The 57,671-nt window shown below is 33.0% G+C and carries 54 protein-coding genes (1 of these 54 running past the window's edge); 21 read left to right on the plus strand and 33 right to left on the minus strand.

The features are described from left to right. Nucleotides 1–80: 80 nt before the first annotated feature. From M2326_RS01005 to hemA, 5 genes are all read right to left on the minus strand, one after another. Nucleotides 81–215, minus strand: a complete 135-nt coding sequence (locus tag M2326_RS01005) for a hypothetical protein (RefSeq protein ID WP_264617696.1) — start codon at nt 213–215, stop codon at nt 81–83. A gap of 186 nt (nt 216–401) precedes the next feature. After that, nucleotides 402–1,427, minus strand: coding sequence for a uroporphyrinogen decarboxylase (gene hemE, locus M2326_RS01010; protein WP_264617697.1), 1,026 nt, complete (start codon nt 1,425–1,427; stop codon nt 402–404). Nucleotides 1,428–1,471: 44 nt separating this feature from the next. Then, nucleotides 1,472–2,176, minus strand: coding sequence for a uroporphyrinogen-III synthase (locus M2326_RS01015; protein WP_264617698.1), 705 nt, complete (start codon nt 2,174–2,176; stop codon nt 1,472–1,474). Next, on the minus strand, nt 2,176–3,102 hold the full coding sequence (hemC, locus tag M2326_RS01020) for a hydroxymethylbilane synthase (RefSeq protein ID WP_264617699.1): 927 nt from the start codon (nt 3,100–3,102) through the stop codon (nt 2,176–2,178). Before hemC ends, M2326_RS01015 begins: the two co-directional genes overlap by 1 nt. Nucleotides 3,103–3,159: 57 nt before the next feature. Next, nucleotides 3,160–4,416 carry a glutamyl-tRNA reductase gene (gene hemA, locus M2326_RS01025; protein WP_264617700.1) on the minus strand — a complete coding sequence of 419 codons (1,257 nt, stop codon included), beginning with the start codon at nt 4,414–4,416 and terminating at the stop codon, nt 3,160–3,162. 228 nt (nt 4,417–4,644) lie between these two features. On the opposite strand from hemA, the gene M2326_RS01030 reads away from it, so the two are divergent. The 7 genes from M2326_RS01030 to M2326_RS01060 all read left to right on the plus strand — a co-directional run bounded on the left by M2326_RS01030 (nt 4,645) and on the right by M2326_RS01060 (nt 11,381). Next, nucleotides 4,645–5,517: an AraC family transcriptional regulator gene (locus tag M2326_RS01030; protein WP_264617701.1), complete on the plus strand. Its 873-nt coding sequence runs from the start codon at nt 4,645–4,647 to the stop codon at nt 5,515–5,517. Nucleotides 5,518–5,678: 161 nt separating this feature from the next. After that, a complete protein-coding gene (hemH, locus tag M2326_RS01035; protein ID WP_264617702.1) occupies nt 5,679–6,710 on the plus strand; it encodes a ferrochelatase in 1,032 nt (343 codons plus the stop codon). Continuing rightward, entirely contained in the window at nt 6,711–8,066 is a 1,356-nt protein-coding gene (locus M2326_RS01040; protein WP_264617703.1) for an MATE family efflux transporter, read from the plus strand. Further along, a complete protein-coding gene (locus M2326_RS01045; protein ID WP_264617704.1) occupies nt 8,053–8,607 on the plus strand; it encodes a CopD family protein in 555 nt (184 codons plus the stop codon). The genes M2326_RS01040 and M2326_RS01045 overlap by 14 nt, the downstream gene beginning before the upstream one ends. A gap of 78 nt (nt 8,608–8,685) precedes the next feature. Further along, nucleotides 8,686–10,158 (plus strand): sensor histidine kinase, encoded by a 1,473-nt coding sequence (locus tag M2326_RS01050; protein WP_413603253.1) that lies wholly within the window; start codon nt 8,686–8,688, stop codon nt 10,156–10,158. A gap of 10 nt (nt 10,159–10,168) precedes the next feature. After that, nucleotides 10,169–10,951 (plus strand): enoyl-CoA hydratase/isomerase family protein, encoded by a 783-nt coding sequence (locus tag M2326_RS01055; RefSeq protein WP_264617705.1) that lies wholly within the window; start codon nt 10,169–10,171, stop codon nt 10,949–10,951. Nucleotides 10,952–10,979: 28 nt separating this feature from the next. Continuing rightward, nucleotides 10,980–11,381, plus strand: coding sequence for a hypothetical protein (locus tag M2326_RS01060; RefSeq protein ID WP_264617706.1), 402 nt, complete (start codon nt 10,980–10,982; stop codon nt 11,379–11,381). Nucleotides 11,382–11,450: 69 nt separating this feature from the next. On the opposite strand, the gene M2326_RS01065 is transcribed toward M2326_RS01060, so the two are convergent. The 3 genes from M2326_RS01065 to M2326_RS01075 form a co-directional block, all read right to left on the minus strand. Beyond that, nucleotides 11,451–12,101 (minus strand): HD domain-containing protein, encoded by a 651-nt coding sequence (locus tag M2326_RS01065; protein ID WP_264617707.1) that lies wholly within the window; start codon nt 12,099–12,101, stop codon nt 11,451–11,453. Between the two features lie 81 nt (nt 12,102–12,182). Beyond that, nucleotides 12,183–13,169 carry an acyl-ACP desaturase gene (locus M2326_RS01070; protein ID WP_264617708.1) on the minus strand — a complete coding sequence of 329 codons (987 nt, stop codon included), beginning with the start codon at nt 13,167–13,169 and terminating at the stop codon, nt 12,183–12,185. 12 nt (nt 13,170–13,181) lie between these two features. Continuing rightward, complete coding sequence (locus tag M2326_RS01075) at nt 13,182–13,916, minus strand: lysophospholipid acyltransferase family protein (protein ID WP_264617709.1); 735 nt, start codon at nt 13,914–13,916, stop codon at nt 13,182–13,184. Nucleotides 13,917–14,042: 126 nt separating this feature from the next. Between M2326_RS01075 and rnpA the strand changes: the two genes are divergently transcribed. From rnpA to M2326_RS01090, 3 genes are read left to right on the plus strand one after another with little or no spacing between them, the layout of a single operon-like run. Continuing rightward, a complete protein-coding gene (rnpA, locus tag M2326_RS01080; RefSeq protein ID WP_264617710.1) occupies nt 14,043–14,423 on the plus strand; it encodes a ribonuclease P protein component in 381 nt (126 codons plus the stop codon). A 54-nt stretch (nt 14,424–14,477) separates the two neighbouring features. Continuing rightward, nucleotides 14,478–16,115 (plus strand): S41 family peptidase, encoded by a 1,638-nt coding sequence (locus M2326_RS01085; protein WP_264617711.1) that lies wholly within the window; start codon nt 14,478–14,480, stop codon nt 16,113–16,115. Beyond that, entirely contained in the window at nt 16,116–16,922 is an 807-nt protein-coding gene (locus M2326_RS01090; protein WP_264617712.1) for an OmpA family protein, read from the plus strand. A gap of 6 nt (nt 16,923–16,928) precedes the next feature. On the opposite strand, the gene M2326_RS01095 is transcribed toward M2326_RS01090, so the two are convergent. The 3 genes from M2326_RS01095 to M2326_RS01105 form a co-directional block, all read right to left on the minus strand. Next, nucleotides 16,929–17,906, minus strand: coding sequence for a DUF4837 family protein (locus M2326_RS01095; protein WP_264617713.1), 978 nt, complete (start codon nt 17,904–17,906; stop codon nt 16,929–16,931). A 47-nt stretch (nt 17,907–17,953) separates the two neighbouring features. Further along, nucleotides 17,954–19,972 (minus strand): LysM peptidoglycan-binding domain-containing protein, encoded by a 2,019-nt coding sequence (locus tag M2326_RS01100; protein WP_264617714.1) that lies wholly within the window; start codon nt 19,970–19,972, stop codon nt 17,954–17,956. A gap of 107 nt (nt 19,973–20,079) precedes the next feature. Further along, on the minus strand, nt 20,080–21,267 hold the full coding sequence (locus M2326_RS01105) for a phosphoglycerate kinase (protein WP_264617715.1): 1,188 nt from the start codon (nt 21,265–21,267) through the stop codon (nt 20,080–20,082). 271 nt (nt 21,268–21,538) lie between these two features. On the opposite strand from M2326_RS01105, the gene M2326_RS01110 reads away from it, so the two are divergent. The 3 genes from M2326_RS01110 to M2326_RS01120 all read left to right on the plus strand — a co-directional run bounded on the left by M2326_RS01110 (nt 21,539) and on the right by M2326_RS01120 (nt 23,682). Beyond that, nucleotides 21,539–22,687 carry a DNA polymerase III subunit gene (locus tag M2326_RS01110; RefSeq protein ID WP_264617716.1) on the plus strand — a complete coding sequence of 383 codons (1,149 nt, stop codon included), beginning with the start codon at nt 21,539–21,541 and terminating at the stop codon, nt 22,685–22,687. Between the two features lie 6 nt (nt 22,688–22,693). After that, nucleotides 22,694–23,077, plus strand: a complete 384-nt coding sequence (locus M2326_RS01115; protein ID WP_264617717.1) for a DoxX family protein — start codon at nt 22,694–22,696, stop codon at nt 23,075–23,077. A gap of 95 nt (nt 23,078–23,172) precedes the next feature. Beyond that, nucleotides 23,173–23,682: an acyl-CoA thioesterase gene (locus tag M2326_RS01120; RefSeq protein ID WP_264617718.1), complete on the plus strand. Its 510-nt coding sequence runs from the start codon at nt 23,173–23,175 to the stop codon at nt 23,680–23,682. 337 nt (nt 23,683–24,019) lie between these two features. Here the strand turns inward: M2326_RS01120 and M2326_RS01125 are convergent, their stop codons facing one another. The 6 genes from M2326_RS01125 to M2326_RS01150 all read right to left on the minus strand — a co-directional run bounded on the left by M2326_RS01125 (nt 24,020) and on the right by M2326_RS01150 (nt 32,064). Next, nucleotides 24,020–26,155, minus strand: coding sequence for a DEAD/DEAH box helicase (locus tag M2326_RS01125; protein WP_264617719.1), 2,136 nt, complete (start codon nt 26,153–26,155; stop codon nt 24,020–24,022). Beyond that, nucleotides 26,155–27,468 carry an ATP-binding protein gene (locus M2326_RS01130; RefSeq protein WP_264617720.1) on the minus strand — a complete coding sequence of 438 codons (1,314 nt, stop codon included), beginning with the start codon at nt 27,466–27,468 and terminating at the stop codon, nt 26,155–26,157. Before M2326_RS01130 ends, M2326_RS01125 begins: the two co-directional genes overlap by 1 nt. Then, entirely contained in the window at nt 27,465–29,567 is a 2,103-nt protein-coding gene (locus tag M2326_RS01135; RefSeq protein WP_264617721.1) for a tellurite resistance TerB C-terminal domain-containing protein, read from the minus strand. Before M2326_RS01135 ends, M2326_RS01130 begins: the two co-directional genes overlap by 4 nt. 62 nt (nt 29,568–29,629) lie before the next feature. After that, on the minus strand, nt 29,630–30,577 hold the full coding sequence (locus tag M2326_RS01140; RefSeq protein ID WP_264617722.1) for a hypothetical protein: 948 nt from the start codon (nt 30,575–30,577) through the stop codon (nt 29,630–29,632). A 339-nt stretch (nt 30,578–30,916) separates the two neighbouring features. Then, the gene (locus tag M2326_RS01145; RefSeq protein WP_264617723.1) at nt 30,917–31,270 is read right to left on the minus strand and encodes a hypothetical protein; all 354 of its coding nucleotides are present in this window, start codon (nt 31,268–31,270) and stop codon (nt 30,917–30,919) included. Next, complete coding sequence (locus tag M2326_RS01150; RefSeq protein WP_264617724.1) at nt 31,267–32,064, minus strand: type II toxin-antitoxin system antitoxin SocA domain-containing protein; 798 nt, start codon at nt 32,062–32,064, stop codon at nt 31,267–31,269. The genes M2326_RS01145 and M2326_RS01150 overlap by 4 nt, the downstream gene beginning before the upstream one ends. 346 nt (nt 32,065–32,410) lie before the next feature. Between M2326_RS01150 and recA the strand changes: the two genes are divergently transcribed. Then, a complete protein-coding gene (recA, locus tag M2326_RS01155; protein ID WP_264617847.1) occupies nt 32,411–33,418 on the plus strand; it encodes a recombinase RecA in 1,008 nt (335 codons plus the stop codon). 58 nt (nt 33,419–33,476) lie between these two features. Here the strand turns inward: recA and M2326_RS01160 are convergent, their stop codons facing one another. Next, on the minus strand, nt 33,477–34,241 hold the full coding sequence (locus M2326_RS01160) for a lysophospholipid acyltransferase family protein (RefSeq protein ID WP_264617725.1): 765 nt from the start codon (nt 34,239–34,241) through the stop codon (nt 33,477–33,479). Between the two features lie 201 nt (nt 34,242–34,442). On the opposite strand from M2326_RS01160, the gene trpS reads away from it, so the two are divergent. Continuing rightward, nucleotides 34,443–35,417 (plus strand): tryptophan--tRNA ligase, encoded by a 975-nt coding sequence (gene trpS / locus M2326_RS01165; protein WP_264617726.1) that lies wholly within the window; start codon nt 34,443–34,445, stop codon nt 35,415–35,417. Between the two features lie 69 nt (nt 35,418–35,486). Here the strand turns inward: trpS and M2326_RS01170 are convergent, their stop codons facing one another. Both M2326_RS01170 and M2326_RS01175 read right to left on the minus strand, forming a co-directional pair. Further along, a complete protein-coding gene (locus M2326_RS01170; protein ID WP_264617727.1) occupies nt 35,487–36,494 on the minus strand; it encodes a glycosyltransferase family 9 protein in 1,008 nt (335 codons plus the stop codon). Between the two features lie 43 nt (nt 36,495–36,537). After that, nucleotides 36,538–37,143 (minus strand): DUF4254 domain-containing protein, encoded by a 606-nt coding sequence (locus M2326_RS01175; RefSeq protein WP_264617728.1) that lies wholly within the window; start codon nt 37,141–37,143, stop codon nt 36,538–36,540. Nucleotides 37,144–37,241: 98 nt separating this feature from the next. Between M2326_RS01175 and upp the strand changes: the two genes are divergently transcribed. After that, on the plus strand, nt 37,242–37,895 hold the full coding sequence (gene upp / locus M2326_RS01180) for a uracil phosphoribosyltransferase (protein ID WP_264617729.1): 654 nt from the start codon (nt 37,242–37,244) through the stop codon (nt 37,893–37,895). On the opposite strand, the gene M2326_RS01185 is transcribed toward upp, so the two are convergent. Next, complete coding sequence (locus M2326_RS01185) at nt 37,890–38,819, minus strand: DUF6427 family protein (protein ID WP_264617730.1); 930 nt, start codon at nt 38,817–38,819, stop codon at nt 37,890–37,892. The two genes, upp and M2326_RS01185, sit on opposite strands and share 6 nt — an antisense overlap. Before the next feature lie 132 nt (nt 38,820–38,951). Here M2326_RS01185 and M2326_RS01190 point away from each other — a divergent pair, with 132 nt between their 5' ends. After that, a complete protein-coding gene (locus M2326_RS01190) occupies nt 38,952–39,182 on the plus strand; it encodes a DUF6341 family protein (RefSeq protein WP_264617731.1) in 231 nt (76 codons plus the stop codon). A gap of 48 nt (nt 39,183–39,230) precedes the next feature. Here the strand turns inward: M2326_RS01190 and purD are convergent, their stop codons facing one another. Continuing rightward, nucleotides 39,231–40,505 (minus strand): phosphoribosylamine--glycine ligase, encoded by a 1,275-nt coding sequence (purD, locus tag M2326_RS01195; protein WP_264617732.1) that lies wholly within the window; start codon nt 40,503–40,505, stop codon nt 39,231–39,233. Between the two features lie 236 nt (nt 40,506–40,741). On the opposite strand from purD, the gene M2326_RS01200 reads away from it, so the two are divergent. Further along, nucleotides 40,742–42,061, plus strand: coding sequence for a phenylacetate--CoA ligase family protein (locus M2326_RS01200; RefSeq protein ID WP_264617733.1), 1,320 nt, complete (start codon nt 40,742–40,744; stop codon nt 42,059–42,061). Here the strand turns inward: M2326_RS01200 and M2326_RS01205 are convergent. The 5 genes from M2326_RS01205 to M2326_RS01225 form a co-directional block, all read right to left on the minus strand. After that, complete coding sequence (locus M2326_RS01205; RefSeq protein WP_264617734.1) at nt 42,036–42,818, minus strand: glycosyltransferase family 2 protein; 783 nt, start codon at nt 42,816–42,818, stop codon at nt 42,036–42,038. The two genes, M2326_RS01200 and M2326_RS01205, sit on opposite strands and share 26 nt — an antisense overlap. 1 nt (nt 42,819) lies before the next feature. Continuing rightward, entirely contained in the window at nt 42,820–44,187 is a 1,368-nt protein-coding gene (locus M2326_RS01210; protein ID WP_264617735.1) for an undecaprenyl-phosphate glucose phosphotransferase, read from the minus strand. Between the two features lie 100 nt (nt 44,188–44,287). Then, complete coding sequence (locus M2326_RS01215) at nt 44,288–45,964, minus strand: DUF6909 family protein (protein ID WP_264617736.1); 1,677 nt, start codon at nt 45,962–45,964, stop codon at nt 44,288–44,290. Between the two features lie 105 nt (nt 45,965–46,069). Beyond that, nucleotides 46,070–47,560: a GH3 auxin-responsive promoter family protein gene (locus M2326_RS01220; protein WP_264617737.1), complete on the minus strand. Its 1,491-nt coding sequence runs from the start codon at nt 47,558–47,560 to the stop codon at nt 46,070–46,072. A 1-nt stretch (nt 47,561) separates the two neighbouring features. Next, nucleotides 47,562–48,080 (minus strand): peptidase, encoded by a 519-nt coding sequence (locus M2326_RS01225; RefSeq protein ID WP_264617738.1) that lies wholly within the window; start codon nt 48,078–48,080, stop codon nt 47,562–47,564. A 605-nt stretch (nt 48,081–48,685) separates the two neighbouring features. Here M2326_RS01225 and tatA point away from each other — a divergent pair. Both tatA and M2326_RS01235 read left to right on the plus strand, forming a co-directional pair. Continuing rightward, nucleotides 48,686–48,868 carry a twin-arginine translocase TatA/TatE family subunit gene (tatA, locus tag M2326_RS01230; protein ID WP_264617739.1) on the plus strand — a complete coding sequence of 61 codons (183 nt, stop codon included), beginning with the start codon at nt 48,686–48,688 and terminating at the stop codon, nt 48,866–48,868. Between the two features lie 253 nt (nt 48,869–49,121). After that, nucleotides 49,122–49,637, plus strand: coding sequence for a PepSY domain-containing protein (locus M2326_RS01235; protein ID WP_264617740.1), 516 nt, complete (start codon nt 49,122–49,124; stop codon nt 49,635–49,637). A 577-nt stretch (nt 49,638–50,214) separates the two neighbouring features. Here M2326_RS01235 and M2326_RS01240 read toward each other — a convergent pair. The 3 genes from M2326_RS01240 to M2326_RS01250 all read right to left on the minus strand — a co-directional run bounded on the left by M2326_RS01240 (nt 50,215) and on the right by M2326_RS01250 (nt 54,534). Next, nucleotides 50,215–50,523 (minus strand): GIY-YIG nuclease family protein, encoded by a 309-nt coding sequence (locus tag M2326_RS01240; RefSeq protein WP_264617741.1) that lies wholly within the window; start codon nt 50,521–50,523, stop codon nt 50,215–50,217. Between the two features lie 537 nt (nt 50,524–51,060). After that, nucleotides 51,061–53,184: a Tex family protein gene (locus M2326_RS01245; RefSeq protein WP_264617742.1), complete on the minus strand. Its 2,124-nt coding sequence runs from the start codon at nt 53,182–53,184 to the stop codon at nt 51,061–51,063. A 51-nt stretch (nt 53,185–53,235) separates the two neighbouring features. Continuing rightward, entirely contained in the window at nt 53,236–54,534 is a 1,299-nt protein-coding gene (locus M2326_RS01250; RefSeq protein WP_264617743.1) for a Fic family protein, read from the minus strand. 123 nt (nt 54,535–54,657) lie between these two features. Here M2326_RS01250 and M2326_RS01255 point away from each other — a divergent pair, with 123 nt between their 5' ends. Continuing rightward, nucleotides 54,658–54,939 (plus strand): DUF1294 domain-containing protein, encoded by a 282-nt coding sequence (locus tag M2326_RS01255; RefSeq protein WP_264617744.1) that lies wholly within the window; start codon nt 54,658–54,660, stop codon nt 54,937–54,939. Here the strand turns inward: M2326_RS01255 and M2326_RS01260 are convergent. From M2326_RS01260 to M2326_RS01270, 3 genes are all read right to left on the minus strand, one after another. Continuing rightward, nucleotides 54,934–56,076: an ATP-binding protein gene (locus M2326_RS01260; protein ID WP_264617745.1), complete on the minus strand. Its 1,143-nt coding sequence runs from the start codon at nt 56,074–56,076 to the stop codon at nt 54,934–54,936. The two genes, M2326_RS01255 and M2326_RS01260, sit on opposite strands and share 6 nt — an antisense overlap. Nucleotides 56,077–56,334: 258 nt before the next feature. Continuing rightward, on the minus strand, nt 56,335–56,766 hold the full coding sequence (gene rpiB, locus M2326_RS01265; RefSeq protein ID WP_264617746.1) for a ribose 5-phosphate isomerase B: 432 nt from the start codon (nt 56,764–56,766) through the stop codon (nt 56,335–56,337). Between the two features lie 683 nt (nt 56,767–57,449). Further along, nucleotides 57,450–57,671, minus strand: the 3' portion of a protein-coding gene (locus M2326_RS01270) for a hypothetical protein (RefSeq protein ID WP_108739810.1). Its footprint extends 18 nt past the window's final position; only the last 222 of its 240 coding nucleotides appear in the window; the start codon falls outside the window, past its right edge; the stop codon is at nt 57,450–57,452.

Genomic DNA, 57,671 nt, shown 5'->3' on the forward strand with positions numbered 1-57,671 from the left:
CAAAAGAGGAAAAGAATTAATTTTCTTTTCTCTTTTCTGAAAAAAATTATCCAAACCGCAACTTCCAATTGTTGCATTTATTAATTGAATCTAAGCTTTGAAAACTGATTTAAAAAATATCTTTTGTTTTCATCATTTTTAAAAATCAAACAACCATCTATTCCCCTATTATAAATATGATAAAAACCGTCTTTTTGTAAAACTTCTAATTTCATATTATCAAGGTATTTATACTCCTGTAAGGTTTTTTTTAAACCTTGTAGGTATACTAATTTTCTTTTGGAAATTGATCGTCAATCAATACTTCCACTCTTTTTGTAAATAACCTTCTATTCAATCAAAAATTATCTCCAAACACACCTACAAGGTCAAAAAAGACCTTGCAGGAAGAGTCGTTATTATTACTGTCCGTATTCCTTCACTGCATCAATAAACGCCTTGGCGTGATCTACTGGGATATTTGGTAAAATACCGTGACCTAAGTTCACGATGTATTTGTCTTTTCCAAATTCGTCAATCATTTCGTGAACCATTTTCTTGATCACCGGAATTGGCGATAACAATCTTGATGGGTCAAAATTACCTTGTAAAGTAATGTTTCCACCAGAAAGGTATCTTGCGTTTCTTGGAGAACACGTCCAGTCTACTCCTAATGCAGAAGCACGGCTTTTTCCCATTTCGCCAAGAGCAAACCAGCATCCTTTTCCGAAAACAATAACCGGAGCGTCATCAGCAAGTGCTTCAACGATTTGGTTGATGTATTTCCATGAAAACTCTTGATAGTCCACTGGAGATAACATTCCACCCCAAGAGTCAAAAATTTGAACGGCATTCACTCCCGCTTTTACTTTTTCTTTTAGGTATAAAATAGTGGTATCTGTGATTTTTTGTAATAAAACGTGTGCTGCTTCTGGGTATTGAAAACAAAATCCTTTAGCCTTATCAAAGCTTTTAGACCCTTGCCCTTCTACCGCATAACACATAATTGTCCAAGGTGAACCTGCGAAACCAATTAATGGCACCTCATCGTTCAACATTTCCTTAGTTAATTTGATAGCGTCAAAAACATATCCTAACGTTTCATGTACATCTGGAACGATTACGTTTTCAACATCTTGAATGGTTCGAATAGGATGTGGTAAATATGGACCAAAATTAGGTTTCATCTCTACATCAATCCCCATTGCTTGTGGAATCACCAAGATATCTGAGAACAAAATCGCAGCATCTGGAGCGATTCTACGAATAGGTTGCACCGTAATTTCGGCAGCCAATTCTGGAGTTTGACAACGGGTGAAAAAATCATATTTATCACGCAAAGCGATAAATTCTGGTAAATACCTTCCGGCTTGACGCATCATCCAAACTGGTGGACGCTGAACTGTTTCACCTTTTAATGCTCTTAAAAACAAGTCATTCTTTAACATAATTCTTTATTTTTTATTTTCCGCCCTAATGGCTAAGGTATTTTCTAATTTTCGGTTGTTGGCTCAGTAGTTTCTTCTGGGTTATAATAATCCATCACTTCTACAATTACATCTTCGATTGTTGGTATCTCGGCAATTATAATGTTCTTAATTTTATTATCTTCTAATGCTTGTGCGGTAGTGTTACCTACACAAAAACAAATTTCTTTTTTGATTTTGTTGTTACTCAAATAGCTTTCAACAGCAGATGGACTAAAGAACATAATTCCATCAAAATTTTCCTGATCGGATATTTTAAAAGGAGCCAATGTCGTTTGGTATACTTCTATTTCGTTAAAGGTAATTTCAGCATTTTTTAAAGCTTCAGGCAAAGTTTCTTTGCGCAAGTTTCCACTCAAAAAAGTATAGCTTTCTTTGTTATAAATTAAGGTAATAATTTCAGCCAATTCAGAGGCGTAATCCATATAAACAGCTACTGTAAAACCGTTTTGCTCAAGTAAATCTTTGGTTTTAATTCCCACACAAAAAACTGTTTTGGTCTTCAAAACTTCCCAATCAGATTGTTCCATCAAACTTATCACAGCATTTTGACTGCTAAAAATCAAATTGTCATTTATCTTATCCAATTGAAAAAGATTGCTTTTAATATCGATAAAATCCTGCTCCAAGAGGTCAAAATCGGCATCGATAAATACTTGTCGTTGCTCTTCAGATAATGTTTTTGTTGATAATATGCTTATTTGACTCATTATTTTTTCAATTTATTTTTTATTTCTGCCATCAATTGTGCTCCACCACTATTCAAAACTTCCTGAGCAGAGAAGAAACCTAGTTTTTTCCATTCTTCAATGGGAACAATTTTATCTACGTCTAATTTTTCTTTTCCGTCAAGCGAAAACAATACTCCTTGAAAATGAATGGTATCCTCTTCTTCATTATACCTGGCCAATGCACCAATTGGTGCCGTACAACCACCTTCTAAGGTTTTCAGAAATTGACGTTCTATATAAGTGCAAATTTCAGTTTCTATGTCATTCAAATGTGAAAGTGCATCCAAGGTAAAATTGTCGTTGCCCATCGCCACCACAAGCATCGCTCCTTGTGCAGGCGCAGGAATCATCCAATCAAGTGCAACAAGATTTTCTGCAGCAAGATTGATTCTTTCTAGGCCAGCGGCAGCAAACACTGCTCCATTCCAATCGTTATCGGCTAGTTTTTGCATTCGCAAATTGACATTACCCCTCAAATCGACTACTTTATGACTTGGATATTTATGCAACCATTGTGCTTGACGACGCAAGCTTCCGGTAGCAATTGTTCCATTTCCTTCTAAAAAATCTAAATCTCCTTTGTAAGCCAAAACATCTACCGTATTGGCTCTTTCCAGGACAGCAGCTTGCACAATCCCAATTGGTAAGGCAGTTGGCACATCTTTCATAGAATGCACAGCAATATCTACTTCGCCATTAATCATGGCAATATCTAGTGTTTTGGTAAAAATTCCGGTAATTCCTAGCTGGTATAGAGGTTTGTCTAGAACGACATCTCCTGTTGATTTTACGGCTACAATTGAAGTTTTATATCCTAAATCATTTAGCTTTTTTTCTACTGTATGCGCTTGCCATAAAGCAAGTTCACTATCACGAGTCCCTATGCGTATTATTTTTTCAGCCATTTTTATATTTTCATTTCAAAATAATGCAACCATTATTTAGCTTTATCCATTAAGAAATTACTTCGCCATCGCTTCAATCTTGAATACTTTTTCGATCCATTGAATACTTTCGTCTACCATCGTATTTTCATCTTTCAAGTGATTGGCAAAATGAGTCGTGATCTTTTGAATAATTCTAGCACTAATGATTTCTGCTTGCTCTTCATTAAATCCTGCAATTTTTTTGCTTTGAAAATTTAACTCTGCGATTTTGATATCATTCAATTTTGCTTTGAGTGCATTGATAGTTGGAGCAAATTTTCTGCCTTTGGTCCAAATAATAAATTCTTCTTTTATTTCTTCAATTATTGCCTCAGCTTGTGGAATGTGTTTTTTTCTATTCTCAATGGTCTCATCTGTCAATTGTGACAAATAATCCATATGAATCAACGTTACACCTTCTAATTCCTCTACATCTTCATTTACATTTTTCGGAATCGATAGATCAAGAATCAACAATGGTTTCTTCAAATTCAAAATTGCTTTGTCCACCGTAGGGTTTTGTGCGCCAGTAGCAACAACCAAAACATCCGCTTTTTGTAATTCTAAGTGTAACTCTGAATAATCTTTTACGATCAAATTCAGTTTTCCAGCTAATTTTTCTGCTTTGTCTTTAGTTCTATTTATAAGAGTAATATGTTCATTTTTGGTGTGTTTTACTAGATTTTCACAAGTATTTCGACCAATTTTACCAGTTCCAAAAAGAAGAATATTTTTGTTCCCAATATTTTCTACATTCTTAAATATATAGTGCACAGCGGCAAAAGCTACCGAAGTGGCTCCAGAACTAATCTCAGTCTCCGTTTTAATTTTTTTACTCGCTTGTATAACTGCATTCACCAAACGTTCCATAAAAGTATTCACAAGGCCTAAAGCTTTAGCGTGAATGAAACTGGTTTTAATTTGTGCAATAATTTCAAAATCTCCCAAAATCTGACTGTCCAAACCCGTACCTACTTTAAAGATATGACTAATGGCTTCATTGTTTTTGTAAACAAAACCTACACGTTGAAACTCTTCTATTGTGCCGTTACTATTTTCACAAATCAATTTTATCAATTGAAAAGGATGCTCGGCAAAACCATATATTTCTGTACGATTACAAGTTGAAGTCACCACCAAACTTTCGATGCCTTCATTTTTTGCTTGTTCCAATAAACGCGTTTTGGCAATAGAATCTAAACTAAATTTACCTCTAGTGGCTGCATCAGCTTTTTTATAGCTCAATCCTACAGCGTAGAAATAGTGATGTTTTGATGTATGATTGTTTTCCATATTTGCACTTTTCAAGAAAGTGGAACAAAATTATCACTATAGGATTGATAAAAACAACGCCAGAAGTTCTTTTTATGTCGCTACATGTTTTTTTAGCAAAAAACAGGTGTTTTTTTATATTTATTCCTATTTTTGTAGTGAATTCAGGTACTAATAAATACTCTATTTAGATTTATTCTAAATAAAACAACCTGATATTTATCATCTTTACATAAAAAAAATGTCGCTATGGGTTCACAAGAAATTATAAAAATTGAAGACGATTTTATTCTTATCCGATTTCAAAATGACGGCACACAACCATTTTTAGGGCAACACGAAATTGAAAGTGGAATGATTCAGTTCCATTTTGGATTAAAAGGAAATGCTAAGTTTCTCTTTAATCAAGGTAGCTATATACTAGAACTTAAGGAAGAGAAATCTTTGCTTTTGTACAATCCACAGAAAGAATTGCCTATAAATTTGGAATTGGCACCCAACTCTTGGGCGATATCGTTAATTGTTTCTATTAAAAAATTTCATGCGCTCTTTTCGTCAGAAGCAGATTACATTACCTTTTTAAGTGGTGACAATAAAGACAAAAAATATTATAACGAAGGAAATATAAGTCCATCAATGGCAATTGTATTGAGTCAATTGTTTCATTACAATTTACATCCTTCAATAAAAAAACTATACTATAAAGGTAAAGGCTACGAATTATTGAGTTTGTATTTCAACCGTACCGAAGACCCCAATGCTGAACAATGTCCGTTCTTAACAGACGAAGACAATGTAATAAAAATTCGAAAAGCAAAAGAAATAATTATTGCTAACATGGCAGAACCACCCGGGCTCCAAGAACTAGCAGACCAAATAGGGTTGAATTTAAAGAAGCTAAAAATGGGTTTCAAGCAAATTTATGGCGATACCGTTTATGGATTTCTATTTGATTATAAAATGGATTTTGCTCGAAAATTGCTCGACAGTGGATCTTATAATGTGAACGAAGTAGGATTAAAAATTGGATATAGCACCGGAAGCCATTTTATAGCTGCTTTCAAAAAGAAATTTGGCACCACGCCCAAAAAATATTTGATGTCTATTAGTCCGACTACTTAATCGTATCGATTTTTGATATTAAACAATAAATAAAAATGAGTTAATTAAGAGTTAGCTCCAAAATTGTTGCCCTATTTTTGCAACAGACAATTAAAGACATAAAAGTCCTTCTAGCGTTAAAACACAGAAAGGTATAATCAAAATATAAAAGCAGTAGCGATATGAAAGGCGTATTATTAGTAAACTTAGGATCCCCAGAAAGTCCAACTCCAAAAGATGTAAAACCGTATTTGGATGAATTTCTAATGGATAAATATGTAATTGATGTTCCGTTTTTGTTACGTGCGTTGCTTGTGCGTGGAATTATTTTGCAAACAAGACCTAAGAAATCAGCAGCGGCTTATGCAAAAATATGGTGGGACGAAGGTTCTCCGTTGGTAGTAATTTCAAAACGAATGCATGCAAAAGTAAAAGAACTCGTTGACATACCTGTTTCTTTAGCTATGCGTTATGGTAATCCATCCTTACTCTCTGGTCTACAAGAGCTACACGACAAAGGAGTCAATGAAGTTATGCTTTTCCCTTTGTATCCTCAGCATGCTATGGCTTCGACTACAACTATCGTAGAACTAGCTGAAGACTTACGCAAAAAGCATTTTCCAGGTATGAAATTTACGCATGTACCAGCCTTTTACAACAAACCAGATTATATCAAAAACTTAGCTGATTCCATTAAAGGACATCTTGCAGGTTATAACTATGATCATCTTTTATTTTCCTACCACGGTATTCCAGAACGCCACATACGTAAAACTGATATCACAAAATCACATTGCAAAATAGATGGATCTTGCTGTAACACTCCATCGCCTGCACATGAATTTTGCTACCGACACCAATGTTACGAAACTACAAAACAAGTAGTTAAATTATTGAGCATTCCAGAAGGAAAATACAGCCAAACTTTTCAATCACGATTAGCTGGTGACAAATGGTTGACACCATATACTGATGTTGAAGTCAACAAAATGCCCGAAAAAGGCATTAAAAAGTTAGCCGTGGTAACCCCCGCTTTTGTATCTGATTGTCTTGAAACATTGGAAGAAATTGCCATGGAAGCCAATCATGAATTTAAAGCACACGGTGGTGAAAAATTCCTTGCTGTTCCTTGCTTGAATGACAGTGATGAATGGTGTCAAACCGTTGGGAACTGGATTAAAGAATGGGCTGTAGCTGAGAAAACAATCGCATAAATGGCAGTTTCAGCCGAAGAATTAGGAACAGAAGACATAAAAAAACTCTTGATAAAACAAGCAGTTCCAGCATCTGTAGGAATCTTATTTCTTTCGGTTAATATTCTTATTGATACCATCTTCGTCGGACAATGGATTGGTTCTTTGGCTATTGCAGCAGTTACAGTTGTCTTACCCATTACCTTTTTAATATCATCCTTGGGTATGGCCATTGGGGTTGGAGGAGGATCTGTACTATCAAGAGCTTTGGGGTCAAAAGACAAAGAAAAAGCAGAGGTAACTTTTGCAAATCAAATAATGATGACATTACTACTGTCATTATTATTTTTATTGCTCTGTGTACTTTTCAACAAGAATGTTTTACTACTTTTTGGAGCCAAAGGATCAATCATGAAAATGGCAGAAGAATTTTTCTTTCCTATACTTTTTTCAGTTCCTTTTTTGGCACTCTGTATGATGGGCAATAATATCATTCGTGCAGAAGGGAAAGCAAAATTTGCCATGATTGCCATGATAATACCCGCATTTGTTAATATTGGATTGGATATTATTTTTATCAAAATCATGAATCTAGGCATGTTTGGAGCCGCTATGGCGACTACTATTTCTTACATCACTTGTTTTTTGTTTGTGTTATGGTTTTTTATTTTTAAAAGTGATTTGAGACTAAAAGCAAGGCACTTTAAATTAAACTTTCCTATTGTAAAAGAAATTACCGAACTAAGTTTTGTTACTTTTTCAAGACAAAGTGTAATTAGTATTTTAGCCATAATTATCAATCATACTTTATATGATTATGGTGGCGAACAATCTATTACCGTATACGGTATTGTCAGCAGGATGTTGATGTTTGCATTATTTCCTATTTTGGGAATTACACAAGGTTTTATTCCTATTGCTGGTTACAACTATGGTGCAAAAAATCACCATCGAGTAAACGAAAGTATTCTTATCTCCATCAAATATGCGACACTATTGGCAACTGTAATTTATCTTATTATCTTATTTTTTGCCAATGAAATCGTTTCTGTTTTCACCCATGATGAAGTTGTTACCGCAGATACAACAGTGGCGTTACGATGGGTATTTGCAGCATCCCCTATCATTGCCGTCCAACTTATTGGAGCGGCTTACTTTCAAGCGGCAGGAATGGCAAAGAAAGCCTTAATGTTAACGTTGAGTAAACAAGGTTTTTTCTTAATTCCGCTAGTGCTCATTCTCCCAAATTTTTTCGGTATTTTTGGCGTTTGGGTTGCATTCCCGATTTCGGATATTTTATCCACCTTATTAACTGCTTATTTTCTTAAAAAAGAAATGAATTCACAATTGATCAAAACTACTGATGGAATATTATAATTACCTAAAGTCCTTACACCTCATCTTTGTCATCACATGGTTTGCAGGTTTGTTTTACATTGTACGCTTGTTTGTGTATCAAATTGAAGCAGCGGACAAACCTTCACCAGAAAAAGAAATTTTGCAAAATCAGTACAAAATCATGACCTACCGTTTGTGGTATATTATTACTTGGCCATCAGCAGTATTGGCTAGCCTATTTGCTTTTTGGATGTTATTGTTTACACCAATAGGAAATGCCTGGTTGCAAATGCCTTGGATGCACGTGAAACTTGGCTTTGTTTTTGTGTTATATCTATACCATGGAAAATGCCATCAAATATTCAAACAATTGCAACATGACGAAGTGAAGTATACAACCAACTTTATGAGACTTTGGAATGAAGTAGCAACCATTATTCTATTTGCAGTAGTTTTTTTGGTCGTTCTAAAAAATGCATTCAATTGGATATATGGTGTCATCGGAATTTTTGCTTTTTCTATGATTATTATGTTAGGGTTTAAATTTTATAAACGTATTCGAGAAAAATCTAATCACTAAGTTCTCACAACATTCATTTAGATTCTTATAAAAGGAAATGAACTTTGTACGATATTAGTGTTTTTGTGGGAAAAAATTATGTTCAAAAACTTCAAAATAGCAATGCTCTCGCTACGTATCAGGATATTTCTATCGATGATTGTAGTGATTGTTGTTGCATCTGCCTTGTTGGCTTCTATTTCGATTATTCAATTTAAAAATGAAGCTAAGGAGTACCATCAAGAACGATTAGAACGCAAGGAAAATGCTGTACGCGAACACATCAACTATGTTCTCGCTACTACAACCTATCCCCTCACTACAGAAAATTTAGATTTAATTTTTAAAGATAAAATTCACGAATTAGCTCATATACATAATATTGAAATCAATATTTATAGTCTAAATGGATTGCTTCTTAAAAGTTCTAAAGAAACTTTTTCGGTTGACAAAAAAGCATTGCCAATACCCAAATATATCTTAAAATTGGTTCGTTCCTCTATCGAAAAACGATATGTAGACATCAAAACAATTAACGGAATTAAAAATCGTTCCTCTTATACTCAAATTAAAGACGACAAATTCAAACCGCTAGGTATCTTAAATCTCCCTTATCTAGAGGACGATGGTTATTATGACAAAGAACTACACGGTTTCTTGATTCGATTGGGACAAGTATATTCGTTTATGTTGATTGTAGCCTTTGCATTGGCATACTTCTTATCTTCTTATATCACTAAATCACTTAAAACTATTTCGGATAAAATGTACGAAACAACTTTGAGTCAAAAGAATAAGAAAATTGTACTCGAAGCGAGTAGTAAAGAGATTAACTCCTTAATCGCAGCTTATAATCGAATGGTGGATGAATTAGAGATTAGTGCTGTAAAACTGGCCCAAGGTGAACGAGAAGAAGCCTGGCGCGAGATGGCAAAACAAGTAGCACACGAAATTAAAAATCCGTTGACACCAATGCGATTAACAGTACAGAGTTTTGAACGAAGGTTCAATCCAAACGACCCTGAGATTCATCAGAAAATGAAGGATTACTCAGATACACTGATTCAACAAATTGACACAATGAGTGCAGTAGCTTCGGCATTTTCTAACTTTGCTTCAATGCCTGCGCAACAAAATGAAACGTTGAATGTTGTAGAAGTAGTTGAATTAACATTAGATATTTTCAACGAAGACCACATCGTGTTTAATGCTGAATCTCCTGAAATTATATCGAAAATTGACCGAACACAACTCATTCGAATCATTACCAATTTGGTCAAAAATGCGATTCAATCCATCCCAGAAGAACAAGAAAATAAAACAGTAATTGTTGGAATAAAAAGTGAAAATAATCAAGTTTTGATTACCGTTGAAGACTTTGGAATCGGAATTAAACCCGAAGATAGCGCAAGAGTATTCGAGCCAAAATTTACAACCAAAAGTAGCGGGATGGGATTGGGATTGAGTATTATCAAAAACATCATTGAAAATTACAAAGGAACAATTATCTTTGAGTCAATCTATGGTGAAGGAACACGTTTTACCGTTTCCTTGCCAATTATTAACTCTTAATAAATTCAAGATGGACTATACTACAATATTAGTTAGTGTACAAGAAAATATAGCTACTCTTACTATCAATCGTCCCACAAAACTAAATGCACTCAACAAAGAAACAATTACAGAGTTGCACGATGCATTCAAAGCCTTAGAACAAAATAGTGCTGTACGTGTTATTCTTCTAACTGGTAGTGGCGAAAAAGCATTTGTTGCAGGTGCAGACATTTCAGAATTTGCTAATTTTTCATCAGATGAAGGAACTTCTTTGGCGGCACATGGACAAGAGATCTTGTTTGATTTTGTACAAAATTTAAAAAAACCAGTCATCGCTGCTATTAATGGATTTGCTTTGGGTGGCGGACTCGAATTGGCAATGGCATGTCACATAAGAGTAGCATCTGATAATGCAAAAATGGGATTACCGGAGTTAACCTTAGGATTGATTCCCGGTTATGGAGGTACCCAACGTTTACCGCAGCTAGTAGGTAAAGGTCGAGCAATGGAGATGATTCTTACCGCAGGAATGATTCCTGCTGATGAAGCTCTAAAAATCGGACTTGTAAACCATGTCGTTCCGCAACCGGAGTTACTTACCTTTTGCGAAGGCATTGCTTTAAAAATAGTTAAGAATGCTCCTCTAGCCATTACCAAAGCCATTCAGTCCATAAATGCCAACTTTAAAGATGGAGAAAACGGTTTTGAAATTGAAATCAACTCTTTTGGAGCATCATTTGACACCAAAGATTTTAAAGAAGGTACTGCTGCTTTTTTAGAAAAAAGAAAAGCTCAGTTTACCGGCGAATAAAAAACTCATTATTACAAAAAAACAACCTATGTCATTCAACCCCTTATTTGCAGAATTTTGGCAAAAAGTAATCGAGAGTATTCACAACGGCACCTATGCTAAATTAACTTTGGCGAAAACCATTGGTGATACTGAATTAAAAAATATCTACGTAAGACCTGTTCTAGAAGGTGAGAATGCTTTCAAAATGTCGGTAATTGCTCGATACAAAACAGAGGAAATAGAAAGTTTTCATTCTCTTGAAGATACTTTTGCATTTCTCGTTCCTTATATGAACAATCCTTTTTTGACAGCTTTGCTCTTCACAACAGAAAATGACCTGACTTTTAAACTAAACAAAAAAAGGGTAGCTAGAATTATTGACCAAGCGCCTACTTTCAAGAATGCTTCAGATGTGATTATTGAAATGAAAGACAAAGGGATTGTCTAATTACACCGTCAAGTCAGATATCAGTTGTTAGTTTTCTATTTTAAAGACTAACAACTGCTACCTGATTTTCTACAATTCTCCTTCCCATTCTGCATAGAATTGGGATAGAAAACCTTGCATGTATTGGTGCCTTTCATTGGCTATTTTTTTACCAGAAACGGTATTCATAGTATCTTTTAACAACAATAGTTTTTCGTAAAAGTGATTGATGGTTGGAGCAGTACTTTGTTTGTATTCCTCTTTGGTCATATTCATTTTAGGATCAATATTAGGGTCATACATGGCTCTATTTTTAAAACCTCCATAATTGAAGGCTCTAGCAATTCCGATAGCACCAATGGCATCCAAACGATCAGCATCTTGCACAACCGCTAATTCTTTTGAACTAAACTTTTTATCGAAATTCCCTCCTTTGAATGAAATATTCTCAATGATAGCTAATACATGTACAATAATATTTTCATCCACTTGTTGTGCTTCTAGAAATACACGAGCTGTTTTTGGCCCAACGGTTTCGTCACCATCATGAAACTTGCTATCGGCGATATCATGCAACAAAGCTCCTAGCTTTACTATAGTTAAATCACAATCTTCCTCTTGAGCAATCAACAAAGCGTTTTTATATACTCTTTCAATATGAAACCAATCATGACCACCTTCTGCACCTTTCAATTTTTCTTTTACAAAAATGATGGTATTATTAATTAAATCTAAATTCATTCTAAATATATTTTATAAAAAATGCTGATTCTAAAGTTTAAAAAACTTAAAAATCAGCATTCTATTATTCTATTAGGATTATTACAATCTTGCTGGTTCCACCCATTTAAAAATGTGCGATTCTTTTGGAATCACAATTCTTTCAGATATTTTTGCCATTCTTCCTGGTAATTTCATCAAGTAATCACGTGCTTTTTCGGCTTCATCCGTCAAACCAACCATCTTATCAATTTCCCATTTAATAATTAACTTTTGCATGATATCTACATAATCATTGGCAGTATAAACACCAATACGTTGTGCAGAATCTGAAAATTGCTCAAAAGCAGAACCAATTTTTTGTCCTGACTCTCTCAAGAAATGAGCTGGCATCACAATCTTAGCTTTCATCATGTATTGAAAAGCAAGCATCATCTCACTTGGATCGACTTTGAAAATTTCGGTAACAAAATGGCTGTATGCATGATGGTGACGCATTTCGTCTCCAGCAATCATCTTACACATTTTAGCTAGTTTTTTATCGCCATAACCTTTTGCCAATTGAGACACTCTATTGTGTGAAACGTAGGTTGCCAATTCTTGAAAACTCGTGTACACAAAGTTTTTGTATGGATCTCTACCTGTTCCAATATCAAAACCATCGTTGATTAAATGCTGAGAAGTCATCTCGACCTCACGCATGTTCACACGACCTGAGAGATAAATATACTTATTCAACAAATCACCATGACGATTTTCTTCTCCAGTCCATTGGCGAACCCATTTGGCCCAGCTATTGCGCTCTAGGTTATCTACCCCTTCTACTTCCATCAACCAATTTTCATAGGTTGGCAAAGCTTCTTCGGTAATCATATCTCCTACCATAGCAACCCAAAAATCATACGGTAAATCCTTAGAGATTTCACGTAATTCCTTTACCTCTTCTAGAAAATTATCACTTTCAGAATTTGGTAAAAAATCAGATGGCTGCCATATTTCTTCTACAGGAATTAGATACTGATCCACAAAACTGTCGACTCTTTTTTCTAAAAACTGCATTACTTCTAATCTAATATTCTTTATTGACATTGTCTACTTTTTTTAAAATTGTATATCTTTCTTTACTTCGCGTTCTGTTTTCTCTATTAATTCTGTAAAAGTAAAATCACTTACCTTTAATGGAGTCTGGATAGTGAAACGCAAACTATTACCTAAACCTACAGGAAAAAAACCAAAACGAACCATCTTCCAGGAATTATTAATTGTAATAGGCACCACATAGGCCGACGGTGCATATTTACATAATATTTTGAGACCACTTTGAGCGAATTCTTTCGGTGCACCAGTTTTACTTCGAGTACCTTCGGGGAAAATAACAGCTGTACGGTTATTTTTCTCAATATACTCCGATAATCCTTTAATCAACGGAATAGCTTGTTTAGGATCTTTTCGATCAATCAAAACAGAACCACCGTGACGTAAATTATACGAAACACTTGGAATTCCCTTACCTAATTCTTTCTTACTTACAAATTTACAATGAAAACGCCTCAAAAACCAAATCATTGCTATGATATCGTACATACTTTGATGATTTGCCACAAAAATCAATGGAACACCTTCCGGTATTCTATCCGAATTTTCAAATTTATACGTAGTTCCTACTAAGTTAGTGCATTTTATCAACATAAAGTTCAAATAATCAACACTTTTTTTATGGGCTTGATACCCAAAAAAACGAAAACAGATCCACTGTATAGGATGGAAAATAAACAAAGCAAGTCCAAATAACAAATAATACATTATTGATATAGGATAGGATATTATCTTTTGCATGCTTAAAAAATTAGATGCAAAAGTAACAAATAATTTTTTAGCACTATTTAATTCCGAAACAATATTAGCTTGACGCATTAATTGTACCTTTACACCCTAGAATAGTAGCTTTTTTTCAACAACAATATGAACTTTACTTACCCCAAAGCAGCCAAACTTAAGAGCAAAATAAAAATTGGATTATTATTTTCCAACGGTCAATCTGTTTCCAAATATCCCTTGCGAATGGTTTATTATCCTGGAGCAGTTGGTGAAGATGCAAGAACACAAATAGGCGTTTCTGTTTCTAAAAAAAACTTTAAAAAAGCAGTCGATCGCAATTATTTCAAAAGAGTCCTTAGAGAAACGTATCGTCTCAACAAACATTTATTACTTGACAACTTAGATCAACCTTACTCATTTATGTTGTTTTATCAAACCAAAGACCGTTTAACCTTTGAAGAAATCAATACCAAAACAATTCAATTGTTTGAGAAATTTTTGTTACAAACAAAAAAAACAGAATAACTATCCTTTTTTTGTATTTTTAGCCTGCACTATTCACATCCTTAAATTATAAAAATGAAATCCCTTTTCCAAAAAAAAGTAATCATTCCTGTAGTAGCCTCAGCATTTTTGTTTGTTGGTGCTAGTTTTAAAGATAATTTTTTTGAAATTGCAAAGCAAATAGAAATCTTCACAACCCTATTTAAAGAATTAAACACCAATTATGTAGACGAAATAAATCCTGGTGAATTAATGGATAAGGCTATTAAGTCAATGCTTGCAAGTCTTGATCCTTATACTGTTTATTTTAACGAGCAAGATGTATTGCGATTCAAAATCAATAATACAGGTGAATATACGGGTATTGGTGCAATGATTACTAGAAAAGAAGGTAAAATAATTATAAGAGAAGTTTATAAAAATTTTCCAGCAGATAAAGCAGGATTAAAAGCGGGAGATGAAATTATAAAAATTGGTGATGTATTGTTAGCCGACTTCCAAGAAGATGCTTCTCAACTGTTTAGAGGGGCAAAAAACACCAAAATTGACATTCAGTACATTCGACAAGGAAAAACGACTAGCGGACAAATAATACTGGACGAGGTAGAAATAAAATCTGTTCCTTACTTTGCAAAAATTGATGACAAAACAGGTTATATCGTTTTGGCACATTTTAATAAAAAAGCATCCAATGAAACCAAAGAAGCTCTATTGGAATTAAAAAAGCAAGGAGTAGAACGAATTGTTTTGGATTTGAGAGGAAATCCAGGCGGATTATTAAACGAAGCCGTAAATATCTGCAATTTATTTGTTCCAAAAAATGAAATAATAGTTACCACAAAATCCAAAATAGATAAATATAACAATACCTACAAAACGTCTTATGAACCGGTAGATACTGAAATTCCACTGGTAATTATTGTGAATGGTAGAAGTGCTTCAGCATCCGAAATTGTTTCTGGGGCCCTTCAAGATTTAGACAGAGCTGTTATTGTTGGGAGTCGCAGTTTTGGAAAAGGGCTTGTTCAAAGACCGATTGACTTGACTTATAACACCCAATTAAAAGTAACAATTTCTCGCTATTACACTCCATCTGGTAGGTGTATTCAAGCCTTAGATTATGCGCATAAGGATAAAAAAGGCCTTGCAACACGAACGGAAGAGAAAAATTACAATGCTTTTAAAACTCGAAAAGGCAGGACGGTTTATGATGGTGGCGGAATTCTACCTGACGTAGAAATGGCAGAAACAAAATCAAGTACTCTAGCAGAAGCTTTACAAAAAAACGAAGCAATTTTTAATTATGCAACAGCCTATTATTACAAGAATCCAGCTTTAGGAGAGCAATCTACAAGCTTCTCTGATGCTAATTACCAAGATTTTAAGAACTACCTTAAAATACAAAAAATTTCCTTTGATACCGAAACAGAAGTGGCACTAAAAAACACTTTGGCTGCAGCCAAAAAAGAAAATATTGACCTTGCTATACAAAATGATTATGAACAGTTACTACGTACGATTCAAAAAACTGAAGAAGAGTTACTAGATAAAAATAAACTAGAGATCAAAAATTTACTTCTAGAAGAAATCATCAAAAGATATTCATATCAAGAAGGACTGTACCACTATTATTTGAAAAATAGTGCCGAGATTCAAAAATCGATTTCAATATTAAAAAACACGAGTGAATATCAAAAAATTTTAAAACAATAGGTGCCAAAAAGCTATTTAATATGGATTTACTTTGTTTTTAATCTTCTTTCGGCTCAAGAAAAGAGGATAGAAACCATCTATTTTAATTTTGACAAATACGATATTAATCGTAAACAAGCGATAACTATTCTTGATTTTATTAAAGAAAATGATACATCAAAAATAGAATCTATTCAAATTTATGGCTATTGTGACGACCGAGGGAACAATGATTATAACTACAAATTATCTATAAAAAGAGTTGAAACGGTTCAAAACATACTAACTACTAATGGGTTTAATAAAAATAAAATTATAATTATCAAAGGCAAAGGTCGTGTTTTGATAAAGAAAGACACCATTGAAGACATAAGCAAAACAAGGTCTCAAAACAGAAGAGTAGACCTATTGATTATCCCAAAAAATAGTTTTGGACGAGGCATATACTCTTCATTACAGGACAAACATAAGGTAGGTGACCGAATCTACTTTGAAACTATTTTATTTGAATTAGGAAGCAGTAAACTAACTAAGAATTCTATAAGAGAGTTGGACAAAATCATATTACTCTTACATAAAAACAAGCATTTAGAATTTGAAATCAGAGGCCATGTTTGCTGTACTCCCAATAGTTTTAAAGATGCTATTGATCGTGAAACCAATGAAAGAAAATTATCTGTAAATAGAGCAAAAGCAGTCTTTAAATATTTAATAGCTAAAAGAATCAATAGTCTAAGAATGTCGTATAAAGGCTGCGGAAATAAATTCCCATTAGGGCAAGGAGCAGAAATGGATCGGAGAGTAGAGTTTTTGATCACTAAAATTTAAAAACCACTATCTTTTAATGATAGCAACTGATTTGATGATTGCTTCGAGTTCATGCATAATATCTCTTTTTTCTTTGGAAGGAGAATAGCAAAAACCTTCTAATACCAAGGCACGACTGTATTCGTCATCAATAATCAAGTAGTTGATAAAAGGTCCCGTCATGAAGTCATTTTTAAGTTCCCAGGTACCTCTCATTTCATAGGCTGTTCTACCGTCTAATCTAATTTTGAAAAAGTAAGGTGAATATGCTTCTTCAGTAATCATATCTGTATTTGGTTCTCTACCGTGTATGTACAATTTACCAATCGAATCACGCATACTGATGATATTACTAATCAAATTATTCTTGTTTACAACATCATACAAAGGCACTTGATAAATCAACAAACTACTACTACCGCTTACAATCTCTTTTTTCAACCATAAAAAACTATGTTCATGCAACATGTACTTGTAATCTGCGGGCACATTGATATCAATATGAAATTTATTTTCAATAATTTTAGGATTTAAAATTTCTTTTCCAATCTCTTTCTGGCTTTCTTCTATTTCAGTTTGACGAATCGTAGCAACTATTGATGGACTTTGCTTTTCAAGAATAGACAAAATATCTGCAGCAGTTCTACCCGAAATATGAAACACATTTTGTGGAGACGCATATTGATCGGTGATGATTTCAAATTTATTAATATCTTCCTTTTTAACTACAATAATATTACGGCTATCAGTAATGAAACCTTCTAGTAATTTGGTCGAATATTGATTGATGTTAAAGAGTGGTTCTTCTTGAGGCAATCCAAGTACTGGCGAAGCAAATTTGTTTCGAATACTATCCCCTATTTCACCATTCCACAGCTGGTCTTCAATAACAACAGATATGCTATTAATCTTTCCTGTCGTTTTTTTGGTAACGGCATCATCACTGTTTTTACAAGAGTAGAAAAAAAGTGTTAGTACTATAAATAAAAAATGGGCCTTATTCATAATTGTATTATTATAATAAAACCCAAATTTATAGAAGATTATTTTAATTATCCGTTTAATTTCAATTTCATTCCAGGTTTGATTCCTTCACCGCTAATATCATTCCACTTTTTCAAATCTGCGATAGTAACCCCAGATTTTTTAGCGATACTATATAAGGTATCGCCTGCTTGAACATAATAATCAGTAATTATTTTTTTTGCAAAACTATCTGTTTTCTTGAATGAATTCACGCTCGCAAGTGAAGTAGTGATTGCTGGTTCATTTTTGGCAACTATCAAAGCTTTCCCCAATGCAACGGAATTAGAGTTCAATTTATTCCATTGTTTCAAATCATTTAATGACGTTCCAAATTTCTTGGCAATAGTACCTAGATTATCTCCTTTTTGAACTACATATTGAATATTTTTCAAAAGTATTGGAGGGGTAACAATAGCAACTTCTTCGGAAGGAGCTGTGGTATTTATTTTTAATTTTGCTCCCAATTGAAGTGCTGAACCAGACAAATCATTCCAAGAAATTAAATCGGCAACAGTTATATTATTACTTCTGGCTATTGAATTTAAGTTCTCTCCCTTTTGTACAGTATGAAAACGAACTATGCTATTTGCAATATCATCAGTACTAGCAATCTCATCATTTTTAGCTTCAACAATTACTGCTTTTTGCAGTGCAACTGTAGAAATTGGTGTTTTACGAGCTACCATTTTTGAAGCAGTATCTGCTACACCAATCTTAAGACTCTCACCATAAGCAATATTACTATTGTTTAGATTATTCCATTTCATGATTGCTTCTACACTTACGTCATATTTACTAGCAATAGCATTCAAATTGTCTCCTTGTTTAACTTTATAATATTGAGTATTATTGGAAGTTAGTTTCAAGGTGTCAGAATCCAAAACGGACTTCAAAGCAATTGCACTAGAATTTTGAAAATCACCATTCTTATAATTCAATTCATGTTGTACATAGGCATAAATCTTATCTTCATTGGATGCGAAAATAGCAATTTTGTCTTTTGGCAGTTTCAAATAGTGAGCAGTGTCATTGTATACTGGGATCGTATTTAATTTATAAGAAGGGTTCAATAATTGCAATTGAGCCATTGGTACATCTAATAAATCAGAAATTTGCTTGAACGACATTTCCTTTTTTATCATTACCGTATCAGTTGCAAAATGTTTTAATATAGCTCGATCTGGTTTTATTCCGTGTTCTTTATGATACTCATAAATATACATGGTAGCCAAAAAAGCAGGCACATATCCTTGTGTTTCTTTGGGCAAGTAGTTACGTATGTCCCAGAAATTTTGTTTCCCTCCAGAACGACGAATTGCCTTTGTAACATTTCCTGGCCCTGAATTGTAGGAAGCCAAAACCAACTCCCAATCTCCAAAAATAGCGTACATATTGCTCATGTATTGAGCTGCTGCTTGCGTAGCTTTATAAGGATCACTACGCTCATCCACATAAGAGTCGATTTTCAAATCGTATTGTTTACCAGTCTGATACATAAACTGCCACAAACCAGTAGCTCCTACTTTGGAAACTGCTTTTGGATTCAAAGCAGATTCTACAATGGCTAAATATTTAATTTCTAAGGGAACATTATTTTTAGCGAAAGTCTCTTCAAATAAGGGGAAATAATATTCTGAAACAGCCATCAAACGTTCGTACGATTTTCTTCGATACTTCAAGAAAGACTTGATTACGTTTTCAAGATTTTCATTGTATTGAATTCGAAAAGGCGATTTGGCATTCATTGCCTCCAGTCGTGATTTCAACAATTCGGTTGGCAACTCATAATCTACTTTTATACTCGAATCAATTGATGCAATGTCTGTTGACATCTCATCATATAAGTCCAAATCCGTTAATTCTTTTAACCAAAGATTGTCTACACAAGCAGCCAAATCATCTTTTACAAAAGAATTCTTGATAGAATCTAGATACGTCACCTTTGTCTCTAAACCAACAATTCCCTTGTTCTCAGCAACTTCTTGCGAAAACAAAGGAATCGATAGTAATAAATAAAGTGATATTGTGATATATTTTTTAGTCATTTTTCCTTAGTTAATATGCTTGTTCATAACTCGTTAAGAATTTAGCAAGTACAAACATACTACCTATTAACTGATAAAAACTAAAAATATTGTTAAATATATTTTTTTTAGTCTAAAATTGCTGCAATACCTGGTAAAACTTTACCTTCAAGCATCTCTAGCATTGCTCCACCACCGGTAGAAACATAACTCATTTTGTCTTCAAAACCGAATTGTTTCACGGCTGCAACTGAGTCTCCACCACCTACAAGAGAGAAAGCTCCGTTTGCTGTTGAAGCGGAAATATAATCACCCAATGCAATTGTTCCTTTAGCAAAAGATTCCATTTCAAAAACTCCCAATGGACCATTCCAAAGAATCGTTTTACATTCCATGATTACTTTTTCAAAGTTTGCCAATGATTTTGGACCTGCATCAAGACCTTCCCAACCATCAGGAATTTCTCTTACGTCAACGATTTGAGTATTTGCAGTATTTGAGAAATCATCTGCAGCAACTACATCAACTGGAATATGAATTTGAACTCCTTTTTCTTTAGCCAAACGCAAAATTTCTAAAGCCAATTCCATTTTGTCGTCTTCACAAATAGAGTTACCTACTTTACCACCAAGTGCTTTCACGAAAGTAAAAGTCATTCCACCACCTAGAATCATATGGTCTACTTTGTCCAAAATGTTTTCGATAACGGTAATTTTCGAAGATACTTTAGAACCTCCAAGAATTGCCAATACTGGTTTTTTACTATTGTTTAATACTTTGTCAATGCTTTCGATTTCCTTAGCCAATAAAGTTCCAAAACATTTAGAAGTTGGGAAAAATTGAGCTATAATAGTAGTCGAAGCGTGTGCTCTGTGAGCTGTTCCAAACGCATCGTTTACATAGATATCTCCCAATGAAGCCAATTCTTTTGCGAAAGCAACATCTCCAGCTTCTTCTTCAGCATGAAAACGTAAATTTTCTAATAATAAAACTTCTCCAGGTTGCAAAGCAGCAGCAGCAGTTGTAGCTTCTTCGCCAATACAGTTTGCAGCAAATTTTACAGGAACTCCAAGAATTTCAGAAGTTGATTTTAAAATGTGTTTCAATGAATATTTCTCTTCAACACCTTTTGGTCTTCCTAAGTGAGACATTAAGATTACGCTTCCACCTTGTGCCAAGATAGCATCAATAGTTGGTTTTGCAGATACGATACGAGTTGTATCAGTAATATTGAAGTTTTCGTCCAAAGGCACGTTAAAATCAACACGAATTATTGCTTTTTTATTTTTAAAATCAAAGTCGTTTAAAGTCTTCATTAGATTTGTTTTAAGTTTATTATTTTCAAAGTGCAACAAATATAGAACTTTTAGACTAGTATAATATTTCATTATTCTAAAAAATAACCTAAATATAGAACGAAAACGATGTAAATCGCATAATATTTTTAAGAATAGCAGTACCTATTTATGAATTCTACAAATTAGCTTAGAAATGTTTTTTTTATTAATCAACAAAATTGCTTTTGACCGAGGGTAAACTTTGTTTCACAAAATTTTTGACTACCCCATTTTCTGCTATCTTTGCTTTATGCTATTTTCAAATATTTTAGGACAAGAACACATCAAGAACCACCTCACGCAGAGTGCTAGTTCAGGACGTATACCGCACGCACAACTTTTTGTAGGGCCAGAAGGTTGTGGTACATTGACCATGGCCATTGCTTACGCACAATATATATTGTGTAACAACCAAAACGGTGAAAACACGGGAGAAAATGCTGCTTGCAACCTAAAATTTGACAAAATAGCCCATCCTGATTTGCATTTTGTCTATCCCACTGTGACTACAGATGAAGTGAAGGCCAAGCCAAAAAGTATTGATTTCATTACCGATTGGAGACAATTTGTAATAGAACAACCCTATGGTGGTTTATTTGATTGGTATGCCGTTTTGGGCGTAAAAAACAAACAAGGGGAAATACGAGTTGATGATGCTCAAGAGATTTTAAAATCCCTGGCACTAAAATCGTATGAAGGCGGTCATAAAATTATGATTGTCTGGATGGCAGACAAACTCAACACTGCAGCTTCGAATAAATTATTGAAATTATTAGAAGAGCCACCAGAAAAAACAGTTTTTATATTAATCAGCGAAAACGAAGAAGATATTATACAAACTATTCGTTCGCGTTGTCAAATTTTACATTTTAATGGTCTGAGCCAATCGGTTATTGCAGAAGCCTTGGTTGCAAACGAACAAGTTGAGGAAAAACTAGCTTTAAAACTAGCACATCAAGCGCAAGGAAATTACAACAAAGCCTTGCATTTACTACATGACGATAGCGAAGATCATCCATTTGAAGAATGGTTTGTAACTTGGGTACGTGCTGCCTTTCAAGCAAAAAAAGATGCTTCGGCTATTCACGATTTGATTACTTGGAGCGAAAAAATTGCTGCTTTAGGAAGAGAAAGTCAAAAGAAATTCTTGGACTTTTGCATCGAAATGTTCCGTCAAGCACTGTTATTAAACTACGAAGCTCCTAGCTTGGTTTATTTTGAACCCAAAGTTCCAAAGTTCAAATTGGAGAAATTTGCTCCCTTTGTAAACGGCAATAATATTACCGAAATTTACGATGAAATTGGCGAAGCCATGTACCACATCGAGCGCAACGGAAATGCCAAAATAATTTTGACCGATTTATCTATAAAACTAACACGACTCATTCATAAAAAATAACCAAACATGAACAATCCCGCATCACTATTGATTCTTATTTTTTTCGGAATGACCTACTTGCAATCCAGTTATGAAAAACTGTTTTATTGGGAAGATAATATAACTTGGCTCAAAGAACATTTTTCTAAAACAAGATTAAAAAATCACGTAAAACCCGCCTTAATCCATTTGGTCATCATGGAGTTAATTTCGACCATCCTATGTTTTGTCGGTTCTATCGAATTACTTGTAAGCGACGGAAGACTATTCGGATTTTACGGAGCAGTATTTTCCGCCATTACTTTACTAATGATGCTTTTTGGCCAAAGACTAGCCAAAGACTATGATGGAGCAAGAACCATCGTAATCTACTTTATTCCAGCAGTCATGGCAGTATATTGGTTAAACTAAACCCTTGACAAATGCAATCATGAAGCACAGAATTTTAAACAACAAAAAATTAAGCCATTGTATCCTCGCGAACAAAAGCTTTACACTATAAACTTATGACTCCTAAAACACCATCAGAATCACTAACTGTATTAACCGATTTGGTTCTACCAAGTGAAATCAACCATATTAATAACCTTTTTGGAGGAGAACTTCTCTCCCGCATGGACCGTGCAGCCAGCATATCGGCACAACGCCATTCGCGCAACATTGCCGTAACCGCCTCTGTAAATCACGTCGCCTTTACAAAACCAATTTTACTAGGAAGCGTAGTCACAATTGAGGCAAAAGTCTCAAGAGCCTTCAATAGTTCAATGGAAGTTTACATTGACGTTTGGGTAGAAGACCGTCTATCAGGTGAAAAAACCAAAGCCAACGAAGCCATTTACACTTTTGTAGCAGTAAATGAATTAGGAAAACCAGTACTTGTACCCGCTATCGTACCCGAAACGCCATTGGAACAAGAACGTTTTGAAGGCGCGCTGAGACGCAAACAACTAAGTTTGTTATTGGCTGGAAAAATAAAAGCGAGTGAAGCTACTGAGTTGAAGGCGTTGTTTGTTTAAGCATTTATAATTTTAGAATTAAAAAACTTCAAAACCCATTAATTCCCTTTTAGTAGGTTAGTGTTCGAATATCCTCTTGGGCGTGACCCGTAGAAAAAACGGGTCGGGCTTTACACTATATCTTTGTGGTTTGCTATCGCAACCACAAAGGATGCCGTTGCAATCCCTCACGCAAAATCCTGCTCGAAAGGAATAATTTCACAAGGAATACGCTGTTTAAATTTGTAATTATTTTGCGAAAAATAGTGTTGAAAAATTAGCAAGGTCGCACTAGTTTTTTCTACTCTCTAAACCCATACAGAAGTAAGAGCAGCCTACGTTGAAATAAAAGTTGAATTCAAGCATTTTCTATTAATTTCATATTAGACACAAATTTTGATGTCTGGTTAATATCAAAATATTTATACTTCAAAAGCTTAACCTGATACTTTTTAGGCAAATAAATTCCCCATTTAGAAAAATCTAATAGCACGGGATTTGAATCTAAAAGAGTAGAAATATGTGGGTCAATATCACTTAATGGCAAGGATATAGAATTCCATTTAGAAATTAATTCTTTTTTTGCAACTTGAATGTAAAATGAACTACTCGCATCATCCAACATATTTGTTATTCCAGCTATATTCAAAAGTAATTGAATGGTTCTATTTACTCGTGTTCCAGTAAAGGTAAAAAGTTCTATTTTTTTATCGGAAGATAATAATGGACGGTCATATTCTAAATCTTGAATTTTAAAAAATGAAAAATCTTTTCGTATTATTTCTAATTCATCAGAACTGAGTTCATCGAGAAAATCATAATTTACTTCTGAATAAAGAATTTCAAGTGTTTTTTCTCTTATTTTATGGTGTACTTCACCACTGTTACCAAAAAACATTGGTTTTTTTCCATCTCTAGCCGGAATTACTTCAATTTTTTTTGCTTTGAGGTCTACATATTTAATCTTCCAAATTTTGGCCGAAAGTAAAATATTTTCGTCCTCAATAATTTGCGGAGAAAAGGGAACTTCACCAATTTTATTTCCAGCATTAACAACCTTAAAATTTTCTTCGGTCTTAAAGACGCTATAAAATTCGCGGCTGTTAACCACTTTTTCACCTTCTATTCCAATTATAACTTCCTGTTGGATTTTTTCAAGGAAGTCTATTTCAATTAAATGACCAAGAATTTCCTCTATTTCAAATAATTCAATTTTTTTAAAAGCAGAATTTTCAAGAAGCTGATTGATTAAATCAGTAATTTTAATTCCTGAGTATCCTTTGGTTATTGACAGAGCCTGATGTACTAAAATGTCGTAAGGCTTTTCATTTGTCTGTGGCGGTTCAATATAACCTTCTTCAAATAACAACCAACAAGCTATAGATTGAAGTAAACTCCATTCATTTGTGGCATATAAATACAAATTACTGCTCTCACCTTCATTTCGGCCGCTTCTGCCCACACGTTGAATTAATGACGAAACACTATTTGTTGCATCAATTTGAACAACTGTGTCAACTGCTCCAATATCAATACCTAATTCTAAAGTTGATGTACATGAAATACAAAAATTATTTCTATTGTTATTTTTAGCAAAATATTCTACATATTCCCGAACTTCTCTATCAACTGATGAATGATGTGAAAAGTAATTAGGATGACCTTTAACTAATTCAGAAATTTTTCTAAGCTTAACGGCTACCTCTTCTACTCGTCCTCTGCTGTTAGGGAAAATTAATACTTTATGATCTTTTGTTTCAGTGTATAAATCTTTTAAAAGTTCTAATGGCAAATCAGTATTTTTACTTTTAAAGTATTTAAATATTGCGTTGATTTCTTTTTTTGTTCTATCAATTAATATTTTGGTTTTTTCAACATTTCCTGTAAATTCTTTTACTTCTAGAAACTTGTTTTCTTCACTCATTGTGGCAGATAATCCAACTATACTGAATGATTTGGAATTTACTTTATCAAGCCGTGATAATATTGATTGCAATTGAGTGCCTCTATCTGTACCAACAAATGAGTGTATTTCATCAATGACGACATATTTTAAATTTGAAAACAATTGCTTTACATTGAAAGGTTTGTTTACAAACATTGCTTCTAAAGATTCTGGAGTTGTCAGAACAATCCCTCTAGGATTTTTTAACAATCTTTCTTTAATAGTTTTATTGGCCTCTCCATGCCACTTTACAACATCTACATCAAGATTTTTACAAAGTTCTTCTACACGGTTAAACTGATCATTTATTAGAGCAATTAAAGGCGAAATATATAGAACTTGAACACCAGACTCATTGAAGTCAACTTTTGACAGTATGGGCAAAAAAGCAGCCTCTGTTTTACCTGACGCAGTTCTCGATACTAAAATGAAATTATCGTCAGTTGTTAGTATCCTTGAAATCGCAGCTGATTGAATTGGACGCAATTGTTCCCACCCTTTATCACGAATAAATTTTCGTATTGGTTCTGAAAGTAGATCAAACGCCATTATAGTTCTTCAATACTATCTAATGAGAATTCAGATGGTCTTTCATCAGATATTTCAATTTCTCCAAACAATTTATTCTTATCTACTGACGGGTTTTGACGGATGATATTTAGTATGTTTAAAAAATCTCGGATTACTTCCCTAGGAGTTAAAAATTCTGATGCCCCAGGTTTGTTGAATAATTCTTCCATAAATCTCTGAATATCATCATCATTGATTATCAATTCCGTTTTGTAATTGTAATCAAATATTGCTTTTAAATTTTTTAGCAATACAAAAATTTGATTATGATCCAAAGGGAGCAAACGAATAACTGGTTGTGCAAAATCTCGGATTTCTGCTGTTTCGTATTTATTGGTTACCAATCTTGTTTTTAAGGCATCATAACTAAAAAAACCTTTGCGTTGATTTTCTAAAACTTCTTTTGTACCAGCAAAATTGAAAAATAAATTGGCTACTTTTCCTTGAAAACAGTCGTTGTAAATGGTTAATATTTTTTCATAATTTTTCTCTCTAATGGCAGAATTTGAAATTTTATATAGATTAATAGCTTCATCAAGATTAACCATAAAACCACTGTACCCCATACTAACAAATAGTTTACAGAAATTTTTAAGCATATCATAATAATTCAAGTCATTGATGATTTCTCTAATTCCTAAATCTTGCCTCGCTTCAGTTTTGGTTCTGTATTCGCCCTTTAACCATTTTAAGGCATTTCTTCGTAATTGTTCATCATCTTTAATATAACCTTCATAATATTTCATTACAACCAATCCAAAATCAAAACCACCAACGTCAGTAATTTCGTTTATTGTTTTCATAATATTAGTCTGAATCATATTTAAATAATTTTCATTACGAATTTCAGTCAATGAAATATTATTTTCTTCAGCTGTTTTAGTAACAACCTGCTCAATCCATTTTTCTAATAGTGTTGGCAATGCTCCACCTTCAGGCTTTGTCTGAATGGAAACATTATCCATAATAGCGGTATAAAGAGCAACCGCTTTTCCATCATTAGAATACAAACGATTATCCGGAGTAAAATCTGCGTTAGCTACAACAAATTTCTGCTTTAAGGCAACAGTATTTAGCAGGTGAAGCATAAAGGATTTTCCTGAGCCAAAATCACCAATCCAAAATTTTACCATGCTATGACCATTTTTGACATCATCTAAGGCAGTAAGAACTGCATTAATTTCTTCTGAACGGCCAACTGCAATATGCTGCACACCAATTTTTGGAACTACACCGCCAATTAATGAATTGATAATTGATGTCGCTTCTTTAGGTTTAATATTTTTTATCATTTTATAGAAATTTTTTGAAAATAGTCTGTGTTTATAATATAAAAATCATCATCTTCCTCAATTAATACATCGTCCAAAAAGTCATAACAAATGTCATTAATGCTTTCGATCAGTTGGTTTTTAAAAACTCCTTTGGATTTGGCAAACACTTCCAGTTCGGTTTGAGATACTGAAAAGTTGCTTTTCACAAATAGCTCTAATGTAGTTGCGTGTATTGCTGTAAAAGTTAATTCACTTAAAAAATTGGATTGATGGATTTCTTCGTTTTTTGTTTCTTTTAATTTTATAATGTTATTTTCGTCTTCTAAATCATCTTTTAAATATTCGTTCAAAAGTTCGACAGTTTCAGAATGTTTTTGTTGAACTTCATTTATTGAAGCGATATTAAGTTGTATTTTCTTTTTCTTAACTTCATATTCTTTAGAAACAGATTTTGATCGCTTCTCTAAACCTTTATAGCTTATTGTGTTTTTGGCTTCTTCAAAATCGGCTTTTAAGTATTCATTCAAGGGTTCGGCTGTTTCGGAATGTTGCTCTATAACTTCATCTGTTAATTTTCTATTGAGCTGTATTTTTTTTCGATTGATTTTATAAATTTCTGGAATTAGTTGTAGTGCTTTATTTAAATCCTTATCTTCAACTAATTCTTTTACAATTGCTTCAAAATTTGTCAACTGTTCTTTAGAATTAAATAAATTTCCGAGCATATACTTAGTAAGTTTTTTGTTTTTTATTATAGGAGATTTTAAATCATAATACAAATAATTAAGGTAAAACTGAATTGACAATTCTTTATCTACTCTACAAATAAATTTTGAGGCATCAAAATAAATATTTTGAATAGAAGAATTTTTAATATTGAAGTTTAAGAGTTCATTTATTGATTTAGCAAAATAGCTAGTGTCATTATCATAATTACTTGTTATATCATCATATTTAACTCTCCATCGAGTTGTAAAATAAGAGTTAAGTTCAATCTCTATTTCTTCGGTTGGTTTATTAATGTTTGAAATTTTAGAACTTATTGAATCATCTATCTTAGAAATAACGGTATTATAAAATTGAGAGTCATAAACAGAATTAATAAAATAAGTGTCGGTATTTCTTTTACCTTTAATGTCGTAGTATTCTCGAATAGCTTTGTCACATTTCTTAAAAATATGAACATAAAACTCATCAGTCGTTATTTTTTTTATACAATAATTATAATTTTGACTTCCCATTCTATATCTAAAATCCTTTCTAGCAATTATATCAGCCATTAACGACAATTCTTCTTCAAGGGATTTATTATTTCGAATTAAATTTTTTGTTAAATCTGAAAAAACAATTAAATACAGTTTGCATACTTCCAAAAAACAAAATTCTATGCTGCAAAAATTATCATTTGGATTTGTGAATTTATTTAAAAGATTAACTTCATCTACATTTAGATTGAGTTTGGTTTTATATTTATCTCCTGGTTGCCAATATTCATCATAAAAGTTATCATTAGAATTTGAATATTCTTTCTTTAATTCAAAACCATTATCCTTTTCTGTTTTTTTTATCAGAAAAGAATTTGCCTTACTTTTTGTATCAGGATAACATTTGCCTAAAGTATCAAATTGACTTTCTAATTTTGATAAATTTTTATGATTGTAATATTCATTCTGTAAATCATCTAACAAAACAAAAGCATAATTTATATTATTCTCTAAATCAAAATAGATAGAATTTAAAAAACTTTCTTTAAAAATACGATAGAATTCTTTCTGTTTAAATGATGTATCATTGATATTTGCATAGGCATATGAATATTGCATAGGCCATTTTGGAATACCTAATGCATATCTAATTAAAGTAATATTGGAAGTTATTTTGGAACTTTGCCCGGTAACATCTATGATTGAATCATCCGCTTCATATGAATTCACAGGTTTTCCGATGGTAATAGTAACCTTAATGTTCTTATTATTTATTTGGGAAACTTCATTTCGAAAGACATCATCGGTGTTATATTTATTAGTATGAGTATTGCTTTGTTTGGAGTTTTCATCATTACTAAATATAATATACATTACAAAGATTATTATTGCAATTATTAAGATTGTCATCATTTTTTTTAATTTTACAGTAAATCAGATTACCAATCGCATAGTTATACAACTTGCATTATTTTTTATCTAAGATTAAATTCTATTCTATTAACTGGACTAAAACCATTAATTTTATGAATTACCATTTCATTAGAAAAAGCCTGAATATTGTCTAATGGTTGGGTCAATCCAAAATTTATTTTTTGCATTATATCCGTGCTAAATAACACTGAAAGTATTACTTTTCTCTCGACCTTTCCATTTTGACAATTGACAATTTTTGCAATTGCATTTACTCTTGAATATTTATAGGGTAAATGAGCAAATACCTCCTTAGCAACTCTTAGTAAACAACTACAAACGTGTTGCTGATATAATTCATTAAATCTTGTTTTTGGCATATTTGTTCTAGATAATTTTCCTGTTGATGTTTGCTTTAACTCATAGTCAGGTATTATTTCAATACCGTTAATTGTCAAATCAATATCAATAAAATCATTTTCAATATTTATCTTAATCTGGTTTCCAATCTCTTCCATTTCAGAAAACGGATCAAAATATTCTAGAGCTTTCTTATAAGATTGAATATCATTTTTCACCACGCCAATACTTATCTCATTTAATTTATGCCAGTCTTTTAAACTTATTTGATATAAATTGTAAATTTCATCATTCTCAATTGAATCTTTAACTTTTGCTTGCTCTAGAAGCTGGTTAAGATTATTTATTTTCTTTGGAACTAGGCCTAATAATTTATCAAAAAAAGTAGGTTTAAAATTTTCCAATTCATCCGTAGCAAAATCTTCATTTTTATATTCTCTTAATGGTTCACTAGGCATTTCAGTATTTTTAATTTTATGCCAATCAATTAGAGGAGTAGATTTTAAGTGGATTGTTTTTAAATTTAAAATAACTTTTTTCCAATCATTTACTGCCTTATAAGCATTCTGTGTTTCTATCGTTTTTTGACGTACTTTCTCCTGCCGGCGTTGATTTGCTTCATAAGCCCTTAATGTTTTATATGTAGTCATTCGTTCGTTTTAAAAATTAGCTCTTAGCTCTAGAAACCTCAACAAGCATCTCAAATATATAAACAAAATGCCACAAAATAATTATTATAAAAATTCTACTGTATCTATTTTATTGAATGAATTGATAAAATTTAAATTACTACGTCAAATTTATGGTGAACAAAATTATAATCATTACGGTTTTCCGTAGTTAGACCAAATTTCTTTGCAAATCAAGAACCCTTCATTGCATTCTTATACGGTACTACCTCAAATCTCTATCAAACTTTCTCTATAATTAGATCCAAACAACTTTAAATTAGATTAATATTGATAGGTAAAGACCCATGTGAAAAAGAATTATCCCGACCCAAAATATTCCAAAATCCGCGCTCTGTCCTCATTCTCTTTATCATTTTTGTGATAAAGCTCAATAAATACAATGCGTTCTTCTTGCTTGAAATGCGCATAAACCAATCGTAGACCTGAGTTAACCCCTTTTCCTTTCAAGGATTTACAGGCAATCTTTTTTATTCTTATCACACATACATCGATACCTAGATTATCAATTCTGTAACTAAAAGGTGGTCTATCCTCAGGAAGTATTTCTAAAACACTTTTTACTGTTTCAATATCATCAACTAAGGTTCGGTACTTCTTTAAAAGATTTTTAAAATCCTTTTTATAGGGAGCAATCTCTTCAAATACTATCATAACTCGTCCTCTTCTTGGTAGTTCCTAACTGAGAATGGTAGTTCACGATAAAAAGCCAGTTCATAATTGATGTCTTCTCCTTCTTTTGAAAACAACCACGGCATGTCCTTATAGGCATAGTTACTTATCGCAGTAGCCGACCAATCACTCATTTGTTCAACAACTCTATCAATAACCTCTTTTTCACTTGCCATCAATAGTGTCAAATCGGCTTTTTGCATTGGGATATATCGGGTTTGTGGATAGCCGTGATACTCCATTTTCAATAACTGAATCTGATTATTTTCAATCATGTCACTGAGAATGCTATCTAAATTTTGGGGAATTGGACCAAAAGGTAATTTTCTATAAGTAGCCCCTGTCATTTGCTCTTCATACAATTCATAATAATTGAAATCTGAAAAATAGAGCAACTTATACAAGACCGTTTCCCCAACATTGGGTTTTCCTGCGCAGTGTTCCAAAATGTACAGCAAAATATTTTTCATTTTACCAACATTCAATTTAGGCACAGAAACTCTTTCGGCTACCGTTTCCTCTACTACTTCTTCAATACTGATCGAAGTTGCTACTGAAAAATTTTCAGACATAAAGTCGTCAAGAGAAAAGTGGAGCACTTGCGCAAACTTTTGCAACTCTAATACATTCAGACTTCTTTTCCCCAATTCAATTTGAGTCAAAGAGGGTCTAGAAATACCTATTCGCTTCGCTAAATCTTCTTGAGAGAATTGTTTTCTCTTTCTAAGCGCAACAATTCGTTTTCCTATTTGATCTTGTGAAATTTGAAACATCATGATTTTGACTACTTTAGTTACTTCACAAATATACAAATGTTTTAATTACGAACGCAACATTGATTCAAAATAGAACAAACTGATATTTTGTAACTGTTAAAGTTCTAATCGAAATTGCAAATTGCCTTTAAGCCTTGACATTTCCTATCGATTGGGAGCAGGAATAGCTTTAAAAAAAAAAGACAAAATTTATTCTTAAAACTGAATTTTTAGACCAAAAAAAGAAGTATTTTTACGGAACTTTAGATACAAATAAAAACCAAATTGACATTACAATTACCCTTATTGTCAGTTTATTAGAGTGCAAAAACAACACAAATTAATGAAAGAAAAGGTAAAAGAGACGATGAGTTCAGAGAAAGAAGCCAAATTAAAAGCGTTGCAATTAACGCTTGATAAATTAGACAAAACCTACGGAAAAGGTACGGTGATGAAGATGGGGGACAAAGCAATTGTGGAAGTCGAAACCATTTCTTCAGGTTCTTTGGGTATCGATTTAGCCTTAGGAGTAGGCGGTTACCCAAGAGGTCGTATCATTGAAATTTATGGTCCAGAATCTTCTGGTAAAACAACTTTGACACTTCATGCGATTGCTGAAGCTCAAAAAGCAGGCGGAATCGCTGCTTTTATTGATGCTGAGCACGCTTTTGATAGAGGATATGCAGAAAAATTAGGCGTTGATATTGAGAATTTAATCATCTCACAACCTGATAACGGGGAGCAAGCCCTTGAAATTGCTGAGAACTTAATTCGTTCTGGGGCAATTGATATCGTGGTTATTGACTCGGTTGCTGCTTTGACACCAAAGAGTGAAATTGAAGGCGAAATGGGTGATTCCAAAATGGGATTACATGCTCGTTTGATGTCTCAAGCTTTACGTAAATTAACAGGAACAATTAGTAAAACAAACTGTACTGTTTTCTTCATCAACCAGTTGAGAGAGAAAATTGGAGTAATGTTTGGGAATCCAGAAACAACTACGGGTGGTAACGCCTTGAAGTTTTACGCTTCGGTACGTTTGGATATTCGTCGTTCTACTCAAATTAAAGATGGTGACAACGTTCTTGGAAACAGAACGAAAGTTAAAATCGTTAAAAATAAAGTTGCACCACCTTTTAGAACAGCTGAATTTGACATCATGTATGGTGAAGGAGTTTCAAAAACTGGTGAAATATTAGATTTAGCCGTTGAATTTGAAATCGTGAAAAAAGCAGGTTCTTGGTTTAGCTACGGTGAAACCAAATTGGGTCAAGGTCGTGATGCAGTGAAAACTTTAATCAAAGACAACCCAGAATTGGCAGATGAACTAGAAGTAAAAATCAAAGCTAGAATTAAAGAATTGGCTGATGCTTAACTAACTTATATAATTATAGAAAATGCCCGAAATTGATATTTCGGGCATTTTTTATGTTTTATTTTCTAAAGTAAGCTTGCTTGGAGGAAGAGTAAGCGATCAATTGATTTAAGATTACCTCTCTAGTTTGCTCTCGAACGGATTTTCTATCCAAAGGTATTTTTCCTTGAGTTGCTATTGGAGTATGAATTTTTGCACGCATAATACCTGGAGAACCACTGAAAAAAGAATAGGAAAATCGTTTTTTATTGTCGGCAAAAGTAATGGGCAAAATTGGAATTTGATGTTCTATCGCCAAGCGGAAAGCACCATCTTTGAAAGTGTCTAATACCAATGATTCATCCTCTGGAACACCACCTTCTGGAAAAATGCAGACACTCAGTCCTCTGCTTAATCTCATTTGAGCTTGTTTGAAAACCTCATTTTTACTTTTAGTACAATTTCTATCTACTAAAATACAGGTACGTTTATAGAAAAATCCAAACAACGGAATCTTTGCCAATTCTTGTTTACCTACAAAAACAAAAGGATTTTTTACTACAGCCAACATCAACATTATATCGGTCATGGAGGTATGATTGGCTACAATCATATAGCTTTTTTTGGGATCTAACTTGTAATCTCTTTTGACTACATAATAAAAACCCATACAAAAAAGGATAAACTTAGCCCAAATGCGGGCCATCTTAAAATAGTATGGATATCCTTTGTATGAAAGGATAGAAAGAACCAAAAATGGAAACATAATCAAGATAGGAATGGCCATTACTACATAAAACCAAATCCTCCAAAGTGTCCAAAAAATAATTTTTATCCCTTTCATAAGCTCAAAAATAAGGAATAGTACGTTAGTTTTACCAAAAACAATTAAATTTGGGAACAATTAGAATTTAAAAAAATCAATTACCGTTTTATTTGTAAAATAAGAGTGCCACTGAGTGAATGACTTTTATAGTTAAGCTCCTTTTTTTCTCTTTACTAAATTATAACTATTTACAAATCATTCGATACAGAAAATTACATAATGGCAAAAATACTTACTGGTGTACAAAGTACAGGAACACCACATTTGGGCAATCTATTGGGAGCAATCATCCCTGCAATCGCATTATCAAACAATCCAGAAAACGAATCGTTCTTGTTTATAGCCGATTTGCATTCTATTACTCAAATAAAAGATGGTGTAACTTTAAGCAACAATACCTACAGTACCGCTGCAGCTTGGCTTGCTTGTGGTTTGAATGTTGATAAAGTTACTTTTTATAGACAATCTGATGTACCACAAACCACAGAATTAACATGGTATTTGAGTTGCTTTTTTCCGTTCCAAAGATTGACTTTGGCACACTCTTTCAAAGACAAAGCCGATCGATTGGATGATGTAAATGCTGGATTATTTAGTTATCCAATGCTTATGGCTGCCGATATTTTATTGTACGATGCCGAAATAGTACCGGTAGGAAAAGATCAATTGCAGCACCTTGAAATCACTCGTGATGTAGCTTCGCGTTTCAACCATCAAATGGGAGAAACTTTTGTTTTACCCGAAGCTAAGATCCAAGAAAATGGTATGCTGATCCCAGGGACAAATGGTGGTAAGATGAGCAAATCGGCCAATAATCTCATCAATATCTTTTTGGACGATAAAACACTTCGCAAGCAAGTCATGTCTATTGAAACCGACAGTACCCCACTTGAAGAGCCTAAAAATCCAGATACTTGCAACTGTTTTGCAATCTATTCTCTATTAGCTAGCGAAGAACAACTTGCAACAATGAGAGCCAACTACGAAGGCGGGAATTATGGTTACGGTCATGCCAAACAAGCTTTGTTTGAATTGATTGTAGAAAAATTCAAAACCGAAAGAGAAAAATATAACTACTACATGAATAACCTTCTTGAGGTAGATGCATTATTGGAAATCGGAGCCAAAAAAGCATCGGCAGTGGCTACAGGTGTTTTGAAAAGAGTAAGAGAAAAATTAGGGTTTGGGGTCTAATTTCAAACACAAATACCTTTAGAGTATTATTTTAGAAGCACGATTTTGAATATTCAAATTGTGCTTTTTTTACTTAAAATTGGTTTTTATTTTGTCTATCACTTCTTGAACTGAAATCGTTCTCATAGCGTCTTCATAACCTGGAACTATCTTATTACCATAAACCGAAGTGGGTAATAATGGATATTGCTTTCGATCCGGAATTAATGAATTGCTCAACGGCTGATTGAAGGGCATAAAACCAGCATAAGGATGTGTAGCTCCCCAAAGTGTAACTACCTTCACTCCTAGCATGGCGGCTATATGTGCATTACCAGAATCCATAGAAAGCATGACCTGTAGATTACTGATTAATTGTAGTTCTTCTTGAAATTTAACTTTGCCTGCTACATTGATGACATTAGTTTTATTTTTTGCAAAAGCATCTAAAATATCTATTTCTGACTTTCCACCTCCAAAAAGTAATATGGTATTTTCTTTATTTTTAGACAATTCATTAATCACTTCTTGCATCAAGTCTAGAGGATAGACCTTGGATGCGTATTGTGCAAAAGGAGCGATTCCGATTAAGTTTTCAACACCTTGTGTCATTTTTAATAAATCGGCGCTTAAAATTGCTTTTTCTGGAAAAATTGGCTGTTTGAGATCAATGGTAAAACCTAGTTTTTGAAAAACTTGCTGATGATTTTCGAACATAGTTGGTAATGGTTCAAAAACTTTATTATCGGCTCGTGTAAGGGCTTTTTTTCCAACACGCCCTTTATTTACAGCAGCGACTGTTTTCCTGCTTAAAGCGAATAAAGTACGAACAACCTTGGAACGCAATACATTGTGTAAATCGGCAAAAACGTCAATTTGTAAAGCGCTTAATTCTCGATACAACTGCACCAAACCTAGAAAACCTTTGTGTTTTTCTTTTTCGTCGAAAGCAAAAAAACTAAGATTAGGAATTTCATCAAAAAAAGGTTTAAAAAAAGGTCGTGAAATTACAGTAATTTTCACATCTGAATATTGTGTTACCAAAGCGCGTAAAACAGGTACCGTCATGGCGACATCTCCCATTGCGGATAGTCTCATGACGGCTATATGTTGTGGCTTTTGTGACAATTCCTGTCTCAAATTACTTCTTTCCTTGGTACAAAACAGGATTCAATTCATCATCATTGTACATTTTCATTTGTTTGTACACTTTCATGAATTTTTCTCCGTTTTCAATATCCGTCAACAAATCTTCAATAGCAGTTGATAAATCAGTTCTTTGTTCCAAAAGAATATTTAATTTTTCTTGACACTTGTCTCTATGCTCTTGTGAGGCTTCAGCACGAGTAGCCTCTTCGTTCATATGATAGATTTTTAAAGCCAAAATTGACAACCTATCAAATGCCCAAGCTGGACTTTCAGAGTTAATTTTAGCACCTACTTTAGCTTCTACTTTGCTGTATTTTTGCAAAAAGTAACCATCAATATATTCAACCATATCGGTACGCTCTTGGTTGGAAGCATCAATTTTACGCTTCAAGATCAATGCTGCTACTGGGTCGATATTGGGGTCACGTATAATATCTTCATAATGCCATTGCACGGTATCAATCCAGTTTTTCAAATAAAGCAAATGCTCAAATTGATCTTTTGGAAAAGGATTGTTTATGGGCTGATCAACATTATCAAATTCATGATAATCTTTTATACTTTGTTCGAAAACGGAATACGCTAGTTTTGAAAACATATCTTTTTATTTAATAGTCACAAAGATACTTTTTATACTTTTATAAAAAAACTACATTTGAACTTTCTAATTCTAATTTTATAAAGTCATTCTTACCTATGCAAATTCACCATTTATCTGAAAAAAATAGCGTCTTAAATCATTTTCTAGGACAAATACGAAATGTAAACATCCATACTGACCGTATGCGTTTTCGCCGTAACATAGAACGTATTGGCGAAATTATGGCCTATGAAATCAGTAAAGATTTAGTCTATAAAGCTGTAGAGATCCAAACACCACTTGGAACAAAAAAAACTAGTGAAATCAATCATCCTATCGTTGTGGCTTCTATTTTAAGAGCTAGTCTTCCCTTTCATCAAGGAATATTGAATTATTTTGATGAGGCAGAAAATGGTTTTATTTCGGCAGCACGTTACCCTACTGATGAAGGTGATTCTTTTGAAATTAAAGTAGAATATGAAGCTATTGCAGACATCACCTCCAAATATGTTTTATTGGTAGATCCAATGTTAGCAACGGGACAATCTATTGTAGCCGTATTCAATAAATTAATTGAAAAAGGATATCCAAAAGAAATTCATCTTGCCGTTGTGATCGCTGCCCCAGAAGGAATTGCACTTCTCGAACAAGAATTACCCGATAATTGTCACTTATGGGTTGCTGCAATTGATGAGCGATTAAACGAACATTTTTATATTGTACCTGGCTTAGGAGATGCAGGAGACCTAGCTTATGGCCCTAAGTTATAGTTGAGAGAAAAAAGCAAACAGACTACATAGAATCAAAACTCCCAACACCATTTCCTGCTTTAACTTCAACTGTGGAATCTCGATGTGATTGGTCGCCATAATGGCCAAGGGAGCAACTGTGAAAATTAATAAATTATTACTTTTATTAGGCGAAACAATATAAATAATAACTGCAATAAAAAAAGATGCTATAATCGTTTTATAGGTTGAATGTGTAATCACTGGTTTTGATGAAAAGGTTAAAAATACAGATATCACAAAAAACATAGCGATTGTAGCATAAATAGATAAAGCCGCATTTTGATAATTATTGGTAAAATAGTCTAGTGAAAAACTTGTAGAAATACTTTTATCAATATAAGTTATGACATCAATATCGAGTAAAATAGCGACAACCGAAAACATTATCCCAGATGTAAACAAAGCTATAAAAGGTAAAAACCAGTTTCTGTAATCACGAGCAACATGAAATATTATAGAGATAAAAACCAAAGCAAGGTATAATATACACCAAAACTGAAATAAAGAAGCTACAAATATCCATAACGAAGCATCAAATATTTTTTCTTTTGATGCTTTCAAAGAATGTAATGAGATCAAACGTCGAAGTGCTAATAATACAAAAAGATTAGCAAAAACAAGTCTGAAGTCATCCCATAAACTTGGAAAAAAAAGAAAAAACAACAGATAAAAAAATATGGCATAACAACTATCTTTTGAAAGTCCATTTTTCTTAGTAACGAAATTGGTAATAAATACTGAAGCCACTATGGCAAATAATATTACAACCTTTTTTATGATTAAAATAGTTGAATTTACCCATAAAACATCTTGAATTTGATAGATAGAAAAGAAAACCAATATCAAAATTACTACCAAGGAAAAATTTAATGGTGTAGATTTCTTAAAAATGCTTGTTATCATAAGGATATTTTATACTTTTGTGATTGTAAATATAATACTTGTTTAAAAAGGAAAGGGTTAAGTTGAAAAAGATTCTTTTAAAAAAAATATTTACAAACGAATTAAAATATAAAACAATATAATTTTATCGATATGAAAACATTTTTAGAAGGTATTCAATACTTATTCGTAAACATCTTATTTGCTCCTTTAGATTTTTTACGTTCACTTGAATTAAGAACTTGGTTTGGTGCTAATACTATTAACTGGATTTTCATGGCAATTTGTGCAGCTGCATTGGTTTACTGGGTCAAACAATTAAGAATTTTTGATCAAGCAGGAACAGAAACTCAAGATACTACAGCACATTCATTCTTGAAATAAAAACAAAATCCTCAATCTTTACAACAGATTGAGGATTTTTTTTATTCCTTAAAGTAGATCGTTTCCAATATCTCTTCTATAATTCTTTTTCTCAAATTGAATTTTATCCACATTTGCATACGACTTTTTCAAAGCTTCTTGAAAACTATCTCCGTATGAAGTAATTGCCATTATGCGACCACCATTGGTCAATACAGTATCACCATCAAGTTTTGTACCTGCATGAAAAACAATCGAATCAGTTACATTTTCTAGTCCGGTAATTACTTTCCCTTTTTCAAAATCTTCAGGATATCCTCCAGAAACAAGCATTACTGTTGTTGCACTTCTTTCATCTATTTCAAGCGTAATTTCGTCTAGCTTTTCATTGGCTACAGCCAAAAATAACGCTACTAAATCTGTTTTTAATCTTGGTACTACAACTTCTGTCTCTGGATCACCCATTCGAACATTGTATTCAATTACGATTGGCTCATTATTGACATTGATTAAACCTATAAATACAAAACCTTTGTACTCAATACCATCTTTTTGAAAACCTTCAATGGTAGGTTTTACAATACGTGTTTCTATTTTTTCCATTAACACAGCGTCAACATACGATACTGGAGAAACTGCTCCCATACCACCTGTATTCAATCCTGTGTCTCCTTCGCCAATGCGTTTGTAATCTTTGGCAGTTGGCAATATTTTATAGTTTTTTCCATCGGTAAGTACAAAACAACTCAATTCTATACCGTCTAGAAACTCCTCGATAACGACTTTTGAACTTGCAGCACCAAATTTTTGACCCACTAGCATATTTCTCAATTCTTCTTGCGCTTCGGCTAGGTCATGAATAATCAAAACTCCTTTTCCAGCAGCCAAGCCATCAGCTTTCAATACGAAAGGCGGCTTTAAAGTTCCCAAAAATGTACAACCTTGTTCCACAGTCTCAGCTGTAAAACTATCATATGCAGCAGTTGGAATATTGTGTTTTACCAAAAATTCTTTGGCAAATTCTTTACTTCCTTCTAGTGTAGCACCCAATTTTGATGGACCAATAACCGGGATTTGACTTAATGCTTTATCATTTTTAAAAAAATCAAAAATACCTTTTACTAATGGATCTTCTGGACCTACAACAACCATTTCAATTTTTTTGTCCAAAACCAAAGCTTTTACGGCTTCAAAATCAGTTGGACTAATCGCTACATTTGTTGCAATAGAAGCTGTTCCTGCATTTCCTGGAGCTACAAAAAGTGTATCACAAAGCGGACTTTGAATCATTTTCCAAGCAAAAGCATGCTCTCTTCCTCCAGAACCTAATAGTAAAATATTCATCTGTATTTTTTTTTAGTAAATTATTTCATTCTTAAAATGATCCTGCAAAAATAATTGGTTTTAAATCTAATACCAATTATAATGATTACTAAATACTAAATTAAACAGATAATCTTAAAAATCCTTTTAGGAATGGAGATAGAATGCCAATAACTTTTTAATGTTTATTTAAAAAATTATGCATTAGAATATGCTTAATTGTCTGTATAATATTAATTTTGGATAAAAATTGTTTCATGTTTTCTCTCTTTGACTTATCCTTACAACTCAATCGCTTTCCAATAAAGAAGGCTAAGGGTGACTTGCAAACAATAGTCACTTTACCCAAAAATGAAAAAATTATTTTTATCGAAAGTCAAAAAAAAGCTATTGTTGACTACCATTTACAAAACAATTCATTTTATAAAAATTTACTAGGACAATCGGGATTCACCACCTGGGAGGCACTTCCGATTTTGAATAAAAGCAACCTTCAACAATCTTTACAAACAAGACTTTCAAAAGGGTTTACTTCAAAAAATAGTTATGTCAATAAAACTTCTGGATCTAGCGGAACCCCATTTGTTTTTGCCAAGGACAAGTACAGCCATGCCTTAACTTGGGCATCCAACTACATGCGTTTTGGCTGGCATAATATCAACCTCAACAGTGCATATCAAGCTCGATTTTACGGCATTCCAAAGGATTTTTTTGGCCGGAGCAAAGAACGTTTCAAGGATTTTTTGAGCAATCGTTATCGGTTTTCTGTTTTTGATCTATCTGACGAGAAATTAGAAGCATTTTTAATCCAATTCAAACAAAAACGCTTTGACTATATCAATGGCTACACTAGTAGCATTGTTTTGTTTGCTAAATTTTTACAAAGAAAAGAGCTTGTCTTAAAAGATGTTTGTCCTAGTTTGAAAGTATGTATAGTCACCTCTGAAATGCTTTTTGAAACTGACAAAATTCTACTAGAAAAACATTTTGGAATCCCCATTGTCAATGAATATGGAGCCTCTGAGTTAGATTTGATTGCATTTGAAAATAAAAATGGAGAATGGCAAATCAATACCGAAACACTATTTGTTGAGATCTTGGATGAACACGATGCTATAGTACCATACGGTCAATCTGGTCGCATTGTTGTGACATCACTATTCAATAAAGCACATCCTTTTATACGTTATGATTTGGGAGATATAGGCACGTTGGATGAAAAAAGTACTCCTCAAAAGCCTATTTTAAAACAATTAATTGGACGGACAAATGATATCGTACACTTTCCGAGTGGAAAAAAATCCGGTGGATTAGTATTTTACTACGTGACCAAAAGCATAATTGAAGATGGCGGAAATATAAAAGAATTTGTAATCAAACAAACCACAATTAACAATTTTACAATTGAATATGTTAGTGCAAACGAACTTACAAAAACTGAAATTATAACAATTGAAAAAGCAATTGAACTGTATTTGGAACCCCACTTGAAGTTTGATTTTATTCGAAAACAATGTCTACAAAGAACCCAAAGAGGTAAACTAAAGCAATTTACGTCTGAGCTGGTACTTTCTTGATGTAAAAAGGTTTTATCATTAATTGTGTAACTAAAAAAATCATCATACAGCTTAATGCCATAATCCAATTGTAACGGTGATATTGCTTATATACAGCAAAATTATGTTTAACCAAATCTATTTTTGATGCAGAAATTGAATTTGCTCTTACTCTATAAATGGCTAGACTTTCAGGAACGGCCTTTGCCATTTTTATTTTTTTTAGAAGGGTTAACCAATGCATCCAATCTTGGCGTTTGCGCTTGGATAAGATTTCAATTTTACCAAAAAAATCTGTGTCATAAATCCCGGTCAAGTTACCCACGTAATTGCAAAAAAACAATTGTCGATAGGATAAATTTTGAGGAGGAACTACGCTTAAATTTAGTAAGTCACCTTCTTCATTCATACAATCATAAGCTGAAAAAGTAAATGGAATGGCATTGGTTTGCATAAAATTGAGCTGCTTTTGAAGCTTATACGGCTTCCATAAATCATCTGCATCCAAGAAGGCTATATACCTGCCCGTAGCATGTATAAGAGCCGTATTTCTAGCAACACCTGTTCCTGAATTTTTAGAAAGTTGAAACCACTTGATCCTAGCATCAGATTGGGCTATTTTTGAAATTAGAGCTACCGTTTGATCTGTAGAGGCATCATCAACGATAATAATTTCCCAATTTTGAAACGTTTGGTTTTGTACCGATAAAAGAGCATCGGCAATAAATTTTTCAGAGTTGAAAGTAGGAATTAGGATAGACACCAATGAATTTTCCATGTTAAAAAGCTTTTTCGTCTCCTACAAAAATATCAATTACCGTTTGAAATATGATTTTGACATCCAAATATAAGGACCAATTTTCAATATAAAAAACATCGTACTTAATGCGGTTTTCCATATCTTTTTCGTTGTTTATTTCACCTCGGAAACCACTTATTTGGGCTAAACCGGTAATCCCAGGTTTAACACTATGTCTTACAAAGTATTTTTTGATTTTGTTTCGATATGCATTATTGTGTACCCATAATTGCGGTCTGGGTCCTACGATTGACATATCCCCCAATAATACATTAAAGAATTGTGGCATTTCGTCCAAACTTGTTTTCCGCAAAAATTGACCTATTTTGGTGATTCTAGGGTCATTTTTTATGGTTTCATGTTCTGTACTTTGGTTCATAACCATAGAACGAAACTTGTAGCAACAAAACTCTTCTTGGTTGATGCCTGGACGTCCTTGTTTGAAGAGAACGGGCCCTTTCGATTCTAACTTTATTAATAGTCCTATCAATGGAACAGCCCATGACAAGATAAAAACAATGACAAGTAATGAAAAAGCAATATCAAAACAACGTTTTACAAATTGGATTTCGGGTTGGTTTAAAACACTCTTTGTAAGGGAAAGTACTGGAAAAAGTTCGTAATATTCCATTTTTAAATTCTTCGAAAAAATATCCTTTGTGTCTGGTATAAACTTTAGATTCCTATTGTTCTCAGACATAAATTCAACTAGATTTTTCATTTTTTCATTCGAAATATCGCTTAGAGAACAATATACCTCATCGACATTGTTTTTGAGTACAAATTCTTTAACATCATCGTAATTACCAATAATTTCCTCATTTACTTTCTTATCTGAAAAGAAACCTAAAAAATGGTATCCATAATTCACATTGGTGTCAAACAACTTTTTTAACTTAATGGCTTGAGAACTGTATCCAATGATCACAGTTCTTCTATAATTACTTCCTGTAATGAGTCGGTATTCCCTAAGTAGAAAAAATAACACAAACTTGGCCAGTGCTACAGACAATGTACTGAGTATAAAAAACTCAATAATAATCCATTGATTAAAGGCTTGATTGGCTATGAATGGGAAGTAAACTACTGCTAGTAATAAAAATACAACTTGTTGTTTTGTAATTTTAGAAAAAATTTCGATCTGAGTTGTAAAACGATACACTTGATAAAATTTGCTAAAGAAAGCCACTATGCACCAACTAAATAGCAAATAAATAACATAATTACTCGTATTGAAAGAGAGTCCATTGAACAATAAAAGGCTCAATATGACAATAATTAGTAAATCAATAATAATACTAATTGGCCTAATGTATTTTGAATATCTTCCTATACGAGTGTATTTCATGCTTTATACTATCCGATTTTTGGACACAATTACAATATTGCGTTCTAAAATCTTTGGTTTTTTTTCTGGTTACAGTTACAAATAAAAGCTAAAAATTATTTTACTGCTCCAAGATTTGTTCTAAAATTTTGATAGTGATTAAATAAGTTGGTTTTACCCCTGTTGTTCCCAATCCTCCAGATGCCAAGGTACTTCCTGTTTCCAATGGGTTGTCTGAGGCATAATATGCATAACGGACTTTGACATCCTTTGGGATACTTTTTCTAATTTTGGACGCAGATTGAATAGCCTTTTGATAATAAGAACCTTCCATTTCTAGTCCGATTACACCCCATGTTGAGTCGTGAAAGAACTTTAATAAATCTCTATTTTGTAGTGATGTTCCAAGAACGGTTACCATTGGTCCCGAGAAAACCTCAATACCATTGCCTTCAAACATTTCAGCAGATAATTCATTTTCAAAAAAGTAATTGTCTGCAGTACCTTCATTGATGTGTGCATTTGGAATCATAATATCTCCTTTTCCACCTTCTAGAATGCCGGCTTTCCCCATGATTGACACAGATTCTACATTCAAGAAAGTTTCTTTTTTGTATGGTTTCAGCAATTCATCAATAGTTTCATAGGCTTGTTCTCCAAACGCATAATCCATTACAATAAGTACTGGTTTTTTCTCCGCTGCTGCTCCTGTTGGAAAAGAAGTATTCTCCCAATTGATTTTGGCTGTATCAAAAATTTGTACATCAATATTGGTTCCTGAGGTATCTGGTAACGAAATCATTCCATTTTTGAGTGCAATTTCTTCTACCTTGCTTCTTAATTCTTTTCCTTCAGATTTACTAAGTTCTTCGTATATTCCAAAATCACTCATACCTTTGAATTTAGATTTCAATGCAGGACAAGCAAAAATGGAATTCATCACCGAGTGCATATTTGCACTGATGACGTGAATAGGTCGATCCAAAAGGTTATTGGTTTTCAATACCTCCTTAATGTGTGTAGCCCAAATGTCACCGTGAATGTGGTGTCCCAAGCGTTCTCTTAAAATAGGGCTAAATGTGATTGTTCTTTTGGTATTTTCGGTTATCTCTTCTATAGCCAATTTACCTAACCAATAAATGATTTGTAAAAAGCGATCTGGAGCAGCTTCTGTTCCAAAATCGTCATATATATCTGAGATATCTTCAAAGGTTCTCCCTAGAATATTTGCAGCATGAGAAATTGCTTTTTCTCTATCAATCAAGGTTAGTTTTTTCTTTTGAGAAACTGCTTGTTCAAGTTTTTGCCAATCTCTAGAAATTTCGCCAGTCTCATCCAATAACACATGGTATCTAATTTTGTGTGATTCGATAAAAATAAAGGTAAGGTGTGTTAAGATATCATAAATATCAGATCTCCCACGAGTGATTTCAATATGCATCAAATCATCATCAATACGGTAACAATTACGTCTACGTTTTGGTGGAATTATTGCTTTGAAGTGTGATTTATCATAGCCTTCATGTGAAGTCAAATTAATAAAACGACATTCTTCTATTCCAATTGGGAGGCGTTCGATAACATATAATAGTCCTTTTAGTTCTACTTTTTCGTCAGCTATATGGCCATATATTTCTGGTCGTAACATTAACAATGCTTCTCTCAAACTATCACCAGAAACTCCCATAGGTTTATAAAAACCTCGGTTGAATAAATGGCGCATGGTAATATATAATTTCTCAATAGCGGCAGATGATTCTTGTGCTCTTGTGATGGTTAAATTTTTTGTTTCTTTCATATTTATCTATTTTTAAAAACTGCTTTTTTATTAAAAAATTCCATTTGTATAAACGTATGGAATCAATTTAGTACTTATCAGTTATCATTTAGACCTCTTTTTGGTCTATATTATTGTTTTTAAAACATCAACTATTTTTCTATCGTTGGCCAATCGAGGTACTTTATTTTGACCACCAAGTTTACCAATTGATTTCATATATTCTTGAAAACCATTTTTGGCTACTTTGGTGATAATGACTTTTTGCAAAATGTTACCTACTATCAAGTCGTCATAATAACTATTTTGTTTGCGCATGGCATTGTCAATTGCTATTGCGAAGGTACTCCAATTGCTGGGTTCATTTTCAAATTCTATAAACCATTCATGATACGGTAAGCCAGAAATCGGATTAATCTGCGGTGCTACTGTAAATTCATTTACGCGAACATCCGTTCCAGCCATTGCTTCTTGTAAAGAGTATTCTACTTCTTTGCCTATTACATGTTCTCCAAAAGCAGAAATGTAATGCTTAATACGTCCAGAAACAATGACACGATACGGTTTTAAGCTGGTAAATTGTACCGTATCTCCAATATTATAGCCCCATAGACCGGCATTGGTCGAAATGATCAATACATAATTGACTCCCAATTCTACTTCGCCAATCGTATATCGCCTTGACTTATTTGTAAAGAATTCATCACTTTTTATAAATTCATAAAACATACCGGAATTCAAAAGCAATAACATCCCTTTCTCTGTTTGGGAATCTTGGTAGGCAAAAAATCCTTCAGAGGCTGGAAACAATTCGATACTAGGAACTTTACGCCCAATGAGGTTTTCAAATTTTGCTCGGTAAGGTTCGTAATTCACTCCGCCATAAATAAAGAGGTTGAAATTTTTGAATATCTTTCCTACGGGCTTCCCCCCTTTTTCGTGTAGTTTCTCAAAATACATTTGTACCCATGATGGAATTCCAGAAATCACCGTCATATTTTCATTGATGGTTTCATTAACGATGGCATCTATCTTGGCTTCCCAATCTTCCATACAGTTGGTTTCCCAAGATGGCATGCGGTTTTTTTGCAGGTATTTGGGAACAAAATGCGCTACGATTCCAGAGAGTCTTCCAAATTGTATTCCGTATTTTTCTTCCATAAGGGGACTACCTTGTAGGAAAATCATCTTTCCAGAAACAAAATTAGCCTTGCCTGTTTCGTGGATGTAATGCAAAATTGCGTTACGAGCTGCTTCAATATGGTATGGCATGGATTCTTTGGTGAGCGGGATGTATTTGGCTCCCGAAGTGGTTCCAGAGGTTTTGGCAAAATACAAAGGTTTGCCTGGCCAAAGGATATTTTCTTCACCATGAACTACTTTTTCGACATAGGGTTTTAAATCCTCATAATCCCGAATGGGAACTTGTGCTGCAAAATCTTGGTAATTTTTGATAGTGTCAAAATGATGGTCTTTTCCAAATTGGGTATTTTGCGCTGTTTTTAATAAGGACTTAAAAACAGCTTGCTGAGTGGCCACAGGATTTGTTGCCCAAAGTTGTGTTTTTTTGAACACCATTTTGGCAAATATTTTGGCTGCTGCTGATTTTATAAACATGCTATTTTTGTTTTTTGGTGGTTTGTCCTTTTGTTTTAGACAACTGTACTGCTTTTTTCTCCTCTGCGTCTATCTTGGCTCTCAGCTTCAATTCTTCTTCGGAAGGGTTAAGATTGCGTTGTGGAACGGATTCTTGATCTCTATTTAAGATAGAATCTTTGTTGAACTTGGCATACTCTAATTGTCCGTTGAGTACTTTTTGAATGGATTGAATGTAGGCTTCGTTTTTCTTTAAAGCTTGAGTCAATGAATCTGATTTGAGTGCCAACTCGGTTGCATCCCTTTTTAATTGTGAAGATGAATAGCCTGGTATGTATTCTCTTAAAGGGGTAAAGGCAATTATAAAGGTTGTGATCGAAATTAATAATATAGCTCCCAAAGAGGCGACGACAAAGACATTCATTAATGTCAATCGGAGTGAAAATATTTCTTCAAAAGTTTCTTCATTCAAAATCACCAAACGGTTTTTTGTGAATAATTTACTGTGAAGTTTTTTGCGTTTCAATCTTTTTTTGGACATTTTGTTTTCTATTGGACACAAATATAATAATTAATGTAAACCAAACGACTTTCGAAAATGATTGTTGTTTTTAAAAACACATAAGCACTAGTAATGTTGTTGTTAAATGACTGAGTGTCTTTTTTTCCTATAGTATAAAACACTCTTTTTATTGTATTTGTATCTAATTTTTAAAATAGGTAAGAAATTAAATATTAAATAAGTCTTGTTATAAATTGTTGAAACTAAAAATAGTTTGATGCGTAATGTTAATTAAAACGTTGACGGTCTAGTAATATACATTTACAATCGTTGAATAGTACGTTTTGAATTTAAAATAGCCCCTTTTTAGGCTTAGGGTCGATCGCATGAGGGATAGAAGCTGGCTACCGAAGTAGCGCGGATAGCCCGACAGCAGTAGTGCAAGGGGCATTGTGAGCGCAAACATATGGAGCCCCTTGTACTACTGGTGGCATGCCCAAATGCAGTTTATGATGTTATTTTTAATAAAGTTTTAACTAGTTGGATTATAAATAAATCGGTTTTAGTGAGTTTGTATTGGGGAATTCTATTTACCTTTGCGATTATATATATTACAAATAGGCTTCGGCATAAATTATTCAATCATGGGAAGATTTGGAGTTACAGAAATCCTAGTTATATTGGCAGTTGTATTATTACTTTTTGGAGGTAAAAAAATTCCAGAATTAATGAAAGGCTTAGGAAGTGGACTTAAAGAATTTAAGAATGCTGCTAAAGACGAAACTGCTACTGATAAAAAAGAAGATAGCGATAAAGAAACTAAATAAGAAATGTATTTCTTGTTTGAATCCCAAAATTTGATTGAAAAATTGAGTTTTGGGATTTTTTTTGTGCTTAATTCTATTTTTTAAATACCTATCTCATTAGTATTTTCCTTTAATTACTGAATTCATTTATTCTTTAAGTAAAAATAAAATAAAACTTTTAAATTTTACTAAAGTCTTATTTAGAATTAATCTTAATTATGTATGTTTGCGCTTTGAAAAAAGTAATAACACCAAAATTAAAGACTATAAAGCAATGACAAAAAAGACGAAATCAAGCAATTTAATGCGCATCATCCACCGTTATTTAGGTTTTTTCCTAGCGGGAATTATGGCGGTATATGCCTTAAGCGGAATTATTTTAATTTTTAGAGATACTGATTTTCTAAAACAAGAAAAGAATATTGTCAAAACAATTGCTCCCAATTTGAATGAGGAAGATTTAGGAAAAGAATTGCATCTTAAAAAATTAAAAGCAGAACGTGTAGAAGGCGATGTTGTTTTTTTCAAAGAAGGAACCTACAATAAAAAAACAGGAGCTGCCAATTATAAAACCACAAGCCAACCTTTTATAATCGAAAAAATGAACCATTTGCACAAAGCAAAAACAGGTGATCCTTTGTTTTTTTTAAATATCTTCTTTGGAGTATCCCTATTCTTTTTTGTGATTTCAACCTTCTGGATGTTTACACCAAAAACGACCATTTTCAAAAAAGGAATGTATTTTACAGCTGCAGGAATTGTCTTGACATTGATAATGTTGTTTTTGTAAATTATAGCTTTTTACATAATTTGTCACTCAATATTTGTCACTCTGAAAGAGTCTCTACGAATGTTATTCACAGTTGCTGAGACGCTTTCAGCGAGACAAACTAGGTGGAGTTCTATGGTTGCTTAACTTTGTCACATTACAATTATAGATACTTTTATCACAATCCTAATCACACAATATTGTCACTCTGAAAGAGTCTCTACGTACGTTATTCACAGTTGCTGAGACGCTTTCAGCGAGACAAACTGCATGGAGTTTTATTGTCGTTCAACGTTTTGAATAATTTTTCTCAATATTTGTCACTCTGAAAGAGTCTCTACGTACGTTACTCACAGTTGCTGAGACGCTTTCAGCGTGACAAACTGCATGGAGTTTTATTGTCGTTCAACGTTTTGAATAATTTTTTCTCATTATTGTTACTCTAAAAGAGTCTCTACGTACGTTATTCACAGTTGCTTAGACGCTTTCAGCGAGACAAACTAGGTGGAGTTTTATGGTGGCTTAACTTTGTCACATTACAATTATAGATACTTTTATCACAATGCTAATCACACAATATTGTCACTCTGAAAGAGTCTTAAAACAACTCATTCAAAAAATTCCAATCAGGATTGATAGTATTGATCAAGTCTTCCTTTACCTCCCGATTCATCAATTTGATTTCCTTTTCTCTTGCAATTGCAAGTTGTATCCAACCGAAATGTTCATAATAAAGTAAAAATTCAACATTATATCTTGCAGTAAAACTATTGGGGTTTAATTTTTCTTTATGTTCCTGCAGACGTCTCTTTAAATTGTTTGTTACACCTGTATAGAGTACTTTCTTGTTCTTATTGGTAATTATGTAAACATAAAAATTGTAAATCCCTTCAGTGTACTCTATCATAATGATGCCATTTAAAAGGTTAAATTCTAATTTTGTAACTCTGAAAGAGTTTCTATGTTCGTTGCTCACTTGCTGAGACGCTTTCAGCGTGACAAACTGTGTGGAAATTGATTATCATTCATCGTATTCTTTTTAAAAAATACAATAACCACAATATTGTCACTCTGAAAGAGTCTCTACGTTGGTTACTAACTATTGCTGAGACGCTTTCAGCGTGACAAACTGTGTTGAATTTGATTATCATTCATCGTATTCTTTTTAAAAAATACAATAACCATAATATTGTCACTCTGAAAGAGTCTCTACGTTGGTTACTCACTGTTGCTGAGACGCTTTCAGCGTGACAAACGGTGGCGACTTTGATTGTGGCTTATATTAATCAACTTCTTTTCACCAAACTAAGTTAACTACTACTCATCATCCAATATTGTCACTCTGAAAGAGTCTCTACGTACGTTATTCACAGTTGCTGAGACGCTTTCAGCGTGACAAACGGCGAGGAGCTTATTATGGACTGCTTACTTGAAGTTAACCTTATTAAATCACCATCGTCAACTGTATTCTCTTTCTATCCTCATCCACTTCAGTGACTTTTACGGTAACATGTTGATGTAACTTCACAACTTCGTTTACGTCGCTTACAAAGCCTGCTTTGAGTTGAGAGATGTGTACCAAACCACTTTCTTTGACACCGATGTCAACAAAACAACCAAAATTGGTGATGTTATTCACAATTCCAGGTAAAATCATTCCTGATTTTACGTCTTTGATGCTTTTTACATTCGGGTCAAATTCGAAAACTTTGGCGGCTTTCCTTGGGTCTAATCCTGGTTTTTCGAGCTCTTTGATAATGTCTTTTAGCGTAAGCAAACCAATTTCTGGCGTGATGTAATTCTCCGGTTTTATTAAAGCTGTTTTCTCTTTGTTGGCAATCAAATCATTCACGGTCAATTTTAAATCTTTGGCCATTTTTTCAACAATCGAATAGGCTTCCGGATGCACTGCCGAGTTGTCCAACGGATTTTTAGCATTCGAAATTCGGATAAAAGCGACTCCTTGTTGGTAGGCTTTCTCGCCCAAACGAGGAACTTTTTTCAGTTGTTTTCTGTTTTCGAAAGGACCATTTTCTGATCGATAAGTCACTATATTTTCGGCCAACTTCTCTCCGATTCCACTCACGTAGCTTAGCAAATGTTTACTTGCGGTATTGATGTTAATTCCAACCGAATTCACGCAACGAATTACCGTGTTATCCAATTCTTCTTTTAATTTATTTTGGTCCACATCATGTTGGTACTGCCCTACTCCAATGGCTTTTGGGTCAATTTTTACCAACTCTGCCAATGGATCTGAAAGTCTTCTTCCAATAGAAACCGAACCACGTACAGTAACATCATAATCTGGAAACTCTTCGCGAGCAATTTTAGATGCTGAATATACCGAAGCTCCCGCCTCTGAAACAATAAAAACTTGTACCGGTTTATCAAATGCGATTTTCTTGATAAAAAATTCGGTTTCTCGAGATGCGGTTCCGTTTCCAATTGAGATGGCATCAATTTTATAAGCGTTCACCATCGATTTTATTTTCTTCATCGCCATGGCTGTTTCGTTTTGTGGCGCGTGCGGATAAATATTTTCGTTGTACAGTAAATCTCCTTTTTCGTCCAAACAAACTACTTTACAACCGCTTCTAAATCCTGGGTCGATTGCCAAAATACGTTTTTCTCCCAATGGTGGCGCTAATAATAACTGCCCTAAATTATTAGCAAATACCTGAATCGAATTGGCATCGGCCTTGGCTTTGGCTTCCTGCAAAGCTTCGTTTGAAATCGCTGGATTCAACAATCTTTTATACGAATCTTCAATCGCCAACTGTACATGTGGAGTACTCGCACTTTGACCTTTTAAAATCACTTCGTCAATAATATTATAGGCATCATCAATGTCTACTTCGACTTTAAACTTGATAAAACCTTCGTTTTCGGCACGCAACATCGCCATCAAACGGTGCGAAGGTGCTTTGGTTAACGGCTCTGACCACTCAAAATATTGATTAAACTTTTGAGCAGCTTCGTCGTCTTTTTTGGTTTTGATAACCTTGGTAGTAATGGTTGCTTTACGCTCGTATAAGCGACGCAATTGCTTTCGAACATAAATATTTTCGTTAATCCATTCCGCTACAATATCTCGTGCTCCTTGCAGCGCAGCGTCTTCGTTGATCACATTTTCGTTTAGATATTTTGTCGAAAGAAAATCAACGTCATCATTGTTTTGAGCCATGATGATTTTAGCCAAAGGTTCTAATCCGTTTTCACGAGCGACATCGGCTTTGGTTTTTTTCTTTTTTTTATACGGTAAATAGAAATCTTCTAATTCTTGAAGGTCAAAACTTTTATCAATTTTAGCAAACAAAGTTTCGTTCATTGCACCTTGCTCCATGATGGATTTCAAGATAGCTTCTTTACGCTTCACGACTATTTCGTACTCTTTTTGAAGCTTGGCTATGTTTTCAATTTGTACTTCATCCAGATTTCCGGTAGTATCTTTTCGATACCTAGAAATAAACGGAATAGTACAATCTTCTTGTAATAATTGAACAGTTTTTTGAATATTGATTGCCGCTGTAGCAACCGATTTGGATATGTATTGTATGTTGGTCATTAATTAAATTTTAAGTAAATAATACGAGATTCTCGTAAAATCTCGTATTATTTACAACTTATACGATTTTATAATTTTAGTAAAATCTTTAGATCTAACAAAATTATGTTTTATTTTGTTAACTTGAATTTTTTCTAAAAAACCTAAGCTTTGTAGATTATTTAAATCAGCCCTAGCGGTGAAATTTGAAATACTAAATCTATTTTCTATCTCTTTACTGCTTAAAACTCTATCTTCATCCTCACTTATAATTTTTAAAATTTGCGCTTGCCTGTCATTTACATTTGGTATCTTAATAAACTTTGCAGCTTGTATGACTTCTTTTTGTTTTCTACCAATGTATTCTTTCAAACTAATAAAGGCTTTTTCCATCGTTTTTAAATGATAAGTTATAAAATAGGTCATATCATTTTGATCAATTTCAGTATATATAAAAGCTTTTTCATATTGATTTTTAGTATCCTTTATAATTGTGGAAATAGCAAGATATTCCGTTAACCAATAACCATTTTTAAGCATATACCAATAAAAAAGAGCCCTAGCAGTTCGTCCATTACCATCACTAAAAGGATGAATCCATCCTATCATAAAATGTATAATGATTCCTTTTATTATGGGATGTATAAATATTTTTTGATCATTATTAAAAAAGTCACATAATTCGTTTATTAATACTTCTATTTCTTGATGATTGGGTGGTGTATGAACAACTTCACTATTAGAATAATTGACCACATAAATCTCGTCATTTTCTCTAAAAACACCTTCTTCATCTTTGTTATCTAACGTATCATTTGAAATCAAATTATGAATGTAAAGTAACTTGTCTGGGGTTATATCATCCGATTTATTTTGCACAATATATTTCATGGTGACAAAATTGTTCATAATCATTTGTTCAGACTTACTTTTTGGCTTCAACTCTTTTTGAATCATTTCTTTAGCTTTTTTTCGAGTCGTGTTTGCCCCCTCCATTTGACTACTTGAAATAGCTTCTTCCATGATGGAACTAATCATAAACTTTGTCTTGTCAGTCTCAGCAATACCAACATTACTTCCTAAATTTCCTCCAATATTCAAATCACAATAATGTAATAATTGCAGAATAAAATCAGTTGAACTAAATTGAAAACTGTACTTTCCGAAAGTGACATTTTTTGAATTTAGAATTCTAGCCATCTTTATTGCACTCCAATATTCTTGCGGACTAGCAATTTTAGCTTTATATTTTATTTTATCCCAGAATAAATATGCATCATTTATTTCCTTCAACTCCCCATTTTCACGCAATTGATTATACAATAAAAAAGTTTTTTCATCATATTTATATTCAGGTGGTGACTCTATCATACAACTCTATTTTTTGCTAATTTATGTAAATAATACGAGATTCTTGTAAAATCTCGCATTATTTACATCTTTGATTTTTTCATAAGACATAATCTAATATCTTTGAAACTTAAATTAAGTTAAATGACATTTTTATTCTACCTATTTTTAATTATTAATGCAATTGCTTTTATACTAATTGGCTACGATAAAAATCTAGCCAAAAAACAAAAAAGACGTATCCCTGAGCGAACACTTCTTTTATTTGTATTGATTGGTGGTACAATTGGTTCTGGATTAGCAATGCAAATTTTTAGGCATAAAACAGCAAAGAGAAGTTATCTTTTAAAGTTTTGGGGAATAGTTATTTTGCAAATTCTGCTATTATATGCCTTTTATCATTTTGATTTAGGAAGAGAATTATAGAATAAAATCTAAATAATTAGATTTATTAATTACTTCAAATCTTGCCTCTGGATATGCTTTCGCGAAAGCGGTAGGAACTTTAACTTTCTTGTTTTCATTCCATTTAAACTCAAAACCAGTGAGCATATCTCCCCTTTCTTCCAACCAATCTAATTCTTGTTGGTCATAAGTGCGCCAAAAGTAATTATTGGTTGTAATTTTATGATAATGTTGTTTTTTAATTCTCTCTACGGCTAAATAATTTTTCCATAAATCGCCAACATCATTTCGAGCATCCAATCGATTGAAATTATTAATTATTCCGTTTCGAATACCATTATCATAAAAGTACCATCTACTTGATTTTACAATTTCTTTCCTCAAATTTCGGCTGAAACCCTCCACTTTAAACAAAATGAAAACTTTAGACAAAAGGTCCAGATAATTAGCAACCGTATTTTTTGAAATTTGCAATTGATTACCTAACTCTTGCAATGAAACTTCTTTACCTACTTGATAAGCGATCAATCGCAAGAGATTATAAATTTTATCCGCTTGCTTAATGCCTTCAAAAGCTAAAATATCTTTTAGTAAATACGAGTTAATAATTTCGAACAAGTACTCTTTTTTCTCCTCCCAATCTTGATATTGCATTAATTCAGGATAACCTCCAAAAAGCAAACGTTCTTTTAAATTTTCAGTGGTTTGTTTGAAATTTTCTTGCGTCGAAAATTCCATTTGCGCCAGCGGAAAAAGATAAATCGTATTTTTTCGACCTACCAATGGTTCACCCAAATTATTGTTTAAATCAAATATTGAAGATCCTGTTGCAATAATTTTAATACCCTCAATAGAATCTACTATCAATTTTAATATTAAACCGATTTCAGGAATGGTTTGTGCTTCGTCAATTACTAATAAATCAATGTTAGTTAATAGACGTTTGTAATTAGCTACAGAACGCTCTTGTAATAGATTAGCATCTTGAATATCTTCACCATTCAATTGCAGATAACTTCCCTCCCGTACCGTTTTGAGATAATTTTTAATCAATTCTGTTTTACCAACACGCCGTGCGCCCAACAAAATCAATACTTTATTGGGTAAAACTTTTTTACTAAAATTGTCAAAAATGGCTCTCGTTAAGTAACTTTTCATCACATTCCAATTAAAATATATATCAAATATACTTTAAAAAATGTAAATACCGTCAGTTGACTGACTGAATTAACGTTAATTCAGTCAATAGAAAATAAAAAAACCGCAAATACATTTTTATAATTCATGTATTTGCGGTTCAATTTATTTGTGAAACCAATTTATTCAATTATTTTATAGCTTCTGGTTTAAAATTGAAATAAACAACTTTTAAAAAACTTAGAAACTCAGAAACTTAAAAACTTTTAAAAAACTACATTATGAACAAGCAATTTTGTTCACTCTATTTTGATGTCTTCCACCTTCAAAAGCGGTGTTCAAGAATGTATCTACAATTTCAACAGCTTGTTCGATTGACGTATATCGAGCTGGAATACTCACAATATTAGCATCATTATGTAAACGTGTTAAATAAGCAATTTCTTTGGTCCAACACAAACCAGCTCTTACACCTACATGTTTGTTCACTGTCATTGCAATTCCGTTCCCACTTCCGCAAATAACAATTCCAAAATCAGCTTTTCCTGTTTCAACATCTGTAGCTACAGGATGTCCAAAATCTGGATAATCTACAGAGTCAAAAGAATCTGTTCCATAATTTGTTACTTCGTATCCTTTTGCTTCGAGCATTTTTACAATTGCTTTTTTGTACTCTGGACCAGCGTGATCGTTTCCTATTGAAATTTTCATTCTTTTAATTATTAAGTTGTGTTTTGCAAATTTACCAAAACATTCTTTATTATACCTATTGTAGTAAGTTGTTTCTTTTTCGAAAAATAGCACTTTACTCCTACTGCATTACAATCTCTTAATTTTCAACGAATTATGAGTTATAAACAATTATCAATAACTCATAAAGAACTGATTATCAATGAATAATTCTCAAAAAATTAGTATTTAAAATCCATTGTTAATAACCCATCTTAATTCCTTGATATTCAGTTAACGCTATGTTAATACTAAATGTTAATAAGTTCAGAAAGAAAATAAGAACTATATTTTGGTCATATCAATTAAAAATGTAATCCAAAATGGGAAATTAAAAACCTAGAAAAGTTTAGTAAATTTTTAGAAAAGTTATTAATACTCCTTTTGTATTTATCAACAGAAATTTTAAAAATACTTATTTACAATTTTAAATACTTTTAGTTTATCAACCGTTGTTAATTAAAATTAAAAAACTACTGAAAATAAAACCTTTACCTATTGTATTAGCTGTTAATAACTCTTGAAAACACACTTAAACTAATATACAATCTCCTTTTTCATAATTTTATTGCCACTATTAACAAGCTATAATAACAAACAATAAATTATTTAAATTTAAATTTTCTTTTTGTTGTATTATATATATGTTGACAACTTTGAAAAAATTAAACGATTCTCAAATTGTTTTCATATTTCATTTCTTGAAGAATTGATTTAATGTTTTCAAAATCGTTTGGATGAACTTTCAATTTGATTCCACCCAAAGCTGTTGAATACATTGGTGCAAACGAAGACATGATTTCGTTTTGAAAAAAATACTGAAAACCTTCAATATTCAAACGATGTTTAATGATCTCGATTTGATGGGTATAGTCAAATACAGCTAG

It is taken from the genome of Flavobacterium psychraerolatum, from assembly GCF_025960985.1.
GTDB lineage: Bacteria > Bacteroidota > Bacteroidia > Flavobacteriales > Flavobacteriaceae > Flavobacterium.

Excerpts from the sequence above, each read along its gene's own strand:
- M2326_RS01005 (WP_264617696.1), bottom strand. The coding sequence starts at position 215 with ATGAAATTAGAAGTTTTACAAAAAGACGGTTTTTATCATATTTATAAT.
- hemE (WP_264617697.1), bottom strand. The coding sequence starts at position 1,427 with ATGTTAAAGAATGACTTGTTTTTAAGAGCATTAAAAGGTGAAACAGTT.
- M2326_RS01015 (WP_264617698.1), bottom strand. The coding sequence starts at position 2,176 with ATGAGTCAAATAAGCATATTATCAACAAAAACATTATCTGAAGAGCAA.
- hemC (WP_264617699.1), bottom strand. The coding sequence starts at position 3,102 with ATGGCTGAAAAAATAATACGCATAGGGACTCGTGATAGTGAACTTGCT.
- hemA (WP_264617700.1), bottom strand. The coding sequence starts at position 4,416 with ATGGAAAACAATCATACATCAAAACATCACTATTTCTACGCTGTAGGA.
- M2326_RS01030 (WP_264617701.1), top strand. The coding sequence starts at position 4,645 with ATGGGTTCACAAGAAATTATAAAAATTGAAGACGATTTTATTCTTATC.
- hemH (WP_264617702.1), top strand. The coding sequence starts at position 5,679 with ATGAAAGGCGTATTATTAGTAAACTTAGGATCCCCAGAAAGTCCAACT.
- M2326_RS01040 (WP_264617703.1), top strand. The coding sequence starts at position 6,711 with ATGGCAGTTTCAGCCGAAGAATTAGGAACAGAAGACATAAAAAAACTC.
- M2326_RS01045 (WP_264617704.1), top strand. The coding sequence starts at position 8,053 with ATGGAATATTATAATTACCTAAAGTCCTTACACCTCATCTTTGTCATC.
- M2326_RS01050 (WP_413603253.1), top strand. The coding sequence starts at position 8,686 with ATGTTCAAAAACTTCAAAATAGCAATGCTCTCGCTACGTATCAGGATA.
- M2326_RS01055 (WP_264617705.1), top strand. The coding sequence starts at position 10,169 with ATGGACTATACTACAATATTAGTTAGTGTACAAGAAAATATAGCTACT.
- M2326_RS01060 (WP_264617706.1), top strand. The coding sequence starts at position 10,980 with ATGTCATTCAACCCCTTATTTGCAGAATTTTGGCAAAAAGTAATCGAG.
- M2326_RS01065 (WP_264617707.1), bottom strand. The coding sequence starts at position 12,101 with ATGAATTTAGATTTAATTAATAATACCATCATTTTTGTAAAAGAAAAA.
- M2326_RS01070 (WP_264617708.1), bottom strand. The coding sequence starts at position 13,169 with ATGTCAATAAAGAATATTAGATTAGAAGTAATGCAGTTTTTAGAAAAA.
- M2326_RS01075 (WP_264617709.1), bottom strand. The coding sequence starts at position 13,916 with ATGCAAAAGATAATATCCTATCCTATATCAATAATGTATTATTTGTTA.
- rnpA (WP_264617710.1), top strand. The coding sequence starts at position 14,043 with ATGAACTTTACTTACCCCAAAGCAGCCAAACTTAAGAGCAAAATAAAA.
- M2326_RS01085 (WP_264617711.1), top strand. The coding sequence starts at position 14,478 with ATGAAATCCCTTTTCCAAAAAAAAGTAATCATTCCTGTAGTAGCCTCA.
- M2326_RS01095 (WP_264617713.1), bottom strand. The coding sequence starts at position 17,906 with ATGAATAAGGCCCATTTTTTATTTATAGTACTAACACTTTTTTTCTAC.
- M2326_RS01100 (WP_264617714.1), bottom strand. The coding sequence starts at position 19,972 with ATGACTAAAAAATATATCACAATATCACTTTATTTATTACTATCGATT.
- M2326_RS01105 (WP_264617715.1), bottom strand. The coding sequence starts at position 21,267 with ATGAAGACTTTAAACGACTTTGATTTTAAAAATAAAAAAGCAATAATT.
- M2326_RS01110 (WP_264617716.1), top strand. The coding sequence starts at position 21,539 with ATGCTATTTTCAAATATTTTAGGACAAGAACACATCAAGAACCACCTC.
- M2326_RS01115 (WP_264617717.1), top strand. The coding sequence starts at position 22,694 with ATGAACAATCCCGCATCACTATTGATTCTTATTTTTTTCGGAATGACC.
- M2326_RS01120 (WP_264617718.1), top strand. The coding sequence starts at position 23,173 with ATGACTCCTAAAACACCATCAGAATCACTAACTGTATTAACCGATTTG.
- M2326_RS01125 (WP_264617719.1), bottom strand. The coding sequence starts at position 26,155 with ATGGCGTTTGATCTACTTTCAGAACCAATACGAAAATTTATTCGTGAT.
- M2326_RS01130 (WP_264617720.1), bottom strand. The coding sequence starts at position 27,468 with ATGATAAAAAATATTAAACCTAAAGAAGCGACATCAATTATCAATTCA.
- M2326_RS01135 (WP_264617721.1), bottom strand. The coding sequence starts at position 29,567 with ATGATGACAATCTTAATAATTGCAATAATAATCTTTGTAATGTATATT.
- M2326_RS01140 (WP_264617722.1), bottom strand. The coding sequence starts at position 30,577 with ATGACTACATATAAAACATTAAGGGCTTATGAAGCAAATCAACGCCGG.
- M2326_RS01145 (WP_264617723.1), bottom strand. The coding sequence starts at position 31,270 with ATGATAGTATTTGAAGAGATTGCTCCCTATAAAAAGGATTTTAAAAAT.
- M2326_RS01150 (WP_264617724.1), bottom strand. The coding sequence starts at position 32,064 with ATGATGTTTCAAATTTCACAAGATCAAATAGGAAAACGAATTGTTGCG.
- recA (WP_264617847.1), top strand. The coding sequence starts at position 32,411 with ATGAGTTCAGAGAAAGAAGCCAAATTAAAAGCGTTGCAATTAACGCTT.
- M2326_RS01160 (WP_264617725.1), bottom strand. The coding sequence starts at position 34,241 with ATGAAAGGGATAAAAATTATTTTTTGGACACTTTGGAGGATTTGGTTT.
- trpS (WP_264617726.1), top strand. The coding sequence starts at position 34,443 with ATGGCAAAAATACTTACTGGTGTACAAAGTACAGGAACACCACATTTG.
- M2326_RS01170 (WP_264617727.1), bottom strand. The coding sequence starts at position 36,494 with ATGAGACTATCCGCAATGGGAGATGTCGCCATGACGGTACCTGTTTTA.
- M2326_RS01175 (WP_264617728.1), bottom strand. The coding sequence starts at position 37,143 with ATGTTTTCAAAACTAGCGTATTCCGTTTTCGAACAAAGTATAAAAGAT.
- upp (WP_264617729.1), top strand. The coding sequence starts at position 37,242 with ATGCAAATTCACCATTTATCTGAAAAAAATAGCGTCTTAAATCATTTT.
- M2326_RS01185 (WP_264617730.1), bottom strand. The coding sequence starts at position 38,819 with ATGATAACAAGCATTTTTAAGAAATCTACACCATTAAATTTTTCCTTG.
- M2326_RS01190 (WP_264617731.1), top strand. The coding sequence starts at position 38,952 with ATGAAAACATTTTTAGAAGGTATTCAATACTTATTCGTAAACATCTTA.
- purD (WP_264617732.1), bottom strand. The coding sequence starts at position 40,505 with ATGAATATTTTACTATTAGGTTCTGGAGGAAGAGAGCATGCTTTTGCT.
- M2326_RS01200 (WP_264617733.1), top strand. The coding sequence starts at position 40,742 with ATGTTTTCTCTCTTTGACTTATCCTTACAACTCAATCGCTTTCCAATA.
- M2326_RS01205 (WP_264617734.1), bottom strand. The coding sequence starts at position 42,818 with ATGGAAAATTCATTGGTGTCTATCCTAATTCCTACTTTCAACTCTGAA.
- M2326_RS01210 (WP_264617735.1), bottom strand. The coding sequence starts at position 44,187 with ATGAAATACACTCGTATAGGAAGATATTCAAAATACATTAGGCCAATT.
- M2326_RS01215 (WP_264617736.1), bottom strand. The coding sequence starts at position 45,964 with ATGAAAGAAACAAAAAATTTAACCATCACAAGAGCACAAGAATCATCT.
- M2326_RS01220 (WP_264617737.1), bottom strand. The coding sequence starts at position 47,560 with ATGTTTATAAAATCAGCAGCAGCCAAAATATTTGCCAAAATGGTGTTC.
- M2326_RS01225 (WP_264617738.1), bottom strand. The coding sequence starts at position 48,080 with ATGTCCAAAAAAAGATTGAAACGCAAAAAACTTCACAGTAAATTATTC.
- tatA (WP_264617739.1), top strand. The coding sequence starts at position 48,686 with ATGGGAAGATTTGGAGTTACAGAAATCCTAGTTATATTGGCAGTTGTA.
- M2326_RS01235 (WP_264617740.1), top strand. The coding sequence starts at position 49,122 with ATGACAAAAAAGACGAAATCAAGCAATTTAATGCGCATCATCCACCGT.
- M2326_RS01240 (WP_264617741.1), bottom strand. The coding sequence starts at position 50,523 with ATGATAGAGTACACTGAAGGGATTTACAATTTTTATGTTTACATAATT.
- M2326_RS01245 (WP_264617742.1), bottom strand. The coding sequence starts at position 53,184 with ATGACCAACATACAATACATATCCAAATCGGTTGCTACAGCGGCAATC.
- M2326_RS01250 (WP_264617743.1), bottom strand. The coding sequence starts at position 54,534 with ATGATAGAGTCACCACCTGAATATAAATATGATGAAAAAACTTTTTTA.
- M2326_RS01255 (WP_264617744.1), top strand. The coding sequence starts at position 54,658 with ATGACATTTTTATTCTACCTATTTTTAATTATTAATGCAATTGCTTTT.
- M2326_RS01260 (WP_264617745.1), bottom strand. The coding sequence starts at position 56,076 with ATGAAAAGTTACTTAACGAGAGCCATTTTTGACAATTTTAGTAAAAAA.
- rpiB (WP_264617746.1), bottom strand. The coding sequence starts at position 56,766 with ATGAAAATTTCAATAGGAAACGATCACGCTGGTCCAGAGTACAAAAAA.